Source organism: Bacillus sp. UNC41MFS5 (genome assembly GCF_000686805.1).
The window spans coordinates 293,484-351,154 of sequence record NZ_KK366019.1; the positions used below are offsets into that span (position 1 = coordinate 293,484).

General features: G+C 38.0%; 54 protein-coding genes and 1 riboswitch (1 of these 55 only partly in view). Of the genes, 40 read left to right on the top strand and 14 right to left on the bottom strand.

From position 1 onward, the window contains the following. From BR30_RS0128070 to BR30_RS0128080, 4 genes are all read left to right on the top strand, one after another. Positions 1–446, top strand: the 3' portion of a protein-coding gene (locus tag BR30_RS0128070) for a DUF6044 family protein (protein ID WP_026567937.1). The gene continues 1,231 nt to the left of window position 1, outside the view; the window shows 446 of its 1,677 coding nt (coding positions 1,232–1,677); its start codon lies off the left edge, out of view; its stop codon occupies positions 444–446. 20 nt (positions 447–466) lie between these two features. Further along, entirely contained in the window at positions 467–1,507 is a 1,041-nt protein-coding gene (locus tag BR30_RS0128075) for a glycosyltransferase family 2 protein (protein WP_026567938.1), read from the top strand. Further along, positions 1,458–1,916, top strand: coding sequence for a GtrA family protein (locus BR30_RS36285; RefSeq protein ID WP_081825606.1), 459 nt, complete (start codon positions 1,458–1,460; stop codon positions 1,914–1,916). Before BR30_RS0128075 ends, BR30_RS36285 begins: the two co-directional genes overlap by 50 nt. Positions 1,917–2,132: 216 nt before the next feature. Continuing rightward, complete coding sequence (locus tag BR30_RS0128080) at positions 2,133–2,759, top strand: LysE family transporter (RefSeq protein ID WP_026567939.1); 627 nt, start codon at positions 2,133–2,135, stop codon at positions 2,757–2,759. 31 nt (positions 2,760–2,790) lie between these two features. Here the strand turns inward: BR30_RS0128080 and BR30_RS0128085 are convergent, their stop codons facing one another. After that, complete coding sequence (locus BR30_RS0128085; RefSeq protein ID WP_026567940.1) at positions 2,791–4,146, bottom strand: amino acid permease; 1,356 nt, start codon at positions 4,144–4,146, stop codon at positions 2,791–2,793. A gap of 18 nt (positions 4,147–4,164) precedes the next feature. Further along, positions 4,165–4,326 (bottom strand): hypothetical protein, encoded by a 162-nt coding sequence (locus tag BR30_RS37030; protein WP_155928898.1) that lies wholly within the window; start codon positions 4,324–4,326, stop codon positions 4,165–4,167. A gap of 231 nt (positions 4,327–4,557) precedes the next feature. Here BR30_RS37030 and BR30_RS0128095 point away from each other — a divergent pair, with 231 nt between their 5' ends. Beyond that, a complete protein-coding gene (locus tag BR30_RS0128095) occupies positions 4,558–5,313 on the top strand; it encodes a yteA family sporulation protein (protein ID WP_026567942.1) in 756 nt (251 codons plus the stop codon). Positions 5,314–5,462: 149 nt separating this feature from the next. On the opposite strand, the gene BR30_RS0128100 is transcribed toward BR30_RS0128095, so the two are convergent. Next, positions 5,463–5,678, bottom strand: a complete 216-nt coding sequence (locus BR30_RS0128100) for a YozQ family protein (RefSeq protein WP_026567943.1) — start codon at positions 5,676–5,678, stop codon at positions 5,463–5,465. Positions 5,679–5,778: 100 nt separating this feature from the next. On the opposite strand from BR30_RS0128100, the gene BR30_RS37035 reads away from it, so the two are divergent. The 7 genes from BR30_RS37035 to BR30_RS0128135 all read left to right on the top strand — a co-directional run bounded on the left by BR30_RS37035 (position 5,779) and on the right by BR30_RS0128135 (position 11,541). Beyond that, positions 5,779–5,916, top strand: a complete 138-nt coding sequence (locus BR30_RS37035; RefSeq protein ID WP_155928900.1) for a hypothetical protein — start codon at positions 5,779–5,781, stop codon at positions 5,914–5,916. Positions 5,917–6,038: 122 nt separating this feature from the next. Continuing rightward, on the top strand, positions 6,039–6,935 hold the full coding sequence (locus BR30_RS0128110; protein WP_026567944.1) for a cation diffusion facilitator family transporter: 897 nt from the start codon (positions 6,039–6,041) through the stop codon (positions 6,933–6,935). A 230-nt stretch (positions 6,936–7,165) separates the two neighbouring features. Next, positions 7,166–8,104, top strand: a complete 939-nt coding sequence (locus BR30_RS0128115; protein ID WP_026567945.1) for a magnesium transporter CorA family protein — start codon at positions 7,166–7,168, stop codon at positions 8,102–8,104. A 150-nt stretch (positions 8,105–8,254) separates the two neighbouring features. After that, positions 8,255–9,514, top strand: coding sequence for a S8 family peptidase (locus tag BR30_RS0128120; protein ID WP_026567946.1), 1,260 nt, complete (start codon positions 8,255–8,257; stop codon positions 9,512–9,514). Between the two features lie 144 nt (positions 9,515–9,658). After that, entirely contained in the window at positions 9,659–10,879 is a 1,221-nt protein-coding gene (locus BR30_RS0128125) for a tetratricopeptide repeat protein (protein WP_026567947.1), read from the top strand. 18 nt (positions 10,880–10,897) lie between these two features. Beyond that, entirely contained in the window at positions 10,898–11,047 is a 150-nt protein-coding gene (locus tag BR30_RS37040) for a hypothetical protein (protein ID WP_155928902.1), read from the top strand. 95 nt (positions 11,048–11,142) lie between these two features. Next, complete coding sequence (locus tag BR30_RS0128135) at positions 11,143–11,541, top strand: hypothetical protein (RefSeq protein ID WP_026567948.1); 399 nt, start codon at positions 11,143–11,145, stop codon at positions 11,539–11,541. A 218-nt stretch (positions 11,542–11,759) separates the two neighbouring features. On the opposite strand, the gene BR30_RS0128140 is transcribed toward BR30_RS0128135, so the two are convergent. After that, on the bottom strand, positions 11,760–12,737 hold the full coding sequence (locus BR30_RS0128140; RefSeq protein ID WP_026567949.1) for a nuclease-related domain-containing protein: 978 nt from the start codon (positions 12,735–12,737) through the stop codon (positions 11,760–11,762). A gap of 320 nt (positions 12,738–13,057) precedes the next feature. Between BR30_RS0128140 and BR30_RS0128145 the strand changes: the two genes are divergently transcribed. Next, positions 13,058–13,897 carry a pirin family protein gene (locus BR30_RS0128145; RefSeq protein ID WP_026567950.1) on the top strand — a complete coding sequence of 280 codons (840 nt, stop codon included), beginning with the start codon at positions 13,058–13,060 and terminating at the stop codon, positions 13,895–13,897. A 48-nt stretch (positions 13,898–13,945) separates the two neighbouring features. Here BR30_RS0128145 and BR30_RS0128150 read toward each other — a convergent pair whose 3' ends face one another. From BR30_RS0128150 to BR30_RS0128195, 10 genes are all read right to left on the bottom strand, one after another. Further along, entirely contained in the window at positions 13,946–15,457 is a 1,512-nt protein-coding gene (locus BR30_RS0128150; RefSeq protein WP_026567951.1) for an MDR family MFS transporter, read from the bottom strand. 174 nt (positions 15,458–15,631) lie between these two features. Next, positions 15,632–16,015 (bottom strand): VOC family protein, encoded by a 384-nt coding sequence (locus BR30_RS0128155; protein ID WP_026567952.1) that lies wholly within the window; start codon positions 16,013–16,015, stop codon positions 15,632–15,634. Positions 16,016–16,041: 26 nt separating this feature from the next. After that, on the bottom strand, positions 16,042–16,605 hold the full coding sequence (locus tag BR30_RS0128160) for an NAD(P)/FAD-dependent oxidoreductase (RefSeq protein WP_026567953.1): 564 nt from the start codon (positions 16,603–16,605) through the stop codon (positions 16,042–16,044). A 226-nt stretch (positions 16,606–16,831) separates the two neighbouring features. Continuing rightward, a complete protein-coding gene (locus BR30_RS34760) occupies positions 16,832–18,043 on the bottom strand; it encodes an MFS transporter (RefSeq protein ID WP_035446284.1) in 1,212 nt (403 codons plus the stop codon). A gap of 15 nt (positions 18,044–18,058) precedes the next feature. Continuing rightward, the gene (locus tag BR30_RS0128170) at positions 18,059–18,472 is read right to left on the bottom strand and encodes a MarR family winged helix-turn-helix transcriptional regulator (protein WP_026567954.1); all 414 of its coding nucleotides are present in this window, start codon (positions 18,470–18,472) and stop codon (positions 18,059–18,061) included. A 140-nt stretch (positions 18,473–18,612) separates the two neighbouring features. Next, on the bottom strand, positions 18,613–22,062 hold the full coding sequence (gene metH / locus BR30_RS0128175) for a methionine synthase (RefSeq protein ID WP_026567955.1): 3,450 nt from the start codon (positions 22,060–22,062) through the stop codon (positions 18,613–18,615). Further along, positions 22,040–23,905 (bottom strand): bifunctional homocysteine S-methyltransferase/methylenetetrahydrofolate reductase, encoded by a 1,866-nt coding sequence (locus tag BR30_RS0128180; protein ID WP_026567956.1) that lies wholly within the window; start codon positions 23,903–23,905, stop codon positions 22,040–22,042. The genes metH and BR30_RS0128180 overlap by 23 nt, the downstream gene beginning before the upstream one ends. Further along, a complete protein-coding gene (gene metC, locus BR30_RS0128185; RefSeq protein ID WP_026567957.1) occupies positions 23,902–25,095 on the bottom strand; it encodes a cystathionine beta-lyase in 1,194 nt (397 codons plus the stop codon). Before metC ends, BR30_RS0128180 begins: the two co-directional genes overlap by 4 nt. Then, positions 25,095–26,207 (bottom strand): methionine biosynthesis PLP-dependent protein, encoded by a 1,113-nt coding sequence (locus BR30_RS0128190; protein ID WP_026567958.1) that lies wholly within the window; start codon positions 26,205–26,207, stop codon positions 25,095–25,097. Before BR30_RS0128190 ends, metC begins: the two co-directional genes overlap by 1 nt. A gap of 84 nt (positions 26,208–26,291) precedes the next feature. Then, a riboswitch (SAM riboswitch) is annotated at positions 26,292–26,408 on the bottom strand. A gap of 428 nt (positions 26,409–26,836) precedes the next feature. Then, entirely contained in the window at positions 26,837–27,196 is a 360-nt protein-coding gene (locus BR30_RS0128195) for a helix-turn-helix domain-containing protein (protein WP_026567959.1), read from the bottom strand. Positions 27,197–27,500: 304 nt separating this feature from the next. Here BR30_RS0128195 and BR30_RS0128200 point away from each other — a divergent pair, with 304 nt between their 5' ends. The 27 genes from BR30_RS0128200 (at position 27,501) to BR30_RS38950 (ending at position 57,375) form a co-directional block, all read left to right on the top strand. Then, complete coding sequence (locus BR30_RS0128200) at positions 27,501–27,824, top strand: helix-turn-helix domain-containing protein (protein ID WP_035446286.1); 324 nt, start codon at positions 27,501–27,503, stop codon at positions 27,822–27,824. Positions 27,825–28,070: 246 nt separating this feature from the next. After that, entirely contained in the window at positions 28,071–28,808 is a 738-nt protein-coding gene (locus BR30_RS0128205; protein ID WP_026567961.1) for a YveK family protein, read from the top strand. Beyond that, positions 28,801–29,466: a CpsD/CapB family tyrosine-protein kinase gene (locus tag BR30_RS0128210; RefSeq protein ID WP_035446288.1), complete on the top strand. Its 666-nt coding sequence runs from the start codon at positions 28,801–28,803 to the stop codon at positions 29,464–29,466. The genes BR30_RS0128205 and BR30_RS0128210 overlap by 8 nt, the downstream gene beginning before the upstream one ends. 349 nt (positions 29,467–29,815) lie before the next feature. Beyond that, the gene (gene galU, locus BR30_RS0128220; protein ID WP_026567963.1) at positions 29,816–30,697 is read left to right on the top strand and encodes a UTP--glucose-1-phosphate uridylyltransferase GalU; all 882 of its coding nucleotides are present in this window, start codon (positions 29,816–29,818) and stop codon (positions 30,695–30,697) included. Between the two features lie 48 nt (positions 30,698–30,745). Then, positions 30,746–31,402, top strand: coding sequence for a sugar transferase (locus BR30_RS0128225; protein WP_081825619.1), 657 nt, complete (start codon positions 30,746–30,748; stop codon positions 31,400–31,402). Continuing rightward, positions 31,402–32,343, top strand: coding sequence for a GDP-L-fucose synthase (gene fcl, locus BR30_RS0128230; protein ID WP_026567965.1), 942 nt, complete (start codon positions 31,402–31,404; stop codon positions 32,341–32,343). The genes BR30_RS0128225 and fcl overlap by 1 nt, the downstream gene beginning before the upstream one ends. Before the next feature lie 19 nt (positions 32,344–32,362). After that, the gene (gmd, locus tag BR30_RS34765) at positions 32,363–33,481 is read left to right on the top strand and encodes a GDP-mannose 4,6-dehydratase (protein WP_035446291.1); all 1,119 of its coding nucleotides are present in this window, start codon (positions 32,363–32,365) and stop codon (positions 33,479–33,481) included. 27 nt (positions 33,482–33,508) lie between these two features. After that, positions 33,509–34,747, top strand: a complete 1,239-nt coding sequence (locus BR30_RS0128240) for a glycosyltransferase family 4 protein (RefSeq protein ID WP_026567966.1) — start codon at positions 33,509–33,511, stop codon at positions 34,745–34,747. Positions 34,748–34,848: 101 nt separating this feature from the next. Beyond that, positions 34,849–35,418 carry an acyltransferase gene (locus tag BR30_RS34770; protein ID WP_231507835.1) on the top strand — a complete coding sequence of 190 codons (570 nt, stop codon included), beginning with the start codon at positions 34,849–34,851 and terminating at the stop codon, positions 35,416–35,418. Between the two features lie 29 nt (positions 35,419–35,447). After that, positions 35,448–36,518, top strand: coding sequence for a glycosyltransferase family 4 protein (locus BR30_RS0128250; protein WP_026567967.1), 1,071 nt, complete (start codon positions 35,448–35,450; stop codon positions 36,516–36,518). A gap of 37 nt (positions 36,519–36,555) precedes the next feature. After that, complete coding sequence (locus BR30_RS0128255) at positions 36,556–37,731, top strand: glycosyltransferase (protein ID WP_026567968.1); 1,176 nt, start codon at positions 36,556–36,558, stop codon at positions 37,729–37,731. Between the two features lie 129 nt (positions 37,732–37,860). Then, on the top strand, positions 37,861–39,048 hold the full coding sequence (locus tag BR30_RS0128260) for an O-antigen ligase family protein (protein WP_026567969.1): 1,188 nt from the start codon (positions 37,861–37,863) through the stop codon (positions 39,046–39,048). A gap of 3 nt (positions 39,049–39,051) precedes the next feature. After that, entirely contained in the window at positions 39,052–40,149 is a 1,098-nt protein-coding gene (locus BR30_RS0128265) for a glycosyltransferase family 4 protein (protein WP_026567970.1), read from the top strand. Between the two features lie 5 nt (positions 40,150–40,154). After that, positions 40,155–41,342, top strand: a complete 1,188-nt coding sequence (locus BR30_RS0128270; protein WP_231507845.1) for a glycosyltransferase family 4 protein — start codon at positions 40,155–40,157, stop codon at positions 41,340–41,342. A 57-nt stretch (positions 41,343–41,399) separates the two neighbouring features. Beyond that, entirely contained in the window at positions 41,400–42,902 is a 1,503-nt protein-coding gene (locus BR30_RS0128275) for a lipopolysaccharide biosynthesis protein (RefSeq protein ID WP_026567972.1), read from the top strand. Then, entirely contained in the window at positions 42,886–43,809 is a 924-nt protein-coding gene (locus BR30_RS0128280) for an ATP-grasp fold amidoligase family protein (RefSeq protein WP_026567973.1), read from the top strand. The genes BR30_RS0128275 and BR30_RS0128280 overlap by 17 nt, the downstream gene beginning before the upstream one ends. Before the next feature lie 8 nt (positions 43,810–43,817). Next, a complete protein-coding gene (locus tag BR30_RS0128285; protein WP_231507836.1) occupies positions 43,818–44,900 on the top strand; it encodes an NAD-dependent epimerase/dehydratase family protein in 1,083 nt (360 codons plus the stop codon). Beyond that, on the top strand, positions 44,897–46,216 hold the full coding sequence (locus BR30_RS0128290; protein ID WP_026567975.1) for a UDP-glucose dehydrogenase family protein: 1,320 nt from the start codon (positions 44,897–44,899) through the stop codon (positions 46,214–46,216). Before BR30_RS0128285 ends, BR30_RS0128290 begins: the two co-directional genes overlap by 4 nt. A gap of 124 nt (positions 46,217–46,340) precedes the next feature. Beyond that, entirely contained in the window at positions 46,341–47,732 is a 1,392-nt protein-coding gene (locus BR30_RS0128295) for a sugar phosphate nucleotidyltransferase (protein WP_026567976.1), read from the top strand. Positions 47,733–47,987: 255 nt separating this feature from the next. After that, positions 47,988–48,464, top strand: a complete 477-nt coding sequence (locus BR30_RS34775) for a VanZ family protein (protein ID WP_155928906.1) — start codon at positions 47,988–47,990, stop codon at positions 48,462–48,464. 120 nt (positions 48,465–48,584) lie between these two features. After that, complete coding sequence (locus BR30_RS0128305; RefSeq protein WP_231507838.1) at positions 48,585–49,706, top strand: CapA family protein; 1,122 nt, start codon at positions 48,585–48,587, stop codon at positions 49,704–49,706. A 257-nt stretch (positions 49,707–49,963) separates the two neighbouring features. Then, positions 49,964–50,803 carry a serine O-acetyltransferase EpsC gene (gene epsC / locus BR30_RS34780; protein WP_051633821.1) on the top strand — a complete coding sequence of 280 codons (840 nt, stop codon included), beginning with the start codon at positions 49,964–49,966 and terminating at the stop codon, positions 50,801–50,803. Positions 50,804–50,926: 123 nt separating this feature from the next. Beyond that, positions 50,927–51,679 carry a 4'-phosphopantetheinyl transferase family protein gene (locus tag BR30_RS34785; RefSeq protein WP_051633822.1) on the top strand — a complete coding sequence of 251 codons (753 nt, stop codon included), beginning with the start codon at positions 50,927–50,929 and terminating at the stop codon, positions 51,677–51,679. Positions 51,680–51,740: 61 nt separating this feature from the next. Then, on the top strand, positions 51,741–55,271 hold the full coding sequence (locus BR30_RS34790; protein WP_051633823.1) for a non-ribosomal peptide synthetase: 3,531 nt from the start codon (positions 51,741–51,743) through the stop codon (positions 55,269–55,271). Positions 55,272–55,548: 277 nt separating this feature from the next. Then, positions 55,549–56,538: a pectate lyase family protein gene (locus BR30_RS34795; RefSeq protein ID WP_051633824.1), complete on the top strand. Its 990-nt coding sequence runs from the start codon at positions 55,549–55,551 to the stop codon at positions 56,536–56,538. A 355-nt stretch (positions 56,539–56,893) separates the two neighbouring features. After that, complete coding sequence (locus BR30_RS37510) at positions 56,894–57,238, top strand: hypothetical protein (RefSeq protein WP_026567978.1); 345 nt, start codon at positions 56,894–56,896, stop codon at positions 57,236–57,238. Beyond that, on the top strand, positions 57,142–57,375 hold the full coding sequence (locus tag BR30_RS38950; protein ID WP_155928908.1) for a pectate lyase family protein: 234 nt from the start codon (positions 57,142–57,144) through the stop codon (positions 57,373–57,375). Before BR30_RS37510 ends, BR30_RS38950 begins: the two co-directional genes overlap by 97 nt. Positions 57,376–57,671: the final 296 nt, after the last annotated feature.

Genomic DNA, 57,671 nt, shown 5'->3' on the forward strand with positions numbered 1-57,671 from the left:
GGGAAATAGAGGAGTATATCGAACTTCCAAAGGAAGAATATCGTGTGGCCAGTATTGGAATACACCCCGCTATTTCTCAATATAACGGGTTTTACACGTTAGATACCTATAATAATTTTTATCCATTAGCCTATAAACATCAGTTTAGGAAAATAATTGAAAAGGAATTGGCGAAAAATAAAAGGGTCCGCAATTATTTTGATAAATGGGGCGGTCGTTGTTACATTTTTACCGCTCAACTTGGAAAACATTATATGATCAAAAAAGATTCTAAACAGCATTTGAAGAATTTAGAATTGAATACGGGTGTCTTTAAAAAAATGGGCGGCCGCTATATTTTTTCAGCTCTCCCTATCGATAATCCAAAGGAAAATCAATTAGTGTTTGTTAAAGTATTCGAATCGAAAACATCAGCATGGAAAATTTTTTTATATAAGACATTGTAGACAGCGGGGGTTTTAAATTTATGATGGAACCAGTTCTTACAATTGTAATTCCTTGCTATAACGAGGAGGAGGTTTTACCTGTAACCATCTTCCAGATTCAAAATTTGTTGAAGGAACTTATTACCGATGGGTTTGTTTCGAAACAAAGCAAAATCTTGTTCGTCGATGACGGAAGTCAGGACCATACATGGGAATTGATATATAAAGAAGGATTAAGAAATGAATTTGTTCGGGGCTTAAAGTTGTCCAAAAATGTAGGTCACCAAAATGCATTACTTGCAGGTTTATTTACAGCAAAGGATCATTCTGATTGCATTGTTTCCATTGATGCCGATTTACAGGATGACATCAAAGTAATTCGTGAGTTTTTACTGAAGTTTCATGAAGGGTATGAAATTGTTTACGGTGTGCGGAAGAGACGTGATACGGATACTCTCTTCAAACGAACTACTGCCTTGGGATTTTATAAAATCATGGACAAGATGGGGGTTGACCTCGTTTTTAATCATGCTGATTTCCGATTAATGAGTAAAAGAGCAGTACAAGAGTTAGAACGATTTAGCGAAGTCAATTTATTTTTACGCGGAATTGTTCCGCTTCTCGGCTTTCGTTCGGATGTAGTTTATTATGACAGACTTGAGAGGCATGCGGGGGAAACGAAATATCCTTTAACAAAGATGCTTGCCTTCGCTTTTGACGGAATTACCTCCTTTTCTGTTTCACCGATTCGCATTGTATTACTATTGGGATTGGTTTCATTTTTCTTGAGCCTATTCTTTGGAGTCTATTTTTTAACGCTAAAGTTTTTTGGGGATACTGAGACGGGCTGGACGTCTCTGATTACTTCGATTTGGCTTATTGGGGGCTTACAGTTAATTGCGATTGGCTTGATTGGTGAATATATTGGAAAAATTTACAAAGAATCAAAGCGGCGTCCAAAATATATTGTTGATATTGATTCCTTTAGTCTGCCAAAACCTAGGAATCAAGTACTTAATCAAACAGTAGAGGATGAATTTTATCATCTTGACCTTAGACAAATATCTGAAACCAACCACTAGCTCACTTGTTCGTTTTCTCCTTGTGGGCATTGCGAACACATTTATTGGTTTAGGTTGTATGTTCTTTCTTCTTAACATTATGGGATTATCCTACTGGACATCCACGTTAACAGGAAATGCGATAGGGGCATCTGTAAGCTTTTTATTAAATAGGACCTTTACGTTTAAAAGTAATGTTTCCTTTCATAAAGGTGTGCCTAGGTTTTTCGTGCTTATTCTTATTTGTTATTTTTTAGCTTATTTCTGTAGTAAGAAATTAGTCGAATTAACGAGTCAATATTATCTGCTTAGCACCTCTAGTGAGGAAAGTGCTTCCGTTCTATTAGGCAGTACTTTGTATACAATAGCCAATTATCTTGGACAAAAGTATATTGTTTTTAAGAATAGCTCCTTACGTAAACTTTGTTGATTTATATAAAATCAGTGCGAGAGTTTTCCTTGATGTTTAAGGAGGCTCTTTTTATTTTTTGCTCTGTTAAACTGGCCTAGTGATTTCCGTTCCAGTCAACAGGGGGCCAAGATCAACAGTATTTCCTAACCTAGCCTATTTTTTAGTGGTACAAACCTATTTCTCTGAATAAAAATTATAGACAGGCTTCTATTTATTTATTAGGGAGAGATATAGATGAATGTATTTTTGAGCTATATACTTTTAGGATTATCGCTGGCTGCTCCGATTGGTCCGATTAATGCAGCGCAGATTGACAGGGGCATAAGGAACGGATTTATGAATTCGTGGCTTATTGGAGTCGGGGCTGTTATTGCAGATGGCGTATATATGCTTGTTGTTTATATAGGAGTTGTCCAGTTTCTTGAAACCGCATTTATGCAAACGTTTCTTTGGTTTTTTGGCTGTTTTGTCCTTATGTATACAGGTATAGAAACCTTCATGAACGCAGGAAAAATTAATTTAGAGCAATCCAGAGGGAAGGAACCACTGATAAAATCATTCTTCTCCGGATTTCTTATGTCGATCTCTAATCCCTTAACGATTCTATTTTGGTTAGGGATTTATGGGTCCGTCCTTGCGAAAACAGCTGCATCCTCAAATCCGACTCAATTAGTCCTTTACAGCTGTGCAATTTTTATTGGGCTGCTGATTTGGGATATTGCCATGGCGAGTGTATCAAGCAGTTCTCGTAAATTCTTAACACCGCAATTGCTTGTAGCTATTTCATGCATATCTGGTCTTTCCTTAATAGGTTTTGGGATTTATTTTGGAATGCAAGCCTTCAATGTGTTGTTCGCTTAACAAAAAAACCAGCGAAATTCGCTGGTTTTTTCTATGCAGTTGGCCATGGGCTAAGCACTTTTTTCTTCGACTTTTTCCATTTTAGCTGCATGATTAAAGTGATCACGCCAATGATTCCAAGAAAGGCCAAGCTGATAAAAAAGCCAGGTCTGCTCGTTTCATGAAATAGGGTACCGCTGACGGCAATTAAAATAAATAGGGCGCCAATGGAATACATGATTTTTTCCTTCAGCTTTAATTCTAAGATTTTTCGAGAGGACGCCAGAATAAAGAGCCAGTTATAAAGGAGCATTAAGGCGGCACCTGTGGTAACCCACTCGTAGATTTTATTAGGCAGCACCAATGCCGATACAACCGAAGCCGTCATTCCAAGCAAAGTAATCATCAGTGCGGCAAGGGGAACCTTTAATTTCCCTTGCTTTGCAAAGCTGGCTGGTGCATCCCCCTCTTCTCCAAGCGTAACAAGCACGCTTGTTACGCCATAAAGAGAAGCAGTCATTGTTGAAAATCCTGCAATAATTAATGTTGCATTAAAAAAATGAGGAACAAAGGAGAGATTGTATGCATTTAAGGCGACAACAAAAGTACTTTCCTTTGTGTTAAATTGATTCCAGGGAACAATCATGACAGCAAGGCCAATCGAGACAACATAGATGACCATGAGTGTAAACAACATGACTTTTCCTGCTTTTGGAGCTTCCTTCGGATCCTTTAAATTGGTAGCCATTAATCCAAGGATTTCAATGCCACCGAAGGCATAAAAAGCAAAAATGACTGCTGACCATAAGCCTTTCAGGCCATGGGGCATCATTTCTTTTTGGTTATTCGGGTACTGAATAGGACGATCACCATCGATGATCCCAAAGATGGCCAGAAATGCAATCACAATAAACATTAATATTGCTGAGATTTTTAAGACCGCGAGAATATTTTCGAGCTTGTTTAAAACCTTTACTCCAATTAATATCACTACTAGTCCTAAAACTGCGTAAATAGTAGCGAATATCCATAAGGGGATTTTTGGAAGCCAGAATTGGGAAAAAATCGAAAGTGCCGTCATTTGGCTTCCCATGATTAACACTTCTGATGACCAGTAAACCCAACCACTGCTGAATCCGGCCCACCTGCCATAGGCTTTCTTGGCATACGACCGAAATCCGCCTTGTAATGGTTCTTGGGATGTCATTTTTGAAAGGGCATCATACACAAAATACGTCCCAAGGGCCGCAATCATAAACGCAACTAAAATCGATGGACCTGTCATATTAATCGCTAAGCCTGAGCCAAGGAAGAAACCTGTTCCAATCGTACAGCCCACGCCAAATAAAGAAAGCTGCCACCATTTCATGTTATTCTTCTCGTCCCCGCCGGAATTTGATTTACTCATCGAAATTCACCTTTTTCTCTATATATCTCTACCGGTTGCGCCTGGCGATTTATCGGTATTATCTTGATTATTATATTCTGCATCATTTAGCCCGGGTTTTTGATTTCTGTTTCCACCTAAATAGGCTGAACGATGCTCCTTTTGCTCTTGTCTGAATTTGTCAAAGTTTTCATTAACCACATAATCCCCTCTTTTCACCTAGTTTTGATATTTCTTAAGATACACGCCTGTCCATTTCTTATTCAGTTAATAATTATTACTGTCGTTAGGTTTTTGATGGAATTAAATTTTCATTACATAATCAACCACGAAAAAAATGAAAATAGAAGAGAACGATAATAACAAAAAATATAATGGTGAAATAGATGGAGCAATAAATCTTAGCGCTTTTCATTGAAAGGGGTTTATCACATGTTATCAACACAGCAGTTAGCTGAGTTACGGTTACAATTGTTAAAAGAAAAGAGTGAGGTAAAAGAACATATAGAACAAAATGACCATTTTGGTTTAGAAAGAGGCTTCGGTCATGAGTCAATGGGGGAGTTATCCAGCTATGATAACCATCCAGCAGATGATGGAACAGAATTATTTGAGCGGGAGAAAGATATTGCTTTAAATGAACATTATCAATTTGAAATTAGGAATATAGATCACGCATTAGAAGCAATGGAAAATGGCACGTATGGAAATTGTGAGGTGTGCGGAAAAGAAATTCCACTAGAGCGTTTACAGGCATTACCAAATACAACCTATTGTATCGAGCACAGCCCCGATCAGGTTACTTCCCACAAGCGACCTGTAGAAGAAGGGGTGCTAATGCCTCCATTTGGTAAATTCGATATGGATGAAAAAGATGAGAACGTTGCTTTTGATGCAGAAGATTCTTGGCAGACTGTTGCAGCGTGGGGCACATCCGAGACTCCTTCCGATTTAGCCTTCCCACAGGATAGTTATAGTGATATCTATACTGAAGCAGACGAAAACATTAGCTATGTGGAGGACTATGAAAATTTTGTTGGAAATGACATGTATGGAAATAATATCAAAGTTTATCCAAATCCTCAGCATGAAAGTTACGAAGATGCCCTTGATGAGGAAGGAATCATGACCAGTTTTGGCGATTTACCTGCCTTTGAACACGACCCTTACGTTGATGATAATAAATAATGGGGACACAAAAAGAGAAAACAGCTTCCTTAGCGAGAGCTGTTTTCTCTGATTTTCGCCGATAGGAAAGTAAACTCTCCAATCAGGCATAAGTGCAACTACGCATCTGTCTTCGCCCTTAGGGGCTCGTCAGTCGGCGAGTTTTCTAATTATTTATCATAGCCTTTTTGTGGGATTGGTATATCCTTACCGTTGACATCATCAATTACCGCACCAATTTCACCTTCAGTATAGGTGTCACTTGCTTGCTCATGCGTAGTCGCTATCCCGGCAGAAAGATCATCTGTTTCTTGATAATAACTTGGATGATAGAAACTGCCTGCGACTTCTTTCTTTGGATTTGCTTTCTGATTCTTATTTTCCATCCTGAATTCCTCCCTTTCAATGTTTGATACAAGGGTATTTTTTTCTTTTTTTAACAGGATTACTCCTAATAAAAAATAAATCTGCAATGGAGGTACCGTAATGAACAAAAAAAATGAGTTTCCATCACGTGAAGAATTAGACGAGGCGTTTCATTTTCTCCATGATCAAATTAACAAAATATCTGTTGTTGAAGAAGTGGAAATGGTGAAAGAAGAAATAGAAGGCCAGGAAGGATAGTTACTTACATAATTTGCCTGACAGCAACATAGCTTGAAGCAGGCAAGACTTTTTCTCTAGACCCATCATGGCTGCATTTGCTATGATTTCTAGAGGTATTTTTAAAGGTGGTTTACGTATTTATGGAAATGAGAGAAACCTTGGCTAAAAAAGTGGCGTGGATTAGTGTAATTAGTAACATTATTCTTACATTAGGAAAAATAATCATTGGATTGGTTGGAAATAGTGACGCAGTTTTCGCAGATGGGATTCATTCAGCTGCAGATGTGTTTGCATCAGTGATTGTCTTGTTAGTCATAAAAATTGCAAATAAGCCAGCCGATGATGAACATCCATATGGACATGGAAAGGCAGAAGTCATAGTTTCTGGGATTATCGGGATATTGCTCTTTCTTGTTGCCATTTATGTGGTTTACGAAGGGATTAGCGGTTTCTTTCATGAAGTGGAATCACCGAGTTTTCTGGCGATGTGGGTGGCCCTCTTTTCATATGTGACTAAGGTTATTTTGTATCGAAGTTCGTTAAAAGTGGCAAAAGAAAATAAGAGTAAAGCGGTCGAGGCCATTGCATTTGATCACAAAGCAGATATTGTGGCATCAATAGCTGCTGCAATCGGGGTGCTCCTTTCGATTGCCGGCAGCCGTTTCGATATTCACTTTTTATTATACGGGGATAAGGCCGCTAGTATTTTTGTCGCTTATTTAATTTTTAAAATTGCTAAGGAAATGTTAACCGAAGCATTTGATATCTTACTGGAGCGGAACATTGATACAGAGACACTGCAGGAATACGTTGCAGTTGTGAAGGAATTCAATGAAGTAAAACGAATTGACCGCATTAGAGCGAGAGAACTGGGTCATTATGTATTGGTGGATTTACGGATTGCGATTGATCATGATAAAACCATTAAGCAGGGGCACGACCTGGCAAAAGCAATTAAACAAAAACTGATGGATAAGAACGATAACATTCAGGAAGTTTTGATCCATTTAAATCCCTTTTTTGAAGAAGATGAATAAATTTAGGAAAAACTCCTTTGTACTTTAAGTGATTAGGGTTTATGATAGGATAGGAAATATAAAAAGTTAGAGGGAGTTGATATTTTTGAGTTATTCCGTAGACCCGGACCCAAGTAGTAGGTGTGGGGAAGTCAATGTGATCTTTGAATGGATTGAAATGAATAGCAAGAATATCAACTCTAGAAAAGGTTGTTGGCTTCCTCGAACAAAGTGAGTGAGGAGGTTAAGTCATGCTGGAAATTTTTAAAAGTACAGAGACAAAAGTTTTAGAAACGGTTGATGTAATATCAAAAGGGTGCTGGGTTAATATGTATTCCCCAACCCAAGAAGAAATCAATAAGGTGTCAATGGAAGCCCAAGTCGATGTAGATATCATTAAAGATGCTCTCGATGATGAGGAACGTCCGAGGATTGAACGAGACGATGGCCGCGTGTATATCATTGTCGATTTTCCCTATATCGTTCATGATGAAAATGGCTTTGCTGGATATGAAACCATCCCGATCGGCATTATTCTAACCGATGACTGTATCATTACGGTTTCCTTAAAAGATACCCCCATTTTAGAAGAATTTCGGAAAAACAGAGTAAAAGAGTTTTTTACTTTTAAAAAGACACGTTTTGCTTTGCAAATATTGTTCGTTATTTCTTCGTATTATTTACGTTACTTAAAACAAATTAACAAGAAAACCAATGAAATTGAACATGTCGTTCATCAGTCATTAAAAAATAAAGAGTTGTTTGCCTTTCTTGCATTAGAGAAAAGTTTGGTTTACTTTACGACTTCCCTAAAGTCAAATAAGGTTGTCCTCGATAAGATCTTGCGATTTAATTATCTAAAAATGTACGAAGAAGACAAGGACTTATTAGAAGACGTGATTATTGAAAAAACACAGGCGATTGAGATGGCCGAAACCTATCGTTCCATTTTAACTGGAATGATGAATGCCTTCGCATCCATTATTTCAAATAACCTAAACATCGTCATGAAGTTCTTAACTTCGATTACCATTATCTTATCCTTTCCAACAATGGTGGCGAGCTTTTATGGGATGAATGTTGATATCCCCCTGCAGCACGCTACCCATTCGTATGCCATACCACTAGTAATCTCGGCATTTTTAACGAGTTTAACAGCTTTTATTTTTTGGAAAAAGAAATATTTTTAGAAACCAGTCCTTATATGGGCTGGTTTTTTAATAAAAAAATAAAAATTTTCCCAACTTATTAGTTCGGCTCGTTTGATATATAATCGAGATATTTTGAATAGGATTTAAATATTAGCAAGTGCTGCTACTATTGTTGGGGGGAGTTTCTTATTGAAGAAAAGTAGAATAGTAGGCTCTGTACTACTTAGTTTCATCATGGGAATTTCAATGTTTGCGACCGCTACATTCGGGCAACAAACAAACGGTCAGGAAACTTATCGTGTATTAATTCAAGGCCCCGCCTCTGAAAAGGCAAAAGCAAAGGCGAGCTATGGAGCCCGCTGGGATTTTGAAAGTAAGGGATTTACAACAACCGTTAATGCACATCAATATCAAGCCCTTTTAAACAACAAGAATTTAACCATTGAGAGATTACCAGAATTACAGTTCATATCTAAGACTGAATTAGCGGCAAAGCCAGGCGGGACAACAACTTCAGGACCTAGTGATCAAACGCCATGGGGAATTCAAGCCATTTATAATGATCAAGCGATTGCGAGAACTTCAGGTGGAAACGGAATTAAGGTAGCGGTCCTTGATACGGGTGTCAATGTAAATCATGTGGATTTAAAGAGCAATGTTGAACAATGTAAGGATTTTTCCCAAAATAAAGTCTCGTTGGTTGAGGGAAGTTGTTCGGATGGAAATGGACATGGAACACATGTCTCCGGAACGGTTTTGGCCAACGGCGGAACTGGTCAGGGAATTTACGGGGTAGCACCAGAGGCGAAACTTTGGTCCTATAAAGTGTTAAACAACCGTGGCAGTGGCTATTCCGATGATATTGCTGCAGCCATTCGCAAGGTAGCGGACGAAGCGACCAGCAATGGATCAAAAGTCATTATTTCGATGTCGCTCGGGTCAAGCACAAAGGATTCCCTCATCTCGAGTGCAGTTGATTATGCCTATGGAAAAGGTGTATTAATTATTGCTGCTGCAGGAAATGACGGTCCTGGCACCAACACGATTGGCTATCCTGGGGCACTAGTAAATGTGGTTGCAGTTGCCGCCCTGGAAAACGTTCAGGAAAATGGCACCTATCGTGTGGCAGACTTTTCATCGCGTGGAAATCAAAATACAGATGGTGACTTTGTAATTCAAGAGCGGGATGTGGAGGTTTCTGCACCAGGAAGGGCAATTGAGTCTACTTGGAAAGATGGAAGTTACAACACCATTAGTGGAACATCGATGGCAACGCCGCATGTATCTGGGCTTGCAGCAAAGATTTGGTCTGCTAACCTTTCCCTGACAAATAGCCAGCTTCGATCAGAGCTTCAAAATCGTGCAAGGAGTAATGATATTTTGGGCGGGAGCGGATCAGCAACAGGTGATGATTACGCATCAGGCTTTGGCTTTCCGAGGGTCAAGTAAATCCTTGAAAAGGGTCATCAGGGCGTTGTACCTGATGGCCCTTTATCATAAAGTCAAAATTTTTGAAATAATATGAAAAACACTATCGGGAGTACTCTGTTTGATGTAAAATTAAAGAAAAAGAAAGGTTAGTCTGGTGGCAATATGGAATATGGAGCCCTGATTAAATTCTATCGAACGCAAAGAGGAATAACACAGGCAGAGCTTTCTAAGGGAATTTGCTCTGTCCCGCATTTAAGTAAAATTGAAAACAACTCAAAAGAGGCAAATAAAGGGACGATCGCTCTATTACTAAAGCGTCTAAATATCGGACTCGAAGAGATGGAGGAGCAGGAAGAAGAAATCAAATCCTTATTAAAAGGACTTGACGAGAAGATTAACTTTTATCTTAGAAATGAAATAGAAGAATATTATCAAAAACTTATGGATATTGAACACCTAATCCCATTCTCTCAATATATTTATATCTACGAACTATATAAGTTCCGCTATTTAATTTTTAAAGGCCAAGTGGATGAAGCGGATGGTCAACGAGCGCTTTTATATAAGCAAAAGAAAAATTTTTCCCAACATGAAGACTATTTATTTCGCTATTTTAATGCGATATTCTTAATGTGGAAGGGTCAATTTCAAACGGCAGATGAAATCCTTGATGCCTTACATTCAGAAAACAATAAAGAAACAACCAGTGGCGAATTTCTGTACCATCGATCCCTTGTAAAAAGTTCACTAGAGCTTTCAGGACATGCCATCCATTTTGGAAAAATGGCACTGCAAATATTCATGAATCAGCACAACTTCATCAGAATACTCCACACACTTATGCTGTTAGGTATTAATTATACCCATTCCAATATTTACGAAGAAGCACAAGAGTGTTTTCAACATTTAATCCGCAATGCAGAAATACTAAGAAAAGATAAATTACTTCCCCAAATCTATCATAATATGGGCCATTTGCAATTTAAAATGAAAAATGCAAAGAAAGCACTAAACTATTATGAAAAAAGTTTGGCGCTTCAGCCAACCAAAAACCATCATTACCTAGTGACGTTATATGCAATTGGAGAGCTTCACCATTCTCTGAAATCATTAGAGAAAGCAAAGCTTTGTTTCCAAGAAGTGAACCTTCTCTCAAAAGAATTGTCTGCCAAAAAATATCGTATCTTAGCTGACTTTTATCTCCTTCTTCTAACCTCACCTGTAAAAGCATTTAAATATTTGGAAGGGAAAGTCATTCCCTATCTAGAAGAGGAAAATGAACATAGTGATGACTTAACACATTTTTATAAAATGCTTGCCGACTATTACTCTCAAAAGGGTGTGGTGATCGCTGCAGTGAAATATTTAAATAAAATAATTTAAGTTTAGGAGGCAATTTTAATGAAAAAGTTTGTTGTCCTATTGTTCTCAATCTCACTGATTGCACTTTTCGCTACCACAAAGGATGTGAAAGTGTCAACTTCATATGATGTGGCCATTTCAACAGAAGATAATGTGTTAAACCATCCCATTCAACCGCCAATTGGCTGATTGTAAATCCCTGAACCTATCAGGGATTTTTTTATTTTATTAGGGCATGCTAATGACATGTGTTTTTTATTTTGGAGTACATGAAGGAGGAAATCATGAAATCATTTGTTGTCGGATTCCATCAAGAAGATAATGTAGATAGCATGCAAATTCAGAAACTAAGCCAGGACGATTTTACGAAAGCAACAGAAGGTGGGACAAGGCATTTATTCGAGCTCGACACAAACATTGGCCTATTTGTGTTTTTTGATGCAGAAGATGTGGATGGGGACCTCTCATACATGGTATTGCAATATGAAGAAGACAATGAAGACCCAGTCGGCTGCTACTCCTTCCAATTGAAGGACTTTTATGAATTCATGGCGTTGTTCTTAAATGATATGGAATTTAACGAAGAACCAGACGATGAAGATCAAGAAGAATATGGCCCGATTCATCATTTAGCCCATCTATTGTTCCATGTCGTCGAAGAAGGCAAGGACATTGAGGTTTAAAAAGCGGAGTTATTGATTGAGGACACCTATTTTAGGTGTCCTTTATTCGTTTTTGACCGCTAATTTTCGGCGCTGGAGATGAGTATATGTGTTTTATCAGCGAATTTTTATAGTCTATCAGCGAATTTTGGCTTTCAATCAGCGAATATTTGTGTTCAATCAGCGAATTTTGCTATTCTATCGGCGAATGATATATTCCATTGATATTCATCTGAAAATTAATACCATGGGATCGTCTTTGGAAAGTAATAACGGTATCTTTTATTTCCAGAAAATTGAAGGTTACAGGATTGGAGTAGTCTTTTTGCTGTATCTTGAGATTTCAAATGAGCAAATTCCCGAAACTGCTTATTTGTTATCGTCGGACCAAACAGCAGAAAATAATCCTTCAGTGCGTTAATATGTGCGTCTTTTGAAAAAGCATCGCAGGAAGGGCAGTACCAATTCTGTTTTTTACGAATGAGGGAATGATTAGAGTTGGTAGGACAGTGGACACCTGTTAACAAGTCTGATTTCTGAATACCGTATTTATTTAATACATAGCTTGTCGGAAGGGTGTTCATCTTCACTAGGAGGCGGCAAAGCTTCTTGAGTTCCTTGGAGGTCAGCAGCGGTTTCGAATATTGTTTTTCTAAAGGGGGAATTTTGTTTAAAAAGACATCGGCCTTACATACGCGAGATTTGACTTTGTGTGCGTTTTTTCCTGTAACAGAATATGTAGTATACCCATTACTAATGACCACCAAATATTCAACTGGAACCGAAGGGAAATGATGGGCAGCAAGAAGTTTCTGTAAGTACTTTTGATGTCTTTCTGCTTGAGCAATCGGATAGGGGTATCCTTTTTCAATTCCATTATTAATTTGAATAAACTGTTCATTTTCCGTATCAAAAATTAACTTTCCAGCCATATTTTTGACATCAATCGCAATGGCAAATTCAGATGTGAGAAGAAGGGTATCTATTTGGCAGTTGTAGTCGCCATCAGGAAGGTTTAAATCGTGGAGAATCATGTATTTCTGATGCGGAAGTTCACGGTAATAGTAATCGAGCGATTTCTCACCTATGTAGCCTGCTTGTCTTCTTCCATGCTCATCTAAAATCTGTTGGTACTTTGGGTGGCTGTGGGGAAGACGTCGCAGTAAAGCTTCTAAAATAAGCAAAATTAATGGTTTTGTCCTTTCTTTTATTACCAAAATCATCACTCCTCTCGTTTTAAGAATAAAATTCTAATATAAAGATTGAAATTCCTGCAGAATATTATCGAATTTTGTAAAATATTTTCTAAATAAAATTCTATCAGCGAATTTTTATAGTCTATCAGCGAATTTGGGCTTTCTATCAGCGAATTTACCTGTCCAATCAGCGAATTTCTCCAATCTATCGGCGAATCTTAAAACTCGCTGAGATATCAATGAGCGAATCCACATTTCCGACAATCGCCGAAGTTTCTAATTTGATAAAGCTTCCCAATCACGATACCATTAACTTGATTTGACTAGGGAGGTTACAGAAAATGAGCGTTATTTTTCAAAGAGATATTGAGCGCGTTTGGACCGTTCAGCATCACCAACATAGCCCGATCCATACAGCTGGAATGGTCTTAGATCCGAATAAAATGAAAGAGTCTGATCCTTTTCTTTTTCTGGCAGAGGATTTTTTTAAAAAAGGAACGTTTGATTTTCATCCACATCGCGGGATTGAAACGGTGACCTATGTCATTGCCGGCAAACTAGAGCATCAAGATAATAAAGCGGGCCGCGGCGAATTAGAACCGGGTGATGTCCAGTGGATGACCGCTGGAAAAGGTGTGATCCATATCGAAGACCCGGCTGAAGGGGAAACTGTTCATTCCTTGCAGCTGTGGGTCAATCTGCCGCGTGAGCACAAAATGGCCGAACCGCGCTATCAAAATCTCCGTGCCAGAGACATGCCCGTGCGCGAAGAAGAAGGAGCATTAATCAGAATTTTCTCCGGCTCATCAGGCGGGATTCCATCCACAACCAAAAATTATGTTCCGGTGACAATGGTTGAAATTAACTTACAACCAGGAGCTTCAGTTACCCAAGACCTCCCGGGGGATTATCATGGCTTCATGTATGTATTAGAAGGGAAAGGCCAGTTTGGAAAAAGTAAGAAGGAAGCCGAAAAAGGTCATGTGCTGCTACTCGAAAAAGGTGACCCCGGAGATAACAGTGAAGTGTCTATTTCTGCCCAAGAACCCCTTCGCGTACTGTTATATGCAGGAAAACCACTTCATGAGCCAATCGTTGCCAGGGGTCCTTTCGTCATGAACACAGAGGAAGAAATTCGCCAAGCGTACCGTGACTACATGGCCGGTAAGTTTGCTGAATGACAAAAATAAGCACTTGGGACAAGAATCGAACGCCCAAGTGCTTTTCTATTATTCTTTGGCAGGCTTCTTACTAACTTCAACTCGGGCATTGCCCATGAAAAAGATTGTAATTGCCGCAATCCCAATTGGAATCAGTGTTAGTAAAAAGGTATGTGTAATCGAAGCGGACATGGCATGAATAATTTTATCCAAGATAAAATCAGGAATTTTCGAGCGTTCACTCGCTTGGAAGATTTGGCGCGGATCGCCCATTTTAAAATCTCCCGCCCCTTGCATACCTTTGAAGGCTTCTTTTAATTTATCTGCAAACAAGTTGTTCTGCAGGGTGCCATAAACCGTTACACCAAGTGTCATTCCAAATGACCGCAAAAATGAGTTCGTAGAGTTGGCCGTGCCGCGATTTTGCGGTTCCAAATTGTGCATAGATGCAGTCGGCAGTAAGGAGAATGAAAAACCAACCCCAAAGCCAACCAAAATCATATAGATGGTCAGCAGCCATCGAGCTGTATCAACCGTCAACGTTCCAAGGAAATACATGCCAAGAGCATAGGAAATAATTGAAACAATCATCAAATTACGGTAAGACGTTTTCGTTAAGAAAATCCCCCCGGCAGAGCTCCCCGCAACAGAGCCGAGCATCATTGGCGTCAAAATCAATCCTGCATTTTTAGCTGACCCGCCGTAGACCGCTTGAACGAAGATTGGGATAAATACCGTTAAGATAATAAACGTTCCGCCATATAAAAACGATAAGATTTGCGAGGTGGCAAATAAGCGTCTTTTGAACAGCCAAAGCGGTAAAATCGGTTCAGCAGCCTTTGTCTCTGCAATGAAGAAGGCTACAAAAAAGACGAAGAAGCTTGCAAACAAACCGATGATAGGAGTAGAATCCCAAGCGTATTCTTTTCCGCCAAGTTCAAGCGCGAACATTAAGCTAACCACAGAAATAACCAGAGTAATCGCGCCAAGCCAATCAACCTTTAGCTTGGAATGCTGCAATGATTCATGATAATAACGCACAATTAAGAAAATCGATACAATGCCAATAGGTACATTCACGTAAAATACCCAATGCCAACTAATATAATCGGTAATGTACGCACCAAGTAACGGTCCTAATACACTCGATGCTCCAAAAACAGCCCCCAGCAAACCAGTCATTTTCCCACGGTTTTCGGGTGGGAAGATATCAAAAACAATGGTAAAAGCAATTGGCATTAGAGCCCCGCCGCCGATTCCCTGAATGGCTCGATAAATACTAAGCTGAATGATATTCTGGGCGACACCACACAAAGCCGATCCAATCAGAAAGACAATGAGTCCAAAAATAAAAAAGCGTTTCCGTCCATACATATCGGAAAGCTTACCGAAAATAGGCATCCCTGCCATTACGGCTACCATATAGGCAGAGGTGACCCAAATAAATTTATCAAAACCACCGAGGTCTGCTACAATGGTCGCCATCGCCGTTGCCACGATGGTATTATCCATTGCTGCCATTAAAATTGCCAGCAGTAAACCCGCGACAACGGGCTTAAGATTTGTGTCTTTTTTGATCATACAATTTCCCCTTAATATTAAAAATAAAAGTAATAAATACGCTCCGTTTTATTAAATCGATAATCAAGCTAAACCAATTTTAAAAGGAAGGGTCTAGACTGTCAATTTAATGCATCTTGATTTCGCAATGAAAGAAAAGGGACTCAGTCAGCTGAGCCCCTTTCTTTATTAAATTTACCTTAGGAAAAACTCGACTTTTTCATCATCGGGGCCTTGCACAAAGAAATTACGATACCCATTTGGAAGAGTCACGATTTCATCACTAATAAAGACTACGTTTAATCCTTTTAAACGGTCGAATTCCTCTTCAATATTATCGACCAAGAAGGCGATATGATTGACTTTTCCTTCAGCCGGAAGATCTGGATTACCGCCATACACTAATTCCAATTCTGTTTCATCAGATCCATTGAATCCAAGGAAGGCTAACGTTCTTGCACCGTTTGCAATCGTAAATTGGTCTTTTAATTCCAGCCCAACCACTTTTTGATAAAAAAGAAGTGAGGCATCAAGGTCGCTTACCATTACTCCGACATGGTCCATTTTCCTAACTGCCATTTGGCCTTCCCCCTTTTATGTACTTGTTATGCTTTTAAAACATCATGGTCAACATAGCGTTCACCATTAATTTCACTGATAACATTAATCGCTACTTTGGCTCCATCACCAGCAGTAATGATGGTGTGCATGCTCACACCCGCAACCGTTCCAGCTGCCCAAATACCGTCAATGTTTGTTTTACCTGAAGCATCAACATCAAAAATTGCTTTGATTCTTGGCTCAGTTCCTGGCTTTGTTGTTAATCCAGCAGATTCCGCAAGATCAACAGACATTCCTGTAGCAAGGATAACATGTTTTGCTTCATATTCACCTTGATCAGTTTCTACTTTAAATCCAGCTTCTGCTTTGCTGATATTGGAGACAGTAGCTTGGACAATTTCAGCGCCAAATTTGCTAGCTTGTTTTTTCCCAATTTCAACAAGATCTGGGCCAGTAATTTCTGCAACCCCATAATGGTTTTCAATCCATGCTCTCTTTGTTACACTCTTGTCATTATCAATAACCACTGTTTTCTTTCCAGCTTTCGCAGTGAAAAGAGCAGCACTTGCGCCAGTAGGTCCAGCACCAACAATTAATACATCAAACATATCATTTACCTCCAATATATTGAAAATTGATTTCAAAATAAGATTAGCGTAAATAGAAACATATGTAAAATCAACTGCCTATCTTTCTGAAAAAATATTTGAATTTTTCAAATAAACAAATTTTATATCGCTATCTCCAAACTAAAAAGAACCATCATTTCCTCCTAGGGATTGATGATTCTTGTGTTTGAATTGGTATAGATGGTCTTTATTGAGGTATCAGTTATTACGAGTTAAGGTTATTTACCTCTGTATGGCTTCGTTCTTTAAACGAAGCATGTTTCCGGGTATGAAGGAAATAATAGAGAACAATACCCAATAAAATATAGAAAGAACAAAAGAAATAAAGAGAGCTATAATCCATTTTTGCCGCTGCTAATCCGACCACAAACGAGCCCAAGGCAATCCCGATATCATAGATGGATAGGAAAGTTGCAGTAGCTAATCCTCTTTTTCGTGGAGCAGCGTCTTGGATTGCGATTGTTTGGAAGGTTGGAAACAGCGTTCCCCAGCCTAAACCAATCATCCCTGCAGAAAGGAGAAAACTTACCACACTGCCGCTTTGGCTTAAGACAAACATTCCAATCGCAAACAGTACGATGCATGGAAAGACAATCACATTGGGACCATACAGGTCTAACCATTTCCCAGTAAAAGGTCTTGATATTAATAAAACAATCGCATACACCACAAAGAAAAGGGAGGAAACCGCTGCAAGGTGTATTTCCGTTGCAAAAACAGATACGAAAGAAAGAAGTGCTGAATAAACGATGGCAAGAAAGCAGCCAACAATTGCGATTGGAACGGCCGAAGGCTCAATTAAGCTTTTGATTGAAAAGGCAGACTGTACAGCCGGATGGACTGTTTCCTCTGTTTCTTTAACTTTTACACTTAACCCAGTAACCAGGGCACCGACCGCAACAATGACACTAATAATGAACAGGGCTTCCGGGCCCCACTGTTGAATGGCAGTTAAGCCGACAAACGGTCCTAACACCATCGCCATATTCGTCGACATAATAAAATAGCCCATTCCTTCCCCGCGGCGCGAAATCGGAATAAGGTCTGCCACGATTGCTCCTGCAGCGGTTGTCGCCATCCCAAAACCAACACCATGTAACAATCGAATGGCCAAAAATCCAACAATCGTTTTTGGAAAAAAGTATAAAAGAGAGGCACCTGAGAAGATAATTAGTGCGGTAAGCAGTACCTTTCTATGACCTGCTTTTTCAAGCCATTGACCAGCAAGCGGACGGGAGATAATCGCCGATATCAGAAACACGGTTGTCATTAAACCTGCTTGAGAGGCATTGCTGTGAAACTCCTGTATCGCATAAATTGGAAGTGTAACGAGTAAAACATAAAAGGTTAAAAATAGAAAAAAGTTACTTAAAGAAATACTAATAAAATTTTTCGTCCATAATTTAGGTTTATTCATATGATTCTCTCCTTTTTACAAAAGCTTTTGTAACCAGCTTTTTTGTAAATGAAATAGCTCCTCCTGTGAATGTTCTGGAAGATGCTTCAATAATGATTGATTATTTTCCATGACAGTTTTTTCCCATTCTGGGTACAACGTCAATGCCACATCTGTTAATTGAATCAATTTCTCGCGCTTGTCTTTTCCTAGAACCTGACGTACGTATCCTTGTTTGACAAGCCGTTGAATGGTGCGTGTCATCGGTGGAGCTTCAACGAATAAATAATCACAAAGTTCTTTTTGGGTTAATGAGCCTTTGGTTTGTAAAACAAAAATGACGGACCATTGTGACCCATATAAACCTAAAGGTTTTAGTGCTTCATTGAGTGTATTGGTCAGGTGACGTGAAAGCTGATGCAGTGTATGGAATAATTCGTGGCTATTCATTTATGTAGCACACCTCAAACTTCTTTTTAAAATTAGTTACCTAGGTAACTATAGTGCATTTATCAAAAAATGTCAAGGAAGGTTCACAGACAAAAAAATTCCGCAGAGTCTTTAAAACTCGGCGGAATTCAGTAAAAATTTTATCTTAATACATTAAAATACCGTGCTTCCGGATGGGCAAATACGATTGCTGAAACAGAAGCTTCTGGCTCCATCATACAACCATCTGTTAACTGAATGCCGATTTCCTCCGGTTGAATCAACTTAAATAGCTTCTTTTGATCTTCCAATTCTGGACAAGCAGGGTAGCCAAACGAAAAACGCTGACCTTGATATTTAGCCGTAAATCGGTCCTGCATGCTGAAATCAAGTGGATCTGGGAAGCCCCAACGGTCACGCATTTGACGGTGAATTAATTCGGCAAAACCTTCTGCGGTCTCTAATGCCAGCGATTGTAAGGCATGTGACTCTAAAAAGCGCCCATCTTGCTTAAATTGCTCCGCTTTTTCGCGGATCCCTCTGCCAGCTGTAACCGTAAAGAAGCCGACATAATCTTTCTCACCACTGTCCACTGACTTAAGAAAATCAGCTAAACAAAGATGTGGTGCCGATTCCTGACGCGGAAAGTCAAATGTTTCAATGACCTCGTCTGGATTTTCCGGGTTGAATATAAGCACTTTATTGCCATGCGCTTGTGCTGGGAAAAATTGATAAGCAGCAGCTGGAGATATCCAGCCGTTTACACGAGCATCAGTCAATAATTGGTCAACTACTTCTTTCACCTTAACCGCTTTTTCATCTTTTTCGGCTAATAACCTTGCGATTTTCCCTTTCACACCCAGATGGTGACCAATCAACATTTGCATATTGATATATGGTTCAATATGAGAAAGGGAATATGATTTAAGGATATGCCTCCTTGTATCCATTGGCGTATAGACAGGAACCTGGGTCGACACCGCTGGCTTCGGTTTTACAGCAACCGAAACAGATGAGGGGCGCTCAAACTCCCTAGGAACAGCTAAAGAAGCTAATTTTTCATTTTTCTCAAGCATTAATTTCTGAACTTCCTCTTCCGAATTCAATTGATTTGCAATCGAAAGGCCGGTCATCGCATCTTTTGCATAAAGGACAAGTCCATCATACTCCTTGGCAATCTTCGTATCGGTGAATTTCCGAGAAAGTGCCGCCCCGCCAACGAGGATAGGTACAGCAATACCTGATTCTTTCATATCCTGAGCCGTTAATACCATTTGCTGTGCGGATTTTACCAGTAAACCTGATAAGCCAACCATGTCTGGTTTTTCACGCTGAATCGCCTGGACTAAATCCGTTGGGTTGACCTTAATCCCAAGGTCGATTACTTCATAGCCATTATTACTAAGGATAATATCGACAAGGTTCTTCCCAATATCATGAACATCGCCTTTCACTGTGGCTAAAATGATTTTTCCTTTTGTAGCGGAAACATCACCTTTTTCCATGTGTGGTTCTAAATGCGCGACAGCTGCTTTCATGACTTCTGCACTTTGAAGAACCTCGGCAACGATGAGTTGGTTGTCGTTAAAGAGACGGCCGACTTCCTTCATCCCTTCCATTAATGGTCCATTAATAATATCCAGCGGGGCAGGGTAGGTTTCAAGAGCTAGGTCTAAATCTGGCAGTAATCCCTCTTTTGTTCCCTCCACTACATAATAGGCGAGCCGCTCGTCTAGAGTCATATTTGGAACAGTGGATTTCGATTCTTTCTTTTTGCCGCGATAAAATTCCGTAAAGGTAGCCAGCGTCTCATCGGTTGTGTCAAAAAGAAGCGCCTCAGCTAATTGAACTTCTTCCTTAGAAATGGAAGCAAACCGCTCTAGTTTTTCCGTATTAACAATTGCATAATCTAGCCCTGCTTGGGTGCAGTGGTATAGGAATACAGAATTCAGAACTTCTCTTCCGACAGGAGGAAGCCCGAAGGAAACATTACTAATACCGAGGATTGTTTGTACCTCTGGTAAATGCTCCTTAATTAACCTAATCCCCTCAACCGTAGCCTTGGCGGAACCGAGGTATTGTTCATCCCCGGTCCCAACAGGAAACACGAGCGGATCAAAAATGAGATCCTGTGGTTTTAGACGATATTTATTGACAAGCAGATCATAGGACCGTTTGGCAATCTTTAGTTTTTGCTCCGCGGTAACTCCCATTCCTTCCTCATCAATGGTCCCGACAACAACAGCAGCACCGTAGCGATGGATTAATGGGACCACCGCTTCAAAGCGTTCTTCGCCATCTTCGAGATTAATGGAATTGATAATGGCTTTACCTTGCGAATATTTAAGCGCCCGCTCAATAACCTTTTCATCAGTAGAATCGATGACAAGGGGAGCCTTTACTTTCTTTACCACTTCTTTAATAAAGTTTTCCATATCAACCATTTCTTCACGGTCAGGGTCGGCAAGGCAGAGGTCAATCACATGTGCTCCACCTTTTACCTGGGCTCGTGCGATCTCGGACGCTTCTTCAAATTTCCCCTCAGTGATCAAACGTTTGAATTTGCGGGAGCCAATTACATTTGTTCGTTCGCCGACCATAATCGGGCGTAGCGTAGGGTCGTCATAGATGAATGGTTCAATACCGGAAACCATATGAACAGCGTTTGGCTTAAATTCTCTTGGTTGGTATTCCTGCATTGCCTCAGCAATAGCCCTAATATGGGCAGGAGTCGTCCCACAACAGCCACCAACAATATTAAGCCAGCCATGGGCTGCGAAATCGGACAGCTTTTTCGCCAACGTCTCAGGTGTTTCATGGTAATGTCCTTCTTCGTCAGGCAAACCAGCATTTGGATAACAGCTAACTGCGGTCGATGCCAAGTTTGCTAAAGAGCGAACATGATCCTGCATGAATTCAGGCCCTGTCGCACAGTTAAGTCCGACGGCGACGGGGTTCATATGCTCAACCGAGATAAAAAACGATTCAATCGATTGTCCGGCAAGGGTTGTTCCCATTGGCTCGATTGTTCCGGAAATAAACAAGGGCAGTGTTTTACCAGTCTTTTCGAACGCACGCTCAATCCCAACATAACCTGCTTTTACATTCAACATATCTTGACTTGTTTCTAGAAGCAGTAAATCAACTCCGCCATCAATTAAGCCAATCGCTTGTTCTTCATAAGAAGCGGCTAGGGCATCAAAGGTAGTTCCGCCTGTTACACTTAAGGTTTTTGTTGTCGGACCCATCGATCCGGCCACATATCGGGGCCACTCATCTGTCGAGATCTTGTAAGCTTCTTTCACTGCTAGGAAAGCAGCGATTTTATTGATCTCATAAGCTTTAAAACCAAGTTCATATTCATCGAGGACCAAGCTTGTCGCCCCGAACGTATTTGTTTCAATGATGTCTGCACCAGCTTCTAAGTATTCTCGGTGAATATTAGCAATAACAGAGGGTGCAGTTAAAACCAGGTTCTCGTTACAGCCCTCATACTGCTCGCCGCCGAAATCTTCTGCTGATAGATTTGCTTCCTGGATCATCGTTCCCATTGCCCCGTCCATGACGAGGATTCGTTTTTTGAGTTGTTCAGTAAATGGTGTTTTCGGCATAGTTGCTCCTCCTCAATTCACTTGCACGCTGACGAGCATATAAGGCTAATTCAGCAGTTAATTCATAGCGTAAAAATGGGGTAATCAAATAAATTCCGTTAAATAAATCGAGTGCAGTATCTATTAATGATTTAGTAATTTCAATCCCTTCACGCGCTGCCTGATCAGGGTTATCGTTGAACATTGCCATTCGGTTCCGGATTGAATCAGCAATTTTGATTCCCGGCACTTCATTATGAAGGAATTCGGCATTTTTACTGCTTGTCAGCGGCATAAGGCCTATATAAATAGGTGCATCAAGATGTTTGGTCTGCTCATAGACTTCGATTAATTTTTCCTCCGAAAAAACTGGCTGGGAGATAAAGTAATCAGCACCGTACTGTATTTTCTTCTCTAACCTCTTTACAGCTTTTTCAACAGAGCGAACATTTGGGTTAAAGGCCGCGGCAATACTAAAAGACGTTTTTTGCCCCAAATCCTTACCAGAAAAAGATAAGCCTTCATTTAATTGCTTAATCATCTGGATCAACTCAAAAGAAGAAACATCATAAACAGAAGAGGCACCAGGGAAATCTCCTACTCTAGCTGGGTCACCTGTTATCGCTAAAACATCATTCATTCCAAGTGTATGAAGCCCCATTAAATGGGATTGCAAGCCAATAATATTGCGGTCACGGCAAGCAATATGAATCAGCGGACGCATTCCTAATTTTTCTTTCACCAAATATCCTAGAGATTCGTTTGAGATACGAACCGTTGCAAGAGAATTATCCGCTAAAGTAATCGAATCAATTCCTGCTTCTTTTAGGGCTTTGGCTCCTTCGAAGAACTTTGTTGTATCTAGTTTTCTAGGAGGATCTAATTCTACGATCACCGATGGTCTTTCTTTCACGATTTCATGAAGGGGAGTGAACTCCCTTTGTGGAGAAAGTTGATCAACGATAATTCTCTTTGGTTTTAATTTTACTATTTTTTCAGTAATCGGGACACTATTCTTTAATTCAGCTGCAAAGGCTTTAATATGTTCCGGTGTTGTACCGCAGCAGCCCCCAAGTAATCGAACGCCTTGGCTGCGGAAAGACCGTGCTGAATTTCGAAAATAATCGGCATCTCCCTCGTAATGAAATTTACCATCCGTATAGGCAGGGAGACTAGCGTTTGGGTATGCAGATAGGAAGGCATGTTTAGGTAATTCAACCTGCTCCAAGGCTAACAACATATGATGGGGACCAAGCCGGCAATTAAGTCCAACTACATCTGCCCCAAGCGCTTCTAGTCGTTGTAAAGCGTCATTGACAGGCGTACGATCCTGTAAAAAACCTGGCTCCTGATGCGAAACCTGAGCAATGATTGGCAGTTTTGTTTCCTTTCTAGCAATCGTTAGGATTGTCTCAAGCTCTTCCAGATTATAAAAGGTTTCGAGCAATAGGCCATCTACTCCCTCTAGAAGGAGACAATACAATTGTTCACGGAAACTGCGTTTTAATTCTTCAATCGAGATAGAATCTGGTTTAATTCCGCGATTGCCGCCAATGGTTCCAAGGACGTACGTATTGGACCCGGAAGCAGCTTGTTTAGCCAATTGGACAGCAGCAGTGTTAATTTCCTTGACGGAATCCTCTAAACCATACCTTTGCAGCTTAAGGTAGTTTGCTGCATAGGTATTGGTTTGAATCACATCAGCTCCAGCATCAATATAGGCTTTATGGATGGATTGGATGTGGTCCGGCTGGGAAAGATTCAATTCCTCCAAACAGCTATCCTTACCGTAGGAATACAATAGGGTTCCCATGGCGCCATCCGCGATTAAGATTTGATTTTTTAATTTTTCTAAAAAGCTCATGATGATTCTCCTTGTTGTAGTAGCAAATGATTCTTACGAACATGTTCTAGAGCCTGCGAAAAATCCTTAATCAAATCATCAGGATTCTCTAGTCCAACCGATAAGCGAACAAGACTATTAGTAATCCCGCGCTTTTCTCGCTCTTCTTGAGGCATCGCAGCATGGGACATTTTTGCCGGGTAAGAAAGAATAGATTCTACCGCTCCAAGGCTGACAGCAAAAACAGGTATTTCCACGTTTGCTAGAAAGGTTCGTAGTGCATCTTCATTCGCCAATTCAAAGGATAGAACTGCTCCAGGTCCGGCAGCTTGATTCTTCTGAATTTGATATTGCGGGTGACTTTCAAGTCCCGGATAATGCACTTTATCAACAAGCGGGTGGGCATCTAAAAACTCTGCTAGTTTGATAGCTGAATTTTGAGATTGTTCCAAACGCACGTGCAATGTCTTGATTCCTCTTAAAACAAGCCATGCATCTTGGACACCTAAGATGGCCCCAAATCCATTCTGCAAAAAGCCTAATTTATTCGCTAGGTCTTCGTCATTGACAACGGCAAGTCCGGCAACTACATCACTATGACCGGATAAAAATTTCGTCGCGCTGTGCAGGACAACATCTGCTCCCAGCTCTAATGGTTTTTGATGAGAAGGGGTAAGAAACGTGTTATCAACGAATGTTAATGCGCCTGTCTCCTTTGCAATATTGCTTATTGCTTGTATGTCAGTCACTTTCATTAATGGATTCGATGGAGTTTCCACATAAAACGCTTTTGTATTCGGCTGAATGGCATCTTTTACTTCCTCTAAATTAGTCATATCAACAAAGGTATGGTCAATTCCGAGTCGGGTAAGGACTTGCGTGACCATCCGAAACGTACCACCATACACATCCTCAGTAATAACAATATGGTCACCGGCAGAAAGCAAGAGGAATGCTGTCGAAATGGCCGCCATACCAGATGAAAAGGCAAATCCTTTTATTCCGCCTTCAAGTTCAGCAATCACGTCTTCAAGTGCTTCTCTCGTCGGATTTAAGCTCCGGCCATAATCATACTTGCCAAACTGATCGAAGTCCGATTGGTGGAAGGTAGATGCATGCTGGATGGGTACACTAACTGCTCCAGTTACCGGATCAATTTTATGCTTATTATGAAGGAGTCTGGTTTCAAAAGTATATTGATTGTGTGACATTAGGCAATCACTCCTTCTTGAACATGGACAAACGCTTTTTCCAAATCTTCTATTATATCTTGTGAATCCTCAAGTCCTACCGAAAAACGTAATAACCGATTACAAACGCCTGCTTGAATTCGAACTTCTTCTGGAATATCCGCATGTGTTTGAGTTGCCGGATAGGTAATAAAACTTTCTGTACCACCTAAACTTTCCGCAAAACTAATTAGCTTTAAACCTTGTAAAAATGGATTAACCCAAGTTTCGTCTTTGATCCTAAAGGAAACCATTCCGCCTTGGCCGGGGTAGAGGACATCAGTCACCGCATCATGCTCCGAAAGAAATTCGACGATGTTTTTTGCATTTTTTTCATGTCGTTCCATCCGAAGTGACAATGTTTTCATTCCGCGCATTAATAACCACGAATCAAAGGGACTTAACACCGCTCCAGCACCGTTATGGTGGAAGGCCAATGCTTCACAAAGTTCTTTCCCTGTTGCAACAACAAGACCGGCAAGGACGTCATTATGTCCTCCTAAATATTTCGTTGCACTGTGGATGACAATATCCGCGCCAAGGGTAATCGGCTGCTGCAGGAGTGGAGTATAGAAAGTGTTATCTACGATTAATAATAATCCGTGCTGCTTTGCAATTTTTGAAACTGCCGCAATATCAGATTCCTGCATGAGCGGATTGGTTGGTGTTTCTAAGAAAATAGCTTTTGTTTGCGGGGTGATTTTCTTTTCAATCTCTTCCGGACAACAGGTATTCACATATTGAGTAGTTAAGCCCCATTTTTTATATCCCTTTTCTAATAGGCGGTAGGTACCTCCATATAAATCTTCACTGACAATCCATTCGTCACCAGATTCAAATAGTGCAAGGATAAGTTGAATGGCAGCCATACCAGAACTGCATGCAAATCCCTGACCAGCATTCTCTAAATCAGCAATTGTTTTCTCAAGGAGCTGGCGTGTTGGATTTCCTGTTCGCGTATAGTCAAAGCCAGTTGATTGGCCAATTCCCTCATGGCGGAAGGCTGTTGAAAAGTATACAGGTGGATTAACCGTTCCAGTAGTTGTTTCACTTCGGTTTCCTATTTGGGCAAGTTTCGTATCAATTTTGTACATAATGCACTCTCCTTGTTTTATATGAAATAAAAAAAAGTCTTCTATAAGAAGAAGACTTTTGTAAGTACGACCAAAGTGTCATTCTTCTTATCTTGCAAATTAGCAGCTAATTTGCAGGACTTAGCACCTTTTCAATGAAAAAAGCCATTGATGGTTGCTGAGGTGTCTCCGGGCCATTCCCTCAACCTCTCTTGATAAGAAAATTAATATTTAGATTATTTATAAAATTTACTACAAACTTCGTGGTATGTCAATTTGTTTTTAATTTAGTCTCTGCACTAAAATCTGTGGTCAACACTTAATTCCAGAAATAAGTTAGCTATACGTTTAAAATTCTATTAAAATATTATCTTATTTAAGTACGTTCTATCAAGTATGAGAAATAGGAGCTGTAGAAGCAGGAGCTCCAGCTTCGTTGGGATACTGCACTGACGGTATTGAAATTCTAACCCATAACCCTGATTGGGGTGGAGACAGTGTTAAGTGAGCAGTAAACTGGGGTGGTCGACTCCTAAATAGTAACAGGGGTCTAAGGTTACTTCAGAATTCAGAATGGTTGGTTATCATTCGTAGAGTGTAAAGACACAAATGTATATTAGAATCTTGTTTCATAATAGTTGATGTAATGACTATTCACCAAACTCCTTTTTATGATTTTTCCAATTTATAAAAAGTATATAATCTCGATAACTCTTGAAATCCTCTTTACTCATTCCTTCATCAATAGCCTTTTGAATTAATGTCCTCCATTCTTCATCCAGTAGTTGTTCAATAAAAGGTTGCGATTCTTTATCATCAGTACCTAATAAAAATGGAACCGTGGTATCCAATGATGTAGCAATTTTTGATAAAAACTGGAGTGAAGGGTTATTTTGTAGATTGCGTTCAATATAACTTAAGTATGATTTTGATACACCTGCATGTACTGCTAATTCTGTTATAGAATACCCCTTTCGTACTCTTAATTTTTTAATACGATCTCCAACCATTTTTATCTCCTTTAAAGTAATAATTTACAATATATCGTTTTATTAAAATAAATCTGTTAAAACGAACAAAGCGGTGCAAAAAAGTGTGAACATCTCCTAAATATTATATTTGGAAGTATAATAAGAGATATCACACGTATTCATTATAAAGAACAAAATGACAACTTACAAGCATTAAAATTTTAAAATTTAAAATTTTTAGTATTGTTCAAATAGGAAAATATATGTTATATTTTCTGGAGAGGTTCTTTTTAAAGAACGGAGTGCATTATAATTTATAATAATTGGAGGTGGTATTAACAAGATGAATCGTCAGCATGTAGGAGATCGAATAAAGGATTTACGTATTCAACACGGGATGACTTTAAAGGAATTAGGGGAAGCAATAGATTATAACTATAGTAATCTTTCAAAAGTTGAACGAGGAATTCGTAAGCCGTCAATTGAATTATTAGAAATTCTTTCAAGCTATTTTAATATTGAAATATCATACTTTTTCGAAAAGAATGAAAGGTTCTTAAAAAAGTTCGAAGAATGGGTTAAATTTTCCGAAGATATACAACAAAAAAATATTACATTAGAAGAATTAAGGGAATTGGTTAAAATACTCCCTAAATTAAAAAAATGATTTTACGGGCATTATTATTTTATACATTTGTAAAATGGAAATAAGAAGGATATTTTTAACTTGACACGTTCTTTATAAGGAACATAAAATGAGTTTATTGAGAAAAAAATGATAATTCCATCCAATTTATTTTATAAAGGGTATTGTGTGGTATTGATGTACTTGATTAAGAACATATAATGTAGGATTGATCAATACAAGAACTAAAAATATGCAAAAATATTTATTTTTATTGGGGGAAAAAGCATGGAAGAAAATGATTTTATTACATTGAAAGATATATTTAATGCTATTAAGAGACGTTTATGGATGGTTGTGTTGATCACATTACTCGCTACAATAGCAAGTGGCATTTATAGTTTTTATTTTATCACTCCCGTATATCAATCTTCTACACAGATTCTTGTAAATCAGACACGAGAAAATGGACAAAGAATTGATTATAACCAAATTCAATCCAACCTGCAATTAATACAGACCTATAGTGATATTATCAAGAGTCCAATGATACTCGATATAGTTAGTACAAAATTGGAATTAGATCGACCTGGAAAAGCGTTAATTAATCAGATTGAAATAAGCAGTGGAGAGAAATCACAAGTACTTACTGTAACAGTGCAAGATAAAGATCCTGAGACTGCAGCTAACATTGCAAACGCGATTGCTGAGACATTTAATGAACAAATCCCAACATTAATGAATGTCGACAACGAGAATATTTTATCAAAGGCAGAAGTAAATCCATCACCAACCAATCTGAATCCGAAATTAATTTTAGCCGCTGGTTTTATATTCGGACTACTGACAAGTTTAGGACTTTGCTTTTTGCTGGAGCGCCTGGATGATTCGATTAAAACAGAACGTGATGTGGAACGGATATTTGGTCTCCCGGTATTAGGGGGCGTGTCGGAGATAAAAGGCAAACAAATGAAAAATAATAAACAAGTTAAATTACCAATTAGAGGTGAGGCAATTGATGCTTAAACGAAGTAAAAAGGAAAAACTTCGAAGAGATACAAGCTTGATTTCTTACATCAATACGACTTCAATGGTTTCAGAACAATATCGGACAATTCGAACGAATATTCAATTTTCATCCATTGAAAAGACCTATCGAACATTAATCATTACGTCCCCGGGATTTGGAGAAGGAAAGACAACGACAACGGCAAACTTAGGTGTCGTGATGGCTCAACAAGGAAAAAAGATTCTGATTGTCGATGCCGACCTTCGCAACCCAATGATGCATATTATTTTTAATACTCAAAATACAAAGGGATTAACCAATGTTCTTATACAACAAACTTCTTTACAAGAAGCTATCCGAAAAACGGGGATTGAAAATTTAGATATTTTGCCAAGAGGACCTATTCCTCCAATTCCAGCGGAACTTCTAAGTTCAGATGCAATGAAGGAGCTTATGGAGCAGGCCTTAGAAGAGTATCATGTCATTCTATTTGATTCCCCGCCTGTTAATGCACTTGCCGATGCGCAAATACTATCTAATTTAGGTGATGGTGTTGTCTTAGTTGTAAATAGTGGCAAAACAAAAAAGGAAACGGGCATAAAAGCGCTGGAATCACTAAAATCTGCAAAAGCAAAGCTTTTAGGTGTTGTGTTAAATAATAAAAAGTATGCTTGATAGTTCTTTATTAAGGACACAATTAAGCCGATGACAAAGATGTAATGAAAGAAAATCGATTAAGTTATATGCGTAATTTATTTTTTTTCTCAAGTGTTTCTTTATAAAGAACAAATATAATTGCGAAAATATGGTGATGTCTCCTTACCGTTATCAATGGAGGCACTCGGTTATGCTGTGGGTTGAAAAATACCTTAGCGCAAGTCGTCGAAAGTGTAATGTGAGGGCGGGTTTGATGCCCAATTATTATAAATTTCAAGCTTTTACGTATAAAGTCTCAGAAGTGGACTTTATACGTAAAGGCTTCTAAGTTATTTTCATATTTTTTAATAACCAGGGAGGGATATATTTGAAAAAAGTTAGAAAAGTAATTATACCTGCAGCAGGCCTAGGGACGAGATTTCTCCCTGCAACAAAAGCAATGCCAAAGGAAATGCTCCCCATTATTGATAAACCTACTATTCAGTATATCGTAGAGGAAGCAATCGAATCTGGCATTGAAGATATCATCATCGTGACTGGAAAAGGAAAAAGGGCGATTGAAGATCATTTTGATCATGCATTTGAATTGGAACAAACCTTAATGGAAAAAGGAAAATACGATTTGTTAGAAAAAGTGCAACATTCCTCAAAACTTGTGAATATCCATTATATTCGACAAAAAGAACCGAAAGGATTAGGGCATGCTGTATGGTGCGCACGAAAATTCATTGGTGATGAGCCATTTGCTGTTCTTCTAGGAGATGACATTGTTGTCTCTCAAAAACCTGGATTGAAGCAGTTGATTGAACAATACGAACAAACCGGTTCATCTGTTATTGGAGTACAACCTGTTCCTGACAATCAAACGAGCCGCTATGGAATTATTGATCCCCTTAAACAAGAAGGAAGACGATATAAAGTATACAATTTTGTTGAAAAACCAAAAGAAAATCCACCGTCAAATTTAGCAATCATGGGGAGATATGTATTAACACCTGAGATATTTACATTCTTAGAAAACCCAACGATTGGTGCTGGGGGAGAAATTCAATTAACGGATGCAATTCAACAATTAAATCAATTGCAGGAGGTCTATGCCTATGATTTTGAAGGAACTAGATATGACGTTGGTGAAAAGCTTGGCTTTATCCTAACAACCATTGATTTTGCAATCAAAAATGAAGAGTTGAGAGAAGATGTGTTACAAGCAATAGAAAAATATCTTGAAGTTGAAAAAGTATCCAATTAGTAGGGGGAGAGACCGTTGGCTCTTACTAAAATAAAAGAACAAGAGAACATGATTAGTGATCTTAATCAAAAAAAGTTCATTAATCAAAATTTGGAGTACCTAGTTACGAAACGTGTCCTAGATATTGTTGGAGCTTTGGTTGGAATCCTCTTATTATCACCTTTTATTTTGGCTGTTACCATTCTTATCAAAATTCAGGACCCTAGGGGTCCCCTTTTTTTTAAACAGCAACGAATCGGATTAAATGGACAATTATTTCATATTTATAAATTCAGATCCATGGTAGTAGATGCAGAAAAAAAATTAAAAGAAGATCAAGAATTATATCAAAAATATTTAAATAATAATTTCAAGCTTGATCAACATGAGGATCCAAGAATTACTAGATTTGGCGCTTTCATTCGAAAGACAAGTTTGGACGAACTGCCACAGTTCATTAATGTTCTTAAAGGTAATATGAGTCTAGTTGGGCCAAGACCAGTTGTTCTCGATGAATTAAACGAATATGAAGATAGAAAGTCTGATTTTTTATCTGTAAAACCTGGTATCACTGGTTATTGGCAAGTATGTGGAAGAAGTAATGTCGGTTACCCAGAGCGAGTGGAAATCGAATTATATTATGTTTATCATAAATGCTTACTTTTAGATATAAAGATCATATTTAAAACGGTTATTCAAGTTTTAGCAAGAAAAGGAGCGTACTAATGGAAAAGACTTCAAAAGTTTATGTTGCTGGACATCATGGACTTGTAGGTTCTGCTATTGTAAGAATACTAAATAAAAAAGGATTTGAAAATATTGTAAAGCGGACTAGCAAGGAATTAGATTTAAGAGACAAATTTGCGGTTGATCGATTTTTTGCAGATGAAAAGCCGGAATTTGTTTTTCTTGCTGCTGCTAAAGTTGGTGGGATTGTAGCAAACAATGAATACCCAGCTGATTTTATACGCGATAATCTATTAATCCAAACAAATGTCATCGATGCTGCTTATCGAAATAATGTAGAAAAACTTTTATTCTTGGGTAGCACATGTATCTATCCTAAAATTGCTCCGCAGCCATTAAAAGAAGAGTATTTATTAACTGGTCTACTTGAACCAACAAACGAACCCTATGCGATTGCCAAAATTGCCGGGATCAAAATGTGTGAATCATATAATCGTCAATACGGTACACAATTTATTTCAGTGATGCCAACCAATTTATATGGTGAAAATGACAATTTTGATTTGCATACTTCACACGTATTACCTGCTTTCATTCGAAAATTCCATGAAGCAAAAGAAACAAATGCTGCCTTTGTTGAAGTATGGGGAACAGGCAAACCAAAGCGGGAATTTTTATATGCAGATGATCTTGCTGATGCATGTATCTTTTTAATGAACAGTTATTCCGGTAATGAAATTGTTAATATCGGAGTTGGGGAAGATATTTCAATTAAAGAATTAGCAGAAAAAGTTAAGGAAGTAGTTGGGTATACAGGAGAAATTAAGTTTGATCCATCTAAGCCTGACGGAACACCAAGAAAATTAGTTGATGTAACGAAGATAAACGCATTGGGCTGGAAGGCATCCATTTCATTAGATGAAGGTCTTAAGAAAGCATACCAATGGTTTTTAGAAAACTCACTGACTAAAGTAAACTAACATTTTATCGGAGGACGAAATGGAAAAAGCATTCATTACAGGTGTTACAGGGCAAGATGGTTCCTATTTAGCAGAGTTTTTATTGGAAAAAGGCTATGAAGTACACGGATTAATCCGACGAAGCTCTTCTTATAATCAGGAGCGCTTAGAAGATCTTGTTACAGAAGAGGAAGCAAATGCATTATTAAATAACTCTAATTTTCATCTTCATTATGGGGATGTTACAGATGCATTAAATGTTACTAGACTTATAACTGAGATTAAACCGGATGAATTCTATAATCTAGCAGCACAATCTCATGTTCGTGTTTCTTTTGATATGCCAGGATATACATTAGATGTAGATGCAAAGGGTACATTAAATATTCTTGAAGCGGTGCGAATCGCAGGTTTAACTGAAAAAACAAGGATATACCAAGCTTCCACATCTGAATTATATGGGAAAGTACAAGAGGTACCGCAAAGTGAAACGACCCCGTTTTATCCACGATCACCATATGGTGTGGCAAAAATATATGGGTATTGGGTCACAAAGAACTATCGGGAATCTTACAATATGTTTGCCGTAAATGGAATCTTATTCAATCATGAATCAGAACGCAGAGGTGAAACATTTGTAACCCGGAAGATTTCACTTGCTGCTGCGCGAATTGCTCAAGGGAAACAAGAGAAGCTAAAGTTAGGAAACTTAAATTCCTTACGTGATTGGGGTTATGCAAAGGATTATGTTGAATGTATGTGGTTAATTCTACAGCACGAGATACCGGAGGATTTTGTCATTGCAACTGGTGAAATGCACTCTGTAAGAGAATTTGTAGAACTAGCATTCCATCATGTAGGAATTGAGATTGAATGGATAGGAAAGGGCATAGAAGAAAAAGGAATCAATAAGAATACCGGTGAGGTCATTGTAGAAGTGGATCCTCACTATTTCCGCCCTGCAGAGGTTGATCAATTATTAGGAGACCCAACAAAATCCAAAACCTTGTTAGGCTGGAATCCAACCAAAACGTCATTTAATGATTTAGTTCGTATTATGGTAAAAGCAGATATGGAAAAGGTTGCAAAAGAAGATCGTGCTAAGCGGATGTTTGATGGAGGTTTGATGAAGGAACCGATCTCTTTCATCAAGAATTAAGGATAACCCCTTGTTAGGAAGGTAGCTATGTCTAAAAAAAGGATAGTATTTGTCATTAACTACTTTTATCCAGACGTTGCATCGATTGCTCAACTAATGACGGATCTCGTTAGTGATTTGCAAGATGAGTTCGACATAACTGTAGTTGCCGCTCAACCAGGATATGCCGCTGAACAGAGTAAGGATAAAAAAATGATAGGAACCGGTAAATATGGAAATGTGAAGGTCAGAAGGCTGAAATTACCGATCGTCAATAAATTATCGAAGGTTAGTAGAATACGATATATTCTATCCTACTTTCTCTTGGCACTCATGGCCACCCTATTTGAAAGAAAGGTAGATATTATTTATTCGATTTCACAGCCACCGATTTTAGGCGGTTTAATCGGAACGATTGGGAAGTTTTTTAAAAGATGTAAACACATTTATAATGTACAGGATTTTAATCCAGAACAAGCAGCGGCCATCCATTATTCAGGCAGTAAGCTGGTTTATCAGTTTGCCAGGTACGTAGACATGCTCAATTGCAAATTTGCAGATGAGGTGATTGTCGTTGGAAATGATATGCAGGAAACACTAGTCGAGCGGTTTAAAAATAAACCTGTCCCCAAAAGCTCGGTGATTAATAACTGGACGAATGAAAAGGACATCGTCCCATTAGCTGAGGATACAGCTGAGGTAAAAAGGTTTCGGGAAGATCATCAGCTGATGGGAAAATTTGTTGTCATGTATTCTGGCAATCTAGGACTTTTTTATGATTTAGAAAATATCATTGCTGTTGCGAAAAAAATGAATGATAACCCTGATATTGTCTTTGTCTATATAGGCGAAGGGGCGATAAAAAGGAAAATGGAAATGTATGTTCATGATCATCAATTAAACAATGTACTTTTCCTGCCATATCAACCAAAGGAATTTTTAAAATATTCCTTGAATGCGGCAGATGTTCATTTGGTCGTCAATCAAAAGGGGATTAAAGGGGTTTCGGTCCCAAGTAAAATTTACGGGGTCATGGCAGCAGGGAAACCGATAATGGGTGTACTGGAACAAGGCAGTGAAGGTCAGCAGCTAATATCGAATAGTCGTTGTGGGTTGGTGGTAGAACCCCAGGATTACAAGGGGATTTATGACGGGATCATGAGGTTTTATCAACTGGAAAAAGGAAAGCGCGAGGAAATGGGAGTCAACGGAAGAGTCTATTTAGAGAATCATTTAACAAAGGAAGTCTCCATTCATAAATATCGAAAAATATTGAGAGATTTATAAAAACGATATCTGTTGGGTGGATATCGTTTTTAATTGGAGGCGAAAAAAGGGTCTTGTTGAAATGGGGGGAGCAGATGAATAGCAACTGGTTTAAGTTATTGATGAAAGTAACAAAAGTGAAATACGGAAAGAACCTGCTGTTAAAGGGGGTACCCGTTATTTTCAATCAAACTGGGGCCAAACTCACGATCGGTGATCATGTGACGATTAATTCTTCGTTCCTATCGAATCTGGTGGGATTGTATCAGCGGACGATCATTATCACTCGAACACCAGATGCCGAAATCCATATCGGAAATCATGTTGGTATTTCTGGTGCAACGATTTATGCCAGAAATTCTATCACCATTGGCGAGTACACGCATATTGGCGGGAACACGAAGATTCTCGATAATGATTTTCACCCTCTTGAGATTGAAGCAAGAAATCAAGATATCAAAGAAAAAATCAGCTCAAGACCAGTAGTGATCGGCAAGAACTGCTTTATTGGCTGTAATAGCTTGATCTTAAAGGGAACGGTCCTTGGGGATGGCTGTGTCGTAGGGGCAGGAGCCATTGTCAGCGGTAGATTCGAGGATAACTGTGTTATTGCAGGCAATCCAGCTAGAGTTATTAAAAGATTAGATTTCGGAGAAAAAGCAGGTTCCGCTTATCAGATTTCGAATTTTTAAAAAAAGTATACGATTTTGGGGAGGATTATATGAAAGCAGTCCTGTTAGCTCCGCTGCCGCCACCCTCGGGTGGAATTGCATCATGGGCAAAACGAATGCAAACCGTCCAGTTGAAGAATGATTGGAAGGTGATCATTGTGGATGAAAAGGTAATAGGCGGCCGTGACATTTTTGGAGCGAATACGCGCAAACATCTTTCGACAGAAATCGAACGCTGCTTGAAAATCTGGCGGGATTTATGGAGGACCTTGGATGACAGGGAAGTGAAGGTGGTCCATTCCAATATTCCGGCAGGCTGGACGGGAATGCTTCGTGAAATCGTTTGTGCCCTTATTAGTAAAGGAAGAGGAAGAAAATTTATCATTCACTACCGCTGTACCATTCCCAATATGGTCAAAGGGAAGAAAAATAAGCTTGTTTTTAAAATCTTAACCGATATAAGTGATGCCAGCATTGTTCTGAACACTCCATCTGAAACATTTGTGCGGAAATATAGCAAGAAGCCGGCCTATTTGATTCCAAATTTTGTTTCTCTAACCGAGATGAATTCGGCCCTTTCTGATGCGAAACCGGTGGGCCGCAAGCTAACCGCCGTCTATGTGGGTGGAGTGACGGAGGAAAAAGGATGTCTCGAGCTGATCGAAGCGGCAAAAAAATTGCGAAAAATTGAATTTAGATTGGTTGGTTCCGTAGCACCTGAGATCCATCAGGCTGAAATTCCTGAAAATGTGACTCTTTGCGGCGAGGTGGATCGGCAGGGTGTCCAAAAGGAACTCGCGCAGGCTGATCTGTTTTTATTTATGAGTAAATATTATGGCGAAGGATTTTCGAATGCTTTGGCAGAAGCGATGGTCGCAGGTCTTCCTTGTGTTGTCTCTGATTGGGCAGCTAATAAAGACATGATTGAAACGAACGGCGGGTTTGTGGTACCGGTGAACGATATCAACAAGCTCTGCAACGCGATTCAAGTATTAGCTGGTTCGGAGGAATTACGACAGAAAATGGGCAGATGGAATATTGAAAAAGTAAAAACCTATTACCTGCAGGAACGTGTGACTTCGCTTTATGTCGATTTATATGAAGAGGTCGTAAAGGTGTAAGGAGAAGCACCAGAATGAAAGAAGAAGGAGCAGGTTCATGAAAGTAGGGTTAATGATTCCATCTTTGTTCCATGGCGGAGCGGAACGCGCGATATGCCGCTTATCCGATATATTTGCAGCGGCGGGTTATGAGGTCTACCTGATTGTGTTTGATGCATCAAAGAAATATTATTCCTTTTCAGGACAATTAGTAGATTTACAGTTACCAGATGGCGGAACACCGATAGATAAAATGAGAGTTTTATGGAGAAGAGTAAAGGCTGTTAAAAATATTAAAGACCAGTATAACCTAGAGGTTGTGATTAGTTTTATGGCTGCCGCAACCTTTGTCAATACCCTTGCAAAATCAAGTGCAAGGTGCATTGTTTCCCAACGAAATTTTATGAGTAAAGAAACAGGAAATAAACTGAAAAAAAAGCTATTGCAATACTGTTTTAAGAATGCAGATGCCGTCGTAGCTGTCGCGGAGCTTTGCCGGTTAGATCTGATCGAAAACTTCAACGTTCCCGTTCATAAGGTTCATACCATTTATAATGCGTATGACCAACTACAAATTTCAAAAAAGATGGAAGAAAAGATAGAAGAGAATCATCAAACCTTTTTTGATCGTCCTCGGTTTAATTTGGTTTCGGTTGCCAGACCGGAGTACCAAAAAGGCTTTTGGAATTTAGTCAAAGTCTTATACCTGGTGAGAGAAAAAGGTGTGGATTGCGGCTTGACAATCGTCGGTGAGGGCAGTCAACTCTCAAAGCTGGAAAAACTGAGCCACGCATTAGGGTTAAAAGAACATGTCAAGTTAGTCGGATATCAATCCAATCCTTATGCTTATATCGGAAGATCCGACCTCTATGTGATGACTTCCTTGTTTGAAGGGTTTCCCAATGCGTTAACAGAGGCCATGTGCTGCGGAAAGCCGATTATTAGCACGGATTGCCCAAGTGGTCCAAGGGAGATTTTGCAGGGGAAAGAACAGCTCACAAAAAAAGCCGATCGGGCAGAGCTTTGTGAATATGGAATATTGGTTCCGGTTTTTTCTGAGAGGGAGAATTGGGAAGAAAACCAGTTTGATAGGGAACAGGAAATCATGGCCGAAACCATTTGTGAGGTATTAGGCAATGAGCTATTAAGAAAAAAGCTGGGAGTTAAAGCTCAAGAAAGAGCTGCCTCGTTTTCCTATCATTCCTGCCTAAAAGCGTATGAACAATTATTTTAGGTTTCCTAAAAAATAGCAAATGGAAATGAGAGAGAGGACATGCAAATATCGGTCAGAGGATTAAAGAAAGTAACCATACAAGATTGTCTGTTTTTTTTGAGTATTATTTTTTATCTAGGATATTTAGTGATGAGTTATCAGCATGCCCAATGGGAACCAATCCCTTCTGAAAATGTCTATACACAAGCGATCGCCGTTACACCCCTTTCACGCATGCTGAAGATTGCAGGACTTTTAATGTTATTTTTGACTTTTTTCTTTTCAGTTTTAAAGCAAGGAATCAAATGTTCCCAAGGAATGTTTTTTTCCTTATTTTGTATGTTTGCGATCAGTACCATCTGGTTAGTCGAAAGCCTGCAGTATTATGGTATTTTGACCATTCTTGTTAACGTCAATACCCCGCCGGTGATTCTGTGGTATGTGATCATCGGATTTTTACTGGGGACGGATGATCGCTGCTGGGAGGTCGTGAAAAAATTAGTACCCTTTATCGGGATAGCCTTTACGCTGCTGAGTTTAGTGACGGCTATTGAGTTTAACAGCCAGTTTACTGGAGCGAGAATGGCGGAATCCTCTTTATTGACGTATTTCATGACCGGGTTATGGGCGACTGCCTTTTGGATTTTCACGGCAGGCAAAGACAAAGAAACGATGAAAAGCAGCTTGGCCAAATTATTCCTTGTGTTTATTTTGGTCATCGTTGCATTGGTCACCAACAGCCGTGGATGGTTATTACAATCCTCGTTTTTATTCTTGTACACGATTCTGTCTAACCAAAAGAAAAATAAAATCGCTATTATTGTCAGCCGCGTGTTAGTCGTGGTGGTGATCCTGATCGGCGTCAATTGGCTGAAGGATTATTTTCTCACCGCTTATACGAATCTTGTGAATCGGCTTTCTGCGGATACGAGAAGTAATCAGCTATCTGACTTTTTTTCACAGGTTACCATTAGCCAAATGCTGTTTGGACAGGGAGTGAGTGCCCGATATTATTGGAATGGCAGAGCCTATGGCTTTATTGACAATCAGCTCTTATTTGTGTGCTTTCGGTATGGGATCGTACCGATGGCCGTCTTCTTAATGATGAACCTAAGAGGGATTGTGATCGGATGGAAGAAAAAGAAAAATGAAAAATATCTGCTGTTGATGTGGCTGGCCGCCTTGTTAGGATTATCTGTCTATTTCAATATCAGTATGGATCTGTCCAATCTTATTGTCATGATGCTGCTTGGGCATCTCCATAAGGAAAATATTTTGAGAAGACGAGAGGTACAGCCAAGAATGATAAAAAGGACTAGTGTCATTGGAGAGGTATAAGAGATGAAAATATTGTTCGTCGTAAATGGTATTAGTGGCGGTGCCAGCAATGTGATCCAATTACTTGCCACGCACTTTCAACGAAAAGGAAATCAGGTCGATTTGCTGCTGTTTGATGGGATGGATGTTTCATCTCGGTATGACCTCTCTGGGGTTAAGATCATCGAGCTGCCGAAATTATTGCCAGAACGTTCCTTCAACTCGTATACACGGGTCGTTCATCGGATTAAGAGTGTGAAGGCTTATTTAAAGAAAGATAAACCAGATATCATTGTTTCGTTTTTAGATAATATCAACACGTTAACTTGTTTTGCTGCTTGGAACTCTGATATTCCCATCATCGTTTCCGAAAGAACCAATACGATTACGAATAAACTTTCGTTTCCTTGGGATGTATTGAGAAAAATTGCTTATCGGAGAGCCAATAAGGTAATTGTTCAATGCTCGATCTTTGCCGATTTTTATAATGGTTATTTTAAAAATAAGACGAACGTGATTCCGAATCCGATTGTGAATCCGAAGGCGAGACATGTCGTGAAAAGCGACCAGCAATTTCATTTGGTTTCAGCCGGGCGATTAGCCTATGGGAAAAATTTTGAATGGTTAATCAACACCTTTGCCAAGATTGTCAAGCGTGTACCGGAAGCGCATCTTACCATTTACGGACGTGGTGAAAAAGAGCGGGATTTAAAACAGATGATTGGGACACTCGGGCTAGAATCTTCTGTCACGTTAGCCGGTTATACCACGAATGTGCATGAGAAAATGGCCCAGGCCGATGTGTATGTAATGCCCTCGCTTCAGGAGGGATTTCCGAATTCCTTGTGTGAAGCGATGGCAGTCGGACTGCCGGTTGTGGCGTTCCAATGTCATGAAGGATTAAACGAGATTGTGACAAATGGTGAAAATGGTTTTTTAGTAGAAATGAATAATCAGGAAGCCTTCATCGAAAAGGTGGTCCAATTATCTCAGGATCGTGACTTACGTGAGCAAATTGGAACAGAAGCCCAAAAACTAGCTGAAAGATATTCCGAACAAAATATTTACGAGCTTTGGGAAGAAAATATTCAGAACGTGATGAGGGTGAGGGAATCAAGTTGAAGAGGGTGTTTATTTGTTCGGAGGTTTCCTTTCCCAGAGGCGGAGCCGCTTCCAATTATATTGAATATCTTGCATTGTCCTTGATTGAGGGCGGCTATCAGCCAGTTGTCATTGGGCAGGGGAAGAATTCCGAAGAAGATTTATCTGGGGATACTTACAAGTATAACGGAATCTATTATTATAATTATCCACCACAAACAAAGGTATCCCGATATAAATTCAAGCGATTTATCGATGCCAATTTTTATAACGGCAAGATGATTGTTGGTTTGCTTAAAAAACTACAACTATCTTCGAGGGATTACATCATTTTTTATACCAGAAACTGCTTTACGATCGAGCCTGTGATCCGTTATGCAAAGCAGCAGGGAACTATGGCTTCCATGGCCGTCACTGAACATCGAGAAGATCATCATTATAAGAATATATGGTTATCCTGGCGGTCGAAGTATTCGTTTAAGTACTCGATTTCCAGAACAAAAAGTGTTATTCCGATCAGCCGTCATTTAGAAAAGTACTTTCAAGAACAAGGGTGCCGTACCCTGCTGCTTCCGTGTATGGCCAATCCGTATGAATACACCTTTGATCCTGAAAAAAGAAGCCATCTAGTAAATTTTATTTATTCTGGGAGAGATTTCGCCAAAGATTCCTTCGATACGATGCTGAAGTCCTTTTTGCTGCTGACGGACGAAGAAAGGAATAAGGTGCGGTTCCATCTAACCGGAGTGAAATATGAAAAACTGGTGGAGTATTTAGGTGAAGAGAAAAAGATCTTAGAAGAATTAGAATCCGTCTTGACGATCCATCCGTGGCTGGAATATCACGAATTGGTTGCATTGGTGAAGAGGATGGATTATCTCTTTATCGCGAGAGAGATTAAACAAACGACGCTTGCTAATTTTCCAAGCAAAGTGCCGGAAATGATGTGCTACGGTGTGATCCCATTAGTCTCTCGTGTGGGAGATTATACCGACCTTTATTTGACCGATGGAAAAGACAGCTTAATCTTTGATGGGTGTACGCCTGCGGACGGAGTGAAAGCGATAAGGCGGGCGATGATGATCTCTAAAGAAAAGCGGATAGAAATGAGAATACAGGCAAGGAAAACGGCCGAAGAAAAATTTTACTATGGTGTTTGGTCAGAAAAAATCGGTGAATTTATCGAAAAATGCAGAGTAGAGGGTGTGGTATGATCGGCCGAAAAAATACACGGAAGTCTGCAGGACGTGAGATAGAAGGTTGAGGTCAATATGGGGGAGAAAACTCTAAAGAATAAAGTGGTTAATGGGTTGTTTTGGACATTTGGGGAGCGAATCCTTACACAGGGAATTTCATTCGCTTTATCGATTATTTTAGCACGCTTGCTGATGCCGAGTGAGTATGGTGTTGTGGCTTTAATTCTGGTGTTTATTAATATCGCAAATGTTTTCGTTTCAACTGGACTAGGAGAATCATTAATTCAAAAAAAGGATACGACTGAGTCAGATTTTTCTACGATGTTTTATTGCAGCTTTGTCCTATCCCTTTTTCTCTATACGATTCTCTTTTTTTCAGCTCCGTATATAGTGGCATTCTATAACCATTCAGAATTAATATGGGTCTTGCGAATCCTTGCTTTGATTTTACCGATTTCTTCCTTTAATACGATCCAGCAAGCATATGTTTCGAAAAAGATGATGTTTAAGAAATTCTTTCTGTCAAACTTTTGCAGCGCAATTCTTTCTGGATGTATCGGGATTATGATGGCCTATAACGGGTTTGGCGTCTGGTCATTAGTCGCTCAATTCTTAACAAGCTCTGTGGTAGGGACCATCGTGCTGTTTTTCACGATACGATGGAGGCCCAAATGGTTATTTTCCATTACGGCTGCTAAGGATTTGATCAGCTTTGGCTGGAAGCTGATCACCGCAAATCTGATTAATACGGTCTATAGCGAGTTAAGAAGCCTTGTTATTGGTAAAAATTACACCATGGCAGATCTAGCTTATTACAATCGCGGGAATCAGTTTCCCAGTCTGATTATCAGCAATATCAATACCACGATTTCAAAGGTGATCTTTCCGGCGATGGCAACGGTAAATGATGACCCTGCCCGCTTAAAGAGCGTAACGAGACGAGCGATGAAATTGACCGCCTATTTAACCTTTCCGCTAATGATTGGTCTTATGAGTGTGGCACATTCTCTTATTCTCGTTTTACTAACTGAAAAGTGGTTATTTGCTGTTCCGTTTTTGCAGATTTGCTGTGTTTATTGGTTATTTCAGCCGATGCAAACCGCCAATTGGCAAGCAATTAAGGCATTAGGCCGGAGTGACCTTTTAATGAATCTAGAAATCGTAAAAAAAGTAATTGGCGTAACGCTTCTATTAATCAGCATGAATATCAGTGTATATGCCATTGCCATGTCCAATGCCATTTTTGCGGGTATTTCAATGTTGATCAACATGATTCCCAATAAAAAGCTGATCGAGTACAGCATGTTGGAGCAATTTCGTGACATTGCCCCGCCGTTATTGTTATCGATTACGATGGGCGGGATGATCTATACCTTGTCTTGGCTGCCGCTTCCAGTTGGTCCAACGTTAGTCTTGCAAATTGTAAGCGGAGGGATCATCTATGTTGGGGCTTCCTATATTTTTAAGCTTGATAGTTTTAAGTATGTGAGTGACATGATCATGAAGAAAGTAAGGAATAAAAATATCTTACAACTTCAAAAAGTAAAGGATGGGAAAGCGAATGCTAAAGCGAATTAACAGAGTAATTAAGAAACCGATGTTACCTATTTTATGGGCATGTCATCTAGGATGGTTGAATTGGCTGCCAGATAAAGTTTATCTTAAAATGTTGTTTCGTATTAGAATGAAAAAGAAGTTAGACTGGAAAAATCCAAAAACGTTTAATGAGAAACTTCAATGGCTTAAAATACATGACCGACATCCTAAATATAATAAAATGGTAGATAAGTATGAGGCGAAGCAATATGTGGCAAGCCAGATCGGATCAGAATATATCATTCCGACTTATGGGGTGTGGGATTCCTTTGAGCAAATTGATTTTGATCAGTTACCCAACCAGTTTGTCCTAAAGTGCACACACGATTGCGGAGGGTTAGTTATTTGCCGCGATAAAAGTACCTTTGATATTGAGAAGGCTCGCGAGAAAATCAATAAATGCCTGAAACGAAACTATTTTTATCATACCCGTGAGTGGGTCTATAAAGATGTAAAACCAAGAATCATCGCCGAGAAGTATATGAAGGATGCTTCATCTGTCGTTTTAAAAGATTATAAGTTTTATTGCTTTAATGGAAAGCCAGAATTCGTACAATTATCCGAAGGGATGGAGAATCAACGTACGGCTTCGATGGCTTTTTTAACGTTGGAATGGGAACGTGAGCCGTTTGTAAGAAATGACTTTTTCCCGATTGAGAAAATTCCAGCTAAGCCGATCCATTTTGAACTGATGAAATCTTTTGCAGAACAGTTATCGCAAGGACATACTTTTTTGCGTGTTGATTTATACGAAATTAATGGGAAGGTTTATTTTTCTGAATTAACGTTTTTCCCTACAAGTGGATTTATTCCCATCAAACCCGAAAAGAATGATGAGTATATTGGCAAGCGGCTTCAACTACAAAATCATCAAGTAGTGAAAGGGTGAACCTAATGATGAATACAAGTTTCAGTGATAAAACGATTCTTATTACGGGGGCAGCGGGTTTTATCGGCTATTACCTAGCTAAACAGATTTTAGAGACCAATGATCACGTGGTGTCGATTATTGGCCTTGATAATATGAATGACTATTACGATGTTAGGCTAAAGGAAACCAGATTGAGCTTGCTGCAGGAACTAGCAGCGGACGAAGCTAAAGGCACCTTCACTTTTATTAAAGGCTGCCTGACAGACAAAGCTCTCATAGATTCTATTTTTGAACAGTACCGGCCGAATATCGTGGTAAACCTTGCTGCACAGGCAGGTGTTCGTTATAGCATTGCGAACCCGGCATCCTATATCGAATCTAACTTAATTGGATTCTTTCATATTCTTGAGGCTTGCCGTCATTCCTATGTGAATGGAGCAAAAGGGGTTGAGCATCTTGTGTATGCATCCTCTTCCTCTGTGTATGGATCCAATAAAAAGGTACCGTATTCTACTGATGACAAGGTAGATAATCCTGTTTCATTGTATGCAGCCACAAAGAAGTCTAATGAATTGCTAGCACATTCGTATTCTAATTTATATGGCATTCCTTCTACAGGCTTACGTTTCTTTACCGTTTACGGTCCAATGGGCAGACCAGATATGGCATACTTCGGATTTACCAACAAACTTGTTAAAGGAGAAAAAATCCAAATTTTTAATTATGGTGATATGATGCGAGATTTCACCTATGTGGATGATATTGTGACCGGCGTTATGAATGTCATGCAAAAAACTCCAGAGGCAAATGAAGATGGTGTGAAGTATAAGGTATACAACATTGGTAACAATCAGCCAGAAAGCCTGTTGAACTTTGTGGAGACCCTTGAGAAGTGCCTGATGAGAGAGGGGATTATAGATAAACCTGCTGAGAAAGAACTTCTGCCTATGCAGCCTGGTGATGTTTACCAGACCTATGCAGATGTAGATGAACTTGTGAAAGACTTTGGTTTCAAACCCAGCACTAGTCTTGAACAAGGTCTTAGTCGATTTGCCCAGTGGTATAAGGAATATTATTTAGTAAACAAAGTGAAGGCGGTACAAATATGAAAATAGCAGTAGCTGGAACTGGGTATGTAGGGTTAGTCACAGGAGTCTGTCTGGCAGAACACGGTCATTTTGTTACGTGTGTAGATATTGATGAAAATAAAGTTGCCTTAATGAAGGCCGGAATATCTCCAATTTATGAACCAGGCCTTGAAGAGTTAATGGGAAAGAATATGGATCGATTGGATTTTACAACACAGTACAAAGAAGCTTATAAATTTGCAGATATCATTTTCATTGGTGTTGGAACTCCAGAAAAGAAGGATGGTTCAGCTAATTTAAGTTATGTTTATGAAGTAGCGGAACAAATTGCCGGCAGTATTGAGAAGGATTGTGTAGTTGTTGTTAAATCAACAGTCCCTATTGGTACAAATGACAAAATTGAAGATTTGATTAAGTCCAATTTAGCAAATGATGTAAATGTTTATGTTGTTTCCAATCCGGAATTTTTGTCACAAGGTACAGCGGTCAAGGATACATTACATGCATCAAGGATTGTTATTGGGGTAGAAGATGAATTTGCGAGAAAGGGATTAAAAGAGATTTATAAGAATTTTGATGCTCCAATGGTGGTTACAAATAGAAAAAGTGCTGAGATGATAAAGTATGCTTCCAATGATTTTCTAGCCCTGAAAATTTCATTTATTAATGAAATTGCAAACCTTTGCGAAATTATTGGAGCTGATATTGAAGATGTTGCACATGGCATGGGGTATGATGCCCGAATCGGAAACCGATTCTTAAATGCAGGTATAGGATATGGAGGGTCTTGTTTCCCTAAAGACACAAAAGCATTGCATTGGTTAGCCAATTTCCACGACTATGAGTTAAAGACAGTAAAAGCCGCGATTGATGTAAATGAAAATCAAAAACTTAAATTGTTCAAAAAATCCCGCAAATATTTTGACAGCTTAAAAGGATTGAATGTAGCTGTTCTAGGGTTAACCTTTAAGCCGGGAACAGATGATTTAAGAGAAGCGCCTTCGCTTGTGAATATTCCCATTATGATGGATGACGGAGCAAATGTGAAAGCGTGGGATCAAGTGGGGGTCAGTAACTTTAAAAAGTTATATCCACACGGAATCACGTACTGCTATTCCATAGATGAAACCATTAAGGATGCAGATGTTTGTTTTATTTGTACCGAATGGGACGAAGTTAAAAACTATAATCTAGAGAACTTTAGTAAGTTGATGAGAAATCCAATCGTAATTGATGGAAGAAACTGCTATGATTTGGTAAGCGTAAAAAATGCAAAAATCATTTATGACTCAATCGGAAGAGAAACGATAAACAGTTTAGAAATGTCACTTTTATAAGTGATTTTTTTATTTTGAATCAAGATATAGCTGTAATGTACTGAAGATGCAATCTCTTAATAAAACAATTTTAAAAAGAAAAGGCAGACCAACTCCCGGTCTGTCTTTTTTATGGAGGAAAATCATGAGATTAGTACTTTTATCTGGCGGTTCAGGAAAACGGTTATGGCCGTTGTCAAATGATACACGTTCAAAACAATTCTTGAAAGTGCTTGAAGGGGAAAATGGAGAAAAACAGTCGATGGTGCAAAGGGTATGGGGACAGTTAAAAAGAGCGGGACTTACAGAATGTTCATTTATCTCAACTTCAAAAATGCAAAGAGACATGATATACAGCCAAATTGGTATGGATGTTCCGTTAATTATTGAGCCTGAAAGACGGGATACGTTTCCAGCGATCGCATTGGCTGCCTCTTATTTATACTCGCTTGAAAGTGTGCCGGAAAATGAGGTCATTGCCGTTTTGCCAGTAGATCCATATATAGAAGGTCACTTTTTTGAAAAGGTAAAAGAATTAGAGAAGGCATTAGCCCAATCAGAAGCTGATCTTGCTTTAATTGGAGTGAAGCCGACATATCCATCTTCCAAATATGGATATATTGTTCCAATTGAACATACGGAAAAAGAAGTAGAATATTTAACTGTAAACCATTTTACCGAAAAACCAAGTGAAGAAGAGGCACAAACACTTATAGAAAAAAACGCATTATGGAATTGTGGTGTGTTCGCATTTAAATTGAAATATCTCATTGATTTACTTTATGAAAAAGGCTTTCCGCTTCATTTTGATGAACTAGAACGACAATATCAGTATCTCCCTAAAATAAGCTTTGATTATGAAGTGGTTGAAAAAGCAAATCATCTTATCGTACTTCCTTATGATGGATATTGGAAAGATCTTGGAACATGGAATACGTTAACAGAGGAGATGGTTACCACTCAAATCGGAAAAGGTATTATTAGTGACGATACTTTTAATACCCATTTAGTGAATGAATTAGATATTCCGATAACTGTTCACGGAGTCAAAGATGTAGTGGTGGCTGCAAGTCCAGATGGGATTCTTGTTACGGATAAAGCATCTAGTCCAAAAATAAAAGACCTAATTGGTTCATTTATTCAGCCGCAAATGTATGAAGAACGGATATGGGGATGGTCTCGTGTATTAGATTATGCAAAATTTGAGAATGGACAGGAAATGGTTACGAAGCGAATTTGTATTCATAAAGGCAAAAATTCAAGCTATCATTATCATCATTTACGTAATGAAGTGTGGACGATCGTTAAAGGTGAGGGAGAAATAGCTTTAGATGGTGCAATTAGTCGTGTAAAAGCAGGGGATATCATTCACCTTCCGGCAGAAAAAAAACATGGAATTTTTGCGATTAGTGATTTAGAGTTTATCGAAGTTCAAACAGGTTCAGGGATCACAGATGAAGACTTTATCAGATTATTTATGACTTGGGATGAAGTAATTCAACATTTCCAGCAATCTAAATCAAAGGTGATTTTGTAAACATTTGTCTGTCAAGAATGATAGGAAAATTGAATTTATTAATCACTGGAGATATTCCTTCATTTCCTTTTTTGCTGAAGGTGAAAATTCCTTCATCGGAATTTCAACCTCTAACTAGCCTAAGGGACAAATGCAGGAATTATCTCCATGTTTTCATGGCGCATTATATCCTTTAGTCAGCACTTTTGGATAAGTAGATAAGAATGGTAGTGATACGAATTGAATATCAATAAGATTAAAATATCGCTATGGATAATGATTACAATAATCTTTATGTCTGTTATTTTTATTCAATCTAATACCCCTTACAAACAACAGGATATTAAACCATTTCTGGAAGAGATGATTGAGTTAAAGAAAATACCAATTACATTTTTTTACAATGATAGAGTGATAAGTGGGTATCGTCCCTATGAGTTTTTGGAATTTGTACTCCGAAAGGCTGGTCATGTAGTTCAATATTCCATTTTAACATTAATTTTGATAAAGACTTTATCTTTTATAAAAGCTCGGCTTTTTACTGTATTAAGCCTCAGTTTTATCCTTTCTTTTATCATTGCTTTGTTTGATGAATGGCATCAACGCTTTATTGCAGGTCGAACCGGCCAGCTTATTGATGTTTTTACATTCGATCTTTTCGGTATCATTCTAGCAATTTTGGGTTTTTTGTGGGCCAAGAAATATAAAGTTAATAAACTTTCAGAATCCCCTGGCAAAACAAAGAAGATTTGATGTCATTTATTATTGTTTATATGATATAGCTCTATATCATATAAACAATAATGAAAAATGTCAGTGTTGTAACTAAATTGAATTATGAAACTTATTATAAACATAAGTAAGGAGAATTGAATGATGCAGTTATTAATAGCTGGTGACCTTGTCCCTACAAAATCTAATGAATCTCTATTTAATAGCGGACAAATTGAAACTTTAATTGGAAATAAATTAGTTGAAATTTGGCAATCTGCTGATATGCGCCTAGTAAATCTAGAGGTGCCGCTTACTGATCAAGAAACCCCAATTATAAAAAACGGTCCTAATCTCAAAGCTTCAACAAGTACTATTCATGGAATAAAGAATCTAAATCCAACATTAGTTACTTTGGCAAATAATCATATATTGGATCATGGAGTACAAGGACTTGATTCTACTCAAAATCTATTAAATCAACATAAAATACCTTTTATAGGGGCTGGCCGTAATATAGGTGAAGCTTCCAAACCTTATATTGTAGAAAAAGATGGTGTTTCTATTGGAATCTATGCTTGTGCAGATCATGAATTTTCAATTGCAACTCAACAGAATCATGGAGCAAACCCGTTTGATCCTTTGGAAAGTCTTGACCAAATAAAAAGTTTAAAAGCAAAATGCGACTACCTCATTGTTTTATTCCATAGCGGAAAGGAGCATTATCGCTATCCATCCCCTTACCTTCAAAAAGTATGTAGAAAAATGGTTGAAAAAGGCGCTGATATAGTAGTATGTCAACATAGTCATTGTGTAGGATGTTATGAAAATTACCATGATGCCACCATTATTTATGGGCAAGGTAACTTTATTTTTGATTATTTTGATAGTGAATTTTGGAGGACAGGTTTGCTAGTGAAAGTAGAAATAACTGATAAATTAACTGTTGATTATATTCCAATTGTTAAAAAAGATAATTTGGTGAGGTTAGCTCTTGGAGAAAATTCAGATCATATTTTGAATGAATTTTTTAGGAGGTCAAAAGAGATTTGTCTAGAAGGTTTTGTAGAAGGTGAATATCTAAAATTTGCTAATCAAAAATTAGAAGATTATCTTAGAACCTTTTCAGGTTTGGGAAAATGGGCGTCTAGAATTGACCGTAGAATATTTAAAGGAAACCTTTTAAAAAGGCTATATAAAAAGGATCAGTTATTAAAAGTACAAAACTATATTGAATGTGAATCTCATCGGGAGTTATTGATAAAGGGGTTAAAGGATAAATAAATATATTCCAAACCATCAAAGGCTCTTTTATTTTAAACGTCACGATATAAAAACATTATTGTTACTTTAAGTATATTTATGTTATATTTAAGATGGTGCTTTATAAAGAACGAATTAATTTAACTTCATATTATGGAATGGAGAATAAAAAATGAGAGTGTTAAGCTATTGTAATAAATCCTGAAGGATTATTTTTGTGAAATTTGTTCGTTATAAATGACAAAATGCATTGTAAAAAAATACAGTGGGGGATAAAAATGGAACAACAATGTTTTAAAGAAATTTATAATCAACTATTAAAAAGTTATGATGTAAATAAAACTTCAAATATTTTTCAAGGGAAAATTTTAAATGAGAATATAGAAGTTTTTTTAGATAATTTCAAAAAAATATTGTTGCCAGAATATTTTAACGATAAAGAAGTTACAATACATTTATTAAACAATTTCAAGAAAATACTCCAGAATATTCTTAAATTAACTAAATATAATAATGATTTATCTGATGAAGATACAATGATTATTCTGGGGAAAATCCCAACAATTAGAACTATGCTTTTAAATGATATTAAAGCAGCCTTTAAAAAGGATCCTGCAGCAAAAAGTTATGAAGAAGTAGCGATAACCTATCCAGGATTATTTGCGATAATGGTTCATAGAATTTCTCATGAATTATATAATTTGGGGTATTTCTTTTTTTCTCGGTTATTGTCTGAATATTCTCACGGTAAGACTGGAATAGATATACACCCTGGGGCAACTATTGAAGAAAGTTTTTTCATAGATCATGGTACTGGAATTGTTATTGGAGAAACTACGATGATAGGTAACAATGTAACAATTTATCAAAATGTAACCCTTGGTGCATTTTCTTTTCATCGAGATGAGAGTGGAAACATTTTTAAAGGATTGAGGAGACACCCAACAATCGAAGATAATGTAACTATTTATGCAGGTGCAACAATTCTTGGCGGTGATACAGTTGTAGGAAAGGACTCCATAATTGGCGGGAATGTGTGGCTAACTGAAAGTGTTTTACCGAATAGTAAAGTCATTTCCACGTTTCAAAATAAAATTTACTATCCTCAAGAAAGTTAATATATCTTAAATAAACATTGCTTATTATTTTTTAAATAGTTCAATATTTCTGGTCATCTGTTCTTTATTAGGAATGTTTTTTTGCGTTATAATGAAAATCTATGAAATTGGTTGGATCAGAAAATGATGAAGAAGAAAAGACGGGTATTAGTAAAAAATGGTCAGCAATTAATTCCTTTTTGGGAAGATATTTATGATATTAACGAAATAGCTTCTAGAAATAATTTCATTTCGGATAAAGAGGTTCATGTTTGGCAAGCTTCTTTGGATTGTATTGCGGATTTTTATAACTATCTTTCAATTGAAGAAAAGCTAAAAGCAGGAAGGTTTAGAAATCAGCGAGACAAACAACGTTTTATTACATCCCATGGAATACTTCGCTGTATTCTTGGAGCGTATATCCAAAGTGATCCTTCTTCTTTGAAATTTGAAAGAACAAAGTACGGGAAGCCTTGGATATCTTCCTATAATTTTGAAATTTCTATTCGATTCAATATGACACATTCTGAAGATATTGTTTGTTTTATCATATCTAAGAGTAATGATGTAGGTATTGATATCGAAAAAATCAAGTATGATTTTGATTGGGATAGTATAGCAGAATTGTATTTTTCACCAAAAGAAGTAACCGATTTGCAAGTATTGCCAAGAAAAGAACGAATAAAATTATTTTTTACTTTATGGACCCGCAAAGAAGCACTTTTAAAAGCTCTAGGAACAGGATTAAGTGATCTAGAAAACATAAAAGGGATAGAAAATGATTATATGAAAAGGAATTACCCTCTATTTTCATTTTCCATTGGGGAAAATTATCAAGGTGCATTAGCAGTCAATAATGAGATTTCTAAAATCCGTTATTTCCGTTTTTTAAGTTAATTAATAATCTGAAAAAGTAAATTCATTCATTTTGATTTAAGTTGTGTAGGAGCCCTGTCAAATGTTATTTCATAAAAAATTTGGAGGCGAAAATATGGATAATACACTATTGAAAAGTGAGGAAGTAGACAGTTCTTTTCCAGAAGAAATATTTAATCGGGATTTAAATTATTGGAAAAGGCAGCTTGATGGTGATTTTCCTGAGTTGAACCTTCCAAATGACAATCCTAGAATAAAAAAGTCTATTTTTGAATACGAAACTTATAACTATACCTTTCCCAAATTTATATTCGAGGACATTAAATCACTTTCTAAACAAGAGAATGCAACCCCTTTTATGGTAATGATGGCAATGATTAAAGTTCTATTACATCGTTATAGTGGTGAAGAGGATATAATTGTCGGGACTAATATTTCTTCTGGAAATTTAATGGCTAAAGGTACGTCCACCAATTTATTTTTAAATACCCTAGTTTTACGAACTCAAATCCAGGAGCATATGTCATTTCTGGATGCTCTTCAAAAAGTTAAGGAAGTTATCCTTGAAGCATATAAACATCAAAGCGTTCCTTACAGCAAGATTGTTTCTGAGATTACCCATAAAAAAAATGAAAATAGAAATCCTTTCTATCAAGTAAAAATAAATTTGAATCATATCCATATGTCAAATAATGAAATAGAAGAATTAGAGATAAATAAAGCTATTGATATTGAAAAAAACACAGACTTTGTTGACCTTAATTTTAATTTCACAGAAGTTCAGGGAGACCTAAAATGTTCAATAATATACAATAAAAATCTTTTTAGAGAAGAAACTATAATACGTATAAAGAAACATTTTAATATTCTTATAGAAGGTGTTATTTCAGAACCAAAAACTCAAATCTCAATACTTCCATTAATTAACGACGCTGAAAAACATCAGCTTCTTGTTGAATGGAATAAAGGAAAGGTAAATTATCCTGAGTTAAATATACCTCAACTATTTGAAGAACAAGTGAAGTTAAATCCTAATAGTATAGCATTGATTTTTGAAAATATTGAGATCACATATCGTGAATTGGATATTAGAGCAAGTAAGATAGCGAATTATTTACGAAATAAAGGAATTAATCAAGAACAATTAGTTGCTGTTTGTCTCAACCGTTCACCAGACATGATTGCGAGCTTTTTGGGTGTCCTTAAGGCTGGAGGAGCATACGTACCTATTGATCCTACTTATCCTCAAGATAGAATTGCATATATGTTAGAGGATTCCGGTGTTTCAATTGTAATTACCACGGAAGATATGGCTAAGTTGCTTCCTCGTATCGATGCAACAATAGTATGCCTTGATAAAGAAGAAGAGGCTCTTTTGGCTCAGCTTGAAAAATGTGTAAATAGCAGCAGTCCTAAAAGCTTGGCTTATGTCATGTATACGTCGGGATCAACCGGGAAACCAAAAGGAGTCGCGATTGAACATCGTGGAATTGTTCGACTCATAAAAAATATTGACTATGCTAGGATAGGACCCAAGGAAACTTTTATCAACCTTACACCTGTAGCTTTTGATGTATCTGTTTTTGAAATTTACGGATCGCTATTAAATGGGGGAAAACTTGTACTAATGAATTCCCATAAGCCCCCATTTGACGAAATAGCGAGAACAATAAGGCAAAATCGTGTTACCTCCCTATGTGTTACTCCGGATCGGCTGAATTTGCTAATTGAGGATTATAGTAACGAATTGGGAAGCTTACGACAAATATTAGCTGCCGGAGAAGCCCTGCCTGTGTGGCTTGCCCAAAAATGTGTATCAAAGCTAAAAGAATGTATATTAATTAATGCATATGGCCCTACAGAGAATTCAGTTTACACAACGAGTTATCATGTAAAAGAAGTCTTACCCACCTTTTCATCCATTCCCATCGGACGCCCGATATCAGATGATAGTGTTTATATCTTAGATAAATATATGCAGCCTGTACCTATTGGAGTAATTGGAGAATTGTATTTATCGGGAGTAGGAATTGCAAGAGAATATTTTAAGAAACCAGAATTAACAAGTGAGAGATTTCCCCTTAATCCTTTTAGTGATGATCCAGATCAAAAACTATATAAAACTGGTGATTTGGCTCGATATCTACCAGATGGAATGATAGAGTTTTTGGGCAGAGCTGACGATCAGGTTAAAATTAGAGGAGTAAGGATTGAGCTTGGTGAAGTAGAGAAAATTGTAAGTTCGTTTCCTGGCATCCGACAAGCTGTAGCAGGTACAATAAAAGCTAAGGATGGTACAAAAGAACTGGTTGCATATGTAGTAATGAACAAAGATGTTAATTTTAATCAGCAAGAGCATCGTTCTTTTGCTCGTGAAAAATTGCCTGAATTTATGATTCCTACGTTTTTCGTTGAACTAGAGGAAGTTCCTGTTACACCAGTAGGGAAAATAGATCGTAAAAAACTGCCTATCCCAACTATGGGACCTAAAAGAGATCAAATTACCTTACCTCGAAAACCAATTGAAAAAAAACTTGTACAACTATGGGAAACTTTATTAGATATCAGTCCTATAGGAATAAGAGATAACTTTTTTGATTTAGGTGGCAATTCTTTATTAGCAATGCGATTGTTTTCTGATATAGAAAAAACGTTTAATAAAAGATTGCCTGTATCAATTATTTTTGAGGAAGAAACAATAGAAAATCTTGCAAGGTTATTGTCTTCCAAAAATCAACATAAGCAACCATCCTCTTCGGTAGTAGCCATTCAAGCTCACGGGTCAAAAGCCCCTGTCTTTTGTATTCATGGTGGTGGAGGAGAAGTATTGCTATATCGGGATTTGGCGGTTGAATTAGGAAATGACCAACCTGTATATGGACTTAGATATTCCAATAGTGAAAATAGCAATAATATTAGTGTTGAATCTCTGGCTGAAAAATATGTTAACGATATAAAAGAGATACAACCAACCGGACCATATTCTCTCTTAGGTTTCTGTTTTGGAGCTGCCATTGCTTATGAAATGGCACAAAAACTGATTGAAGATGGGGAAGAAGTTGCTTTGCTGACCCTTCTTAATTTTGGGAACCCCAAGACTGTTCCTTTGGAAATGCCCTTAAACAAAAAGATTATCAATAAAATAAAGATTCTATCTAAAATGCCCGTAAAGCAGCGTGCTTTATTTGTAAAAGATACCATCCAAAAAGTCTTTAGCAACTCTACCCCAGTTTCAAATACGACCGAAAATGGAGTTGAGGTTAATAAATCGACCATCACGAAAGCCATAAGGGTGTATCATCCCAAGCCTTATCCAGGGAAGATCTTACTTGTTTACGGAGAAAACTATCACGTATACGGAGGAAACCTTGGCTGGGAAACGGTTGAGCATGGCAGGATTCACGTCTATAAAGTAGATTCCAAACATAACAGTTTTTTAAAGAGGCCCAACGTTGAAATGGTTGTGAAATTTTTTAAGGAACATTTAGAGAAGGAAAAGATTAGCATAAAGGAACAACCAATAAAAAATTTCTTTTCAAAACTTTATCCAATTTTTCCTATTGGTTTTCTATTTTGCAAGAGATTTTTAGAATGTGGAAATACCTTCTTGTAAGGAAATTTTGGTAGTACTTTCTAAACGAGCACATCATTTCAGACCCTGGATTTCAAATTTATCTGGGATTTTATCTGAAATAATGTGCTTTTTTTTTCTCTTTATTTCAGAAGGATTTACCAGCTGCCATAAATCCTCGTTTTTCCGCTACTCTGGTTCCTCATTAGGCAAAACTTCCACATTAGCTTTTTCCATCGCCTCCCGTTTTTGCTTTGAATCAATCAGTGTTTGCATAAAATTCAATTAAATTACAGTTAGTTTTTTGGAGGAAAAATGGATGAAAAAATTAATTTTCGTTGTATTACTCACCCTCATCTTAGTAAATTCACAAAGAATTGAAGGATTATGTCAACAGGCTATTGATTATGTAGCAAATATAATTAAAAATGATGATTTTGTCGGGTTTGCTACTGTTAACGGTAGGGTTACCGGAGGAGAAAAAGGTGAAACGATTACTGTTTCAAATGCAACAGAATTTCTTAAATTTGTTAAAGGAAATAGGCCTCTAGTTATTCAAGTTTCAGGGAAAATTGAATTGCCAGCAGGTATGCATCAGGTTGCATCGAATAAAACAATTATTGGTCTTGGGGATAATGCAGAAATTACAAACGGCGGCTTATACCTTATAAGAGTGGAAAATGTTATTATTCAAAACATTTCCTTTTCAAAAGCAAGTGACGATTCGATTACTATTGACCAAGGTAGTCATCATATTTTAATCGATCATAACGATTTTTCGGATGCGAATGATGGGCTTTTAGATATTATACGTGAATCTAATTATATCACCGTTTCTTGGAATCATTTTCATGACCATGATTTAACATCGCTAGTAGGTCATGATGACAGCAATACAGCAGACAGAGGAAAATTAAAAGTAACTTACCATCACAATTGGTTCGATGGCACCGCTCAACGTCAGCCTAGGGTAAGGTTTGGTGAAGTTCATGTCTTTAACAATTATTATGCAGGTGTCACAGAATATGGGATTGGTGTAGGTGTTGAAGCGAAAGTGGTTTCTGAAAATAACTATTTTGAAACACAAAATCCTACTTCTTATTTGGACACCCCTTCTATGAAGGGATATATTAAGGATTCTGGCAGTTATTTTGCAAGCAGTGTTACGTCTAAGTTTGAACCTGAAGGTATAAAATGGAGTCCGTCTTCTTTTTACTCTTATAAGTTAGACCCAGCAGGAGATGTGAAAGAGATTGTAATGAACGGAGCAGGTGTTGGAAAACTGGACGAAGTTATTTCCATTCCTTAAAAAAGGAACCTTAACAAGAAGCCGGAACCAAAGACTGAAAATGATAAAACGTCTCTGTAGTAATGTAACTAAAGTTACATTACTATTTTTTTATTCGTTTAAAATTATATCAATATAGTATTTTTATTACCTATTTACTATTGAATGAATTATTCCTTTAAGTAAATTCTTCCATCGTGCTTTTTCAAATAGCCGAATTGTTACGGAAAGCTTTGTTAAAACTAAGGTCGAAAAGCTATAGGGACCCGACCTCGCTATGCTCGTTTGATACATATACTATTATGTGAAGCAAACATAGAGAGACTCGTGCTAGTCCGATTGACAATTCAAAAAGGAGGAATTTCATAAGAAAAAAATGTTTCAAATCATTTCCATAGCTACATTGCTTACTATATTATTTATGCCGCAAGCTAGTGATTCTAGTGCAGCAGGAATTGTAGACACAAGAGGTTTAGTCGGGTTTGCTTCTGTTAATGGAAAGGTTACTGGAGGAGAAAGCGGTCAAACGGTCACTGTTTCAAATGCAACAGACTTTCTTAAATATGTTAAGGTGAGTAAGCCACTAGTCATTAAAGTGTCAGGGAGATTGTATTACCGAAAGGTATGCATCAAATTGCTTCGAATAAAACCATTTTGGGTCTTGGGAACAATGCTCAAATTACAAATGGTGGCTTGTATCTTAGTAAGGTGGAAAACGTGATCATTCAAAACATTTCCTTTTCAAATGCGAGTGACGATTCCATATCGAGAACTAAAATAGAGATCTCCTACATTTTTCCTCATGATATTTTACAAATGGATAACCCTAGACCAGTCCATGTTGCTTCCCTGTTGTAAAAGGTTCGAAAATTTTACTTTTTAAGTCAAGTATGCCATATCCATTTTCTTAAATGGAGCTTGAATCAAGAATTTACGAATTCAACACGGGATGACTTTCAAAAGTTGAGAAGCCGACAATTGAATTATTAGAAATTTTTCAAACTACTATAATATTGAAATATCGTACTCTTTTGGAAAGAATGAGTCTTTAATAGAATACGGGGAATGGCTAAATATATCTAAAGAAATGAAGCAAAAATATATAACATAAAAAGGATTAAGAGAACTGGTTGAAATTTAAAAAGTGAGTATTC

What these genes read in the sequence shown, in the direction of transcription:
- BR30_RS0128075 (WP_026567938.1), top strand. Translation starts at nt 467, where the DNA reads ATGATGGAACCAGTTCTTACAATTGTAATTCCTTGCTATAACGAGGAG.
- BR30_RS36285 (WP_081825606.1), top strand. Translation starts at nt 1,458, where the DNA reads ATGAATTTTATCATCTTGACCTTAGACAAATATCTGAAACCAACCACT.
- BR30_RS0128080 (WP_026567939.1), top strand. Translation starts at nt 2,133, where the DNA reads ATGAATGTATTTTTGAGCTATATACTTTTAGGATTATCGCTGGCTGCT.
- BR30_RS0128085 (WP_026567940.1), bottom strand. Translation starts at nt 4,146, where the DNA reads ATGAGTAAATCAAATTCCGGCGGGGACGAGAAGAATAACATGAAATGG.
- BR30_RS0128095 (WP_026567942.1), top strand. Translation starts at nt 4,558, where the DNA reads ATGTTATCAACACAGCAGTTAGCTGAGTTACGGTTACAATTGTTAAAA.
- BR30_RS0128100 (WP_026567943.1), bottom strand. Translation starts at nt 5,678, where the DNA reads ATGGAAAATAAGAATCAGAAAGCAAATCCAAAGAAAGAAGTCGCAGGC.
- BR30_RS37035 (WP_155928900.1), top strand. Translation starts at nt 5,779, where the DNA reads ATGAACAAAAAAAATGAGTTTCCATCACGTGAAGAATTAGACGAGGCG.
- BR30_RS0128110 (WP_026567944.1), top strand. Translation starts at nt 6,039, where the DNA reads ATGGAAATGAGAGAAACCTTGGCTAAAAAAGTGGCGTGGATTAGTGTA.
- BR30_RS0128115 (WP_026567945.1), top strand. Translation starts at nt 7,166, where the DNA reads ATGCTGGAAATTTTTAAAAGTACAGAGACAAAAGTTTTAGAAACGGTT.
- BR30_RS0128125 (WP_026567947.1), top strand. Translation starts at nt 9,659, where the DNA reads ATGGAATATGGAGCCCTGATTAAATTCTATCGAACGCAAAGAGGAATA.
- BR30_RS37040 (WP_155928902.1), top strand. Translation starts at nt 10,898, where the DNA reads ATGAAAAAGTTTGTTGTCCTATTGTTCTCAATCTCACTGATTGCACTT.
- BR30_RS0128135 (WP_026567948.1), top strand. Translation starts at nt 11,143, where the DNA reads ATGAAATCATTTGTTGTCGGATTCCATCAAGAAGATAATGTAGATAGC.
- BR30_RS0128145 (WP_026567950.1), top strand. Translation starts at nt 13,058, where the DNA reads ATGAGCGTTATTTTTCAAAGAGATATTGAGCGCGTTTGGACCGTTCAG.
- BR30_RS0128150 (WP_026567951.1), bottom strand. Translation starts at nt 15,457, where the DNA reads ATGATCAAAAAAGACACAAATCTTAAGCCCGTTGTCGCGGGTTTACTG.
- BR30_RS0128155 (WP_026567952.1), bottom strand. Translation starts at nt 16,015, where the DNA reads ATGGCAGTTAGGAAAATGGACCATGTCGGAGTAATGGTAAGCGACCTT.
- BR30_RS0128160 (WP_026567953.1), bottom strand. Translation starts at nt 16,605, where the DNA reads ATGTTTGATGTATTAATTGTTGGTGCTGGACCTACTGGCGCAAGTGCT.
- BR30_RS34760 (WP_035446284.1), bottom strand. Translation starts at nt 18,043, where the DNA reads ATGAATAAACCTAAATTATGGACGAAAAATTTTATTAGTATTTCTTTA.
- BR30_RS0128170 (WP_026567954.1), bottom strand. Translation starts at nt 18,472, where the DNA reads ATGAATAGCCACGAATTATTCCATACACTGCATCAGCTTTCACGTCAC.
- metH (WP_026567955.1), bottom strand. Translation starts at nt 22,062, where the DNA reads ATGCCGAAAACACCATTTACTGAACAACTCAAAAAACGAATCCTCGTC.
- BR30_RS0128180 (WP_026567956.1), bottom strand. Translation starts at nt 23,905, where the DNA reads ATGAGCTTTTTAGAAAAATTAAAAAATCAAATCTTAATCGCGGATGGC.
- metC (WP_026567957.1), bottom strand. Translation starts at nt 25,095, where the DNA reads ATGTCACACAATCAATATACTTTTGAAACCAGACTCCTTCATAATAAG.
- BR30_RS0128190 (WP_026567958.1), bottom strand. Translation starts at nt 26,207, where the DNA reads ATGTACAAAATTGATACGAAACTTGCCCAAATAGGAAACCGAAGTGAA.
- BR30_RS0128195 (WP_026567959.1), bottom strand. Translation starts at nt 27,196, where the DNA reads ATGGTTGGAGATCGTATTAAAAAATTAAGAGTACGAAAGGGGTATTCT.
- BR30_RS0128200 (WP_035446286.1), top strand. Translation starts at nt 27,501, where the DNA reads ATGAATCGTCAGCATGTAGGAGATCGAATAAAGGATTTACGTATTCAA.
- BR30_RS0128205 (WP_026567961.1), top strand. Translation starts at nt 28,071, where the DNA reads ATGGAAGAAAATGATTTTATTACATTGAAAGATATATTTAATGCTATT.
- BR30_RS0128210 (WP_035446288.1), top strand. Translation starts at nt 28,801, where the DNA reads ATGCTTAAACGAAGTAAAAAGGAAAAACTTCGAAGAGATACAAGCTTG.
- BR30_RS0128225 (WP_081825619.1), top strand. Translation starts at nt 30,746, where the DNA reads ATGATTAGTGATCTTAATCAAAAAAAGTTCATTAATCAAAATTTGGAG.
- fcl (WP_026567965.1), top strand. Translation starts at nt 31,402, where the DNA reads ATGGAAAAGACTTCAAAAGTTTATGTTGCTGGACATCATGGACTTGTA.
- gmd (WP_035446291.1), top strand. Translation starts at nt 32,363, where the DNA reads ATGGAAAAAGCATTCATTACAGGTGTTACAGGGCAAGATGGTTCCTAT.
- BR30_RS0128240 (WP_026567966.1), top strand. Translation starts at nt 33,509, where the DNA reads ATGTCTAAAAAAAGGATAGTATTTGTCATTAACTACTTTTATCCAGAC.
- BR30_RS34770 (WP_231507835.1), top strand. Translation starts at nt 34,849, where the DNA reads ATGAAAGTAACAAAAGTGAAATACGGAAAGAACCTGCTGTTAAAGGGG.
- BR30_RS0128250 (WP_026567967.1), top strand. Translation starts at nt 35,448, where the DNA reads ATGAAAGCAGTCCTGTTAGCTCCGCTGCCGCCACCCTCGGGTGGAATT.
- BR30_RS0128255 (WP_026567968.1), top strand. Translation starts at nt 36,556, where the DNA reads ATGAAAGTAGGGTTAATGATTCCATCTTTGTTCCATGGCGGAGCGGAA.
- BR30_RS0128260 (WP_026567969.1), top strand. Translation starts at nt 37,861, where the DNA reads ATGAGTTATCAGCATGCCCAATGGGAACCAATCCCTTCTGAAAATGTC.
- BR30_RS0128265 (WP_026567970.1), top strand. Translation starts at nt 39,052, where the DNA reads ATGAAAATATTGTTCGTCGTAAATGGTATTAGTGGCGGTGCCAGCAAT.
- BR30_RS0128275 (WP_026567972.1), top strand. Translation starts at nt 41,400, where the DNA reads ATGGGGGAGAAAACTCTAAAGAATAAAGTGGTTAATGGGTTGTTTTGG.
- BR30_RS0128280 (WP_026567973.1), top strand. Translation starts at nt 42,886, where the DNA reads ATGCTAAAGCGAATTAACAGAGTAATTAAGAAACCGATGTTACCTATT.
- BR30_RS0128285 (WP_231507836.1), top strand. Translation starts at nt 43,818, where the DNA reads ATGAATACAAGTTTCAGTGATAAAACGATTCTTATTACGGGGGCAGCG.
- BR30_RS0128290 (WP_026567975.1), top strand. Translation starts at nt 44,897, where the DNA reads ATGAAAATAGCAGTAGCTGGAACTGGGTATGTAGGGTTAGTCACAGGA.
- BR30_RS0128295 (WP_026567976.1), top strand. Translation starts at nt 46,341, where the DNA reads ATGAGATTAGTACTTTTATCTGGCGGTTCAGGAAAACGGTTATGGCCG.
- BR30_RS34775 (WP_155928906.1), top strand. Translation starts at nt 47,988, where the DNA reads ATGATTACAATAATCTTTATGTCTGTTATTTTTATTCAATCTAATACC.
- BR30_RS0128305 (WP_231507838.1), top strand. Translation starts at nt 48,585, where the DNA reads ATGATGCAGTTATTAATAGCTGGTGACCTTGTCCCTACAAAATCTAAT.
- epsC (WP_051633821.1), top strand. Translation starts at nt 49,964, where the DNA reads ATGGAACAACAATGTTTTAAAGAAATTTATAATCAACTATTAAAAAGT.
- BR30_RS34785 (WP_051633822.1), top strand. Translation starts at nt 50,927, where the DNA reads ATGATGAAGAAGAAAAGACGGGTATTAGTAAAAAATGGTCAGCAATTA.
- BR30_RS34790 (WP_051633823.1), top strand. Translation starts at nt 51,741, where the DNA reads ATGTTATTTCATAAAAAATTTGGAGGCGAAAATATGGATAATACACTA.
- BR30_RS34795 (WP_051633824.1), top strand. Translation starts at nt 55,549, where the DNA reads ATGAAAAAATTAATTTTCGTTGTATTACTCACCCTCATCTTAGTAAAT.
- BR30_RS37510 (WP_026567978.1), top strand. Translation starts at nt 56,894, where the DNA reads ATGTTTCAAATCATTTCCATAGCTACATTGCTTACTATATTATTTATG.
- BR30_RS38950 (WP_155928908.1), top strand. Translation starts at nt 57,142, where the DNA reads ATGCATCAAATTGCTTCGAATAAAACCATTTTGGGTCTTGGGAACAAT.